Below are 57,127 nucleotides of genomic sequence, written 5' to 3'. Positions count from 1 at the left end.
AATCACACTAGCAATGATGATCAGACCTCCTAGAAATTCTTTAGCCAGTGGAATTTCCTGGTAAAACACAAAGCCAAACACTACTGCAAAACATGATTCCAGCATCAGAATATTGCTGGCCAAAACTGCCTCAACTCTTTGAAAACCATAGTTGGTCAAAAAGACATTGGCAATATTAAAAATTCCAGCTCCAATTACCATCAGCACTAGACTCATATTCCAATTAGCTACTGGCAAGCCATCACCTTTGACTAGAGAAACCAAAAACACGATCACAAAAGCCACCAGAAAATTTATGACCGTCAGCTCATAGTTGTTTAAAGTATCCGATTGCCATTTTCTAGCAATATAGCTCAATGAGAAAAAGATTATAGAAATTAGCGTCAAAACTTCACCTCTACCCCAACTCAATAAATTACTAAAATCCTGTACCGAAATCAAAACCACTCCAGCAAAAGCCAGCAAAACCAGTACAAATTTTTTGATACTTAATTTTTCTTTCAGCAAAATAAAGCCAAAAACTGCCGTGGTTGGTAACGAGCCAATAAAAGAAACGTTGCTGTATTTGGTGATAATAATTGCTTGGGTGTAGAGAATGATCCCAAACAAAGCATAAGAAATAGCCCGCAAAAAAATAAGTGCCCAATCCTTTTTACTAAGTAACCTAAATTTTGCCAGCTGAATATGTTTGCCAAAAACCAAAATTCCAATCACAAAGGCAGCCAACATCCGCAAATACACCTGCTGAAAAAGTAGAAAACCAGTTGCTAAATAGCGGGCAAACAGCCCCATGGAAGCAAATACGATTGCTAAAACGATAAGTGCCAAAATTCCTCGCTCTTTATCAGTTTTTTGAGAAAGCATAGATATTTCACTATTATAGCTTGATTTTTAGATTTCATCTTTGGAAGTAGTTTGAGTTCCTAAAATTTCTTCTTCGATCTGAGATTTGTAAGCTTTAACAAAAAGATCTGCTACTTCCTTTGGCCAAACTTCTCTCATTCTCTTTCTACCAATTTTTATTAATTCTTTGTTATCACACTTCACTCCCGCCTCTATAAGTCTTTGAGCAAGAGACATTTTATCAGCCGCTTCTAAAACTGAAAGATCACCTCTTTCTTCTCTCATATATAAATTATGTAGCAGTTTTAATTCCTAAACTTTTACTTTTAGGAATGTTAGAAAAACAAGCCATCACATCAAAATCCGGACTGCTCAGTCGCAGCATTTCAAAACTGTTTCTTTTAACTAATTCAAAACCAGATATATGTTTATATCGTTTCTTAAACTCTGAGTAATTAGTATTAAAATCAGCATCACCTCGTTCTGGTCTGTTTGGATCAGGTTTGCGAATTTTTATCAGTCTTAAAAAACCTGCAACAGTAGAAATCGGCTTTTGTAGTAAATAGGTATAGCCGGTAGGAGTAGTTTCCACAATTTTACCTAATAATTTTATTTCCTGCGTATAGTTTTGATATTCCTCATCTGTTTGGCAAAAGATACAAGCAAATTCTATTGGGGCCGAACTTACACTAGTAAAATGATTTTTAAGCTCGTTGCTATGCTGAACAATATAGGTAATAGTCTGAATAAGATTGGTCATGCAAAAATTATGTTTAGTATACTAAGAAAATTTAAAATTGAGAATAATCCCTTACTACTTAGGATTTAACACAGAAGAGAAAGATTAGCTACAAATCAAGGCTTCATTTAGCTCATTGGTTTTTCCAGCCACAACCAAAGGTAAACTAAAAGCCCGCAAAGCTTCCCGAATCGACAAAACACCTTGAGCCGAATCTTTGCGACCAGTAAAAGGTAGGTTATCCGGACCTCTTTGGCACTGAGAATTAATATTGATTCTGGAAACTTGATGAGACAAAGTGTCGATCATTTTATTCACCGTTTCTTTATTTTGAGTAAAAATACTGGCCTGCTGGCCATAGTGCGAATGGGTCACGAAATTGATCACCTCGCTCAAATCATCATAAATCATGACTGGAATTACCGGCCCAAATTGTTCTTCGTGGGCAATCCGGGCCTCAATCGGCACTGGAAACAAAACTGCCGGAAAATAATAGGTACCGCCTTTGACCCCATAATTTTGATTAACAACTCGGGCCCCTTTAGCAACTGCATCATTCACTAGTTCTTGCAAATATTCAACCCGGCTCATTTCTGGTAAAGGTGTCAATTTGACACCATCTTCTTGTGGAGCTCCTAATTTAAGTTGATCAACTTTATGAGCCAAAAGCTGCACAAATTCATCGGCTTTGGATCGGGGTACAAAAATATTTTTCAGAGCCGTGCAGCGCTGGCCATTGAAAGACAAAGCACCACCCAAACATTCATTGCTGGCTACTTCTAAATCCGCGTCTTCCATAATGATAGCCGGATTTTTAGCCTCCAAACCTAAAATAGCATGTAGGCGATGAGGAAACGGATGTTGGTTACGGATAGCATCGGCCACTTTGGCTGAGCCAATAAAAGCCATCACATCAACCTTACCAGATTGCATAATGGGAGTAATCACTTTTTGACCTTCACCAAAAACCGTATTGACTACTCCAGCCGGAAAAGCCTCAGCAAAAGCTTCCAAAATTGGAGCATGTAAAAGCACTCCAATTCGAGGCGGTTTGAAAATCACAACATTACCAGTCAGCAAAGCCGGAATAATAATCGTCAGAGTTTCGTTGAGAGGATAATTGTATGGCCCCATACACAAAGCAATACCCCTGGGCGCTGACATGATTTTGGCAGTGATACCTCCTTTTTTGGAAGGCTGACTCAGTTTTTGCATTTTGGAGCGATAAAAGTCTACTGTCGCTTCGATATATTCAACTGTCCGGTCAAATTCACTGTAGGCATCAGTTTTGGTTTTACCAATTTCAGCCATCAAAATATGAGCCACTTCATCCCGCTTTCCCTTCATCAGCTGAACAAAATGAGAAACTTTTTCACACCGCTTGAGCGGATGCATTGTAGGCCACTGACCCAAACCTAAATCATACGCTTTGAGCGAACTATCTAAAACGCTTAAGGCGGCCTCTTCATCGAGCAAAGGATATTTACCTATGACCTGAGCTTCGGTATCGGGAGTAGGTGTGATATAGCTGACAACTTCTTGGAACTCACCGGTCCATTCACTAAGCATTCCGTCAATTAAATAAGTATTGAGATTGATATACACACAGCTCCTTTTAATCTGTAACAAAATTATTATGAACTAAATAAAATAGCTCTTCAATCATTGCATTTTTACAAATAAATAATGCTAATTTGCTACAATGAAGCCATGAATGATTTTAAGCAGTTTAAAAAAGTTGCCCTAGACGCAGTTGCTAAAGCCGAAACTATCATTTTAAAATATTTTCAAAATTTGCCTCATATCGAAACGAAAATTGACAATACTCCCGTAACTCAAGCTGATCAAGAAGCTGAAGCAGTCATTATAGACACAATCAAAAAGGCCTTTCCTTCTCATGGTTTTATGGGCGAAGAATTTGGCAGTGATAATGAGAAGGCTGAGTTTACTTGGATCATTGATCCCATAGATGGCACTAAAAACTTTATTCATGGTTTAGAGTTTTTTGGCACGATTTTGGGTTTAAAATATCAAAACAAAATTGTAATGGGCATTTCCAATATGCCGGTGGCAGGCGAACTTTTATATGCTTCTAAAACTGAACCAACTACCTTAAATGGCAAACGGGCTTATGTCTCCAAAATACCCGATCTCGAAAGTGCTTTTGTAAATTTTAATCCCAGTAAATTTGACAATCCCAAAATGGTCAATATTGCCAAAGCCATAAGTGCCAGAAGTCTTAATATGAGAGGTTTTGGTGATGTGTATGGGTATCACCTGGTTGCTACTGGCAGAAGCGATGTCTTTTTTGAGATTGGTCCTAAAGCTTGGGATGTTTCTGCTTTTCAAATCATCATTCCTCAAGCCGGCGGTAAGTATTCGGATTTTGAAGGTAATACGTTGGGTTTAGGTGGAACGTCTTTAGCTACCAATGGCTTGTTGCATGAGGAGATGCTGAGGATTATCAAAACATCATAGTTACCAAACTAACTAAAAAATTGTAAATTAATGCTTTTTTCTTGCGATAAATGAAAGGTAGTCACACTGCCAAATTACTTTTTTGCCATCTTTTAGATACTCCTCTCGATATGGATTTTTGCTTAATGTAAAGATTTCCCAATCACTAAACACCTGCATAAGCCTGTCTTCGAATTCCTCATAACTTATATCTATTTCAGCATCAGGATCAATTTGTTGTTTACTCTTTATATCAAACATTTGAGGATTAGTAATTTCATGGATATAAATAATACCGTTGTTTTTTGTGCCCTTGATCATATTATCTATCACTTGAAACATTATTTCTTTACTTCTAGTGTGTGTTAAAACACTATGGGCAATAATATAATCATAGAAATTAATTTGTATCTTATAATTCTCTACCGGAGAAATAAAACCATTTAATTTATCTGCAACACCATAATCTTTAGCATACTTATTAAGTTTATTGATGGCAATTTCTAAATAGTCAACGCAATAAATATTGCTACTTTTATTTTTTAATAACCTTGCCAGAGGAATCGCATTTCTTCCAACACCTGAGCCTAAATCTAATATATTGATGCTTTTTCGTTTGTTGAAATATTTTTTATAAATATCAATGATTTCATTATTTGGTTTCTCTAGCCATGAAGCACCTTTTTGAAAAAGAGTGTGTTTTACATAAAGATCGTTGTGATAATCTTGTGTTGCTTTTCGCGCCTTGTTGACCATATGGAATTACTACTTACCAGGGCAGGTTGTAAACCTGCTCTGAACAGTTCGCTCTATATAATTTGAGATTGATAACAAAAGATTGTTTTGACTATAAATATATCAATTTACTTTATTAATTGCTTTTCCTTTTGCACAAGCAATGAGTGTTTTGTCCAAATTTTTATATCTTCTGCAAAAGCTTCTTTAGTAAACCAAGCTATAGGAGGAGTAATCCAAATATTACCTTCATAATTTTGAACTGTTTCTTTTTCTGATTCTAAAGCAATTCCAGCCAGTCTACCTTTGTGAACTAATTGGATAGCATATTGTAAATCAAAAATATCATCGCCAGTAATACTTACAATAAAGGAATCTTTTTTCATTTGATTAAGTTTGCTTTTATCAAGCAAGCCTTTTGTCTCTTTATTCCTTGCCAAAGCTGGAAAAATATAATCAGCCTTTCTAAGCACTTCATTAAGGCTATGATATTTAAAACGACTATCACGGGCTTCTCTAGACCAATAAATAACTTTCATGCCCATTTGTTGGCCAAGCTCAGCTATGCGAGCACCGATCGAACCAAGACCAATAACACCCATTATTTTCCCTTTAATTTCCCAACCCTGATGTTTGCTATAGTCTATTTTCCAATTATTTTTTAAAACTAATGGAAGTTTTTTAGAAACATTAAACATCAACGAAATTGCATACTCAGCTACAGATTCTGTTGAGTATTTAGGCACATTAGTAAGAACAATTCCTGCTTTTTTCATAGCCCTACCATCCACCCAATCAAAACCAGTAGTAGGAACACAAACAGCCTTTAGATTGGGAATTTTTTCCCAAACTTCTTGGGGAAATTTCCAATCTAATTGTTCTGGTCCTAAAGCAATTACTTTTTCTTCTTGGTCGTTAAAATAGGAAGATTTAAAATCTGGTTTTTCTACAACAAAAATTACCTTCGCCGTATTTTTCATAGCCTCTATTTGTTGGGGTAAAAATCCAGATTTGGAGCTTATAATAATAATTCTCATAGTACCTCCATTATAGGTTATAATTTAAAAATGGAATTTTCAATAAAATTCTATCAAAAAGGAAAGCAGATAGCGAGAGGTTATGAATATTCTTTTATTATAGGAATAAGAATAGTTGATTTTAAGTGAGTCGAACAGCTGCGGGACTTGGGTTCGAACCAAGATTACATGATTCAGAGTCATGTGGCCTACCATTAGCCGATCCCGCAATATTTTTTAGTCAGGTATTATTTCGTTACTCCAAAAAGGCTTTTTAAATGGCCATTGCTTTAGAAATTCTTGAATAGTTTTATAAAGTATTTCATACAACCCTTGGTCATAAGCTTCCTGTGTGACCCAAAAACTTACATCAACATCATAACTTTCATCAACCTTTTTTCTATAACCAGCTGGATAAAAATAAAAACACCCTAAACATTCTGTATTTTGAGGGTTAAATACAGTAAAGACAAAAGACGACTTGTGTTCAAATTCTCTTTGATGCCAACCCAAATCTATTAGATCATCTTCTATCGTTAGGTCTTTGCTTGGCCAAGAACCCCCTCTTGTTTTTTTAATAATATCTATACTCGACATGATAGTCATGTAGTCTAGATAGACATCTTTTGTAGTTAATTTGCGAATTAAAAAATATTTTGTTTTTAATTCTTCTGGAACAATAAAAGAGCTAGGAATATTAATATTCATATGTAACTATTTCAAGGTATTGTAACAGAGAAGAACTTAATTATAAATGTTGAGGCACTAATTTATTTTTTCCAACAAAAAATATTTCAATCTATTTTTCAAATCAGTCTTTAGAAAAATCTATTCCTGTAATTACAGTAAATAAGTAGACTAAAGGACTCCCAACTATCATTTTGGCAATCCAAGGATTGATAAGAAGTAAATTGTTAATTCTATTTTGATAAATAATCAGCAATAAAATAGTGAAGATAAAAAGAAACAAGCTTATTAAGTTTAAGAGGCGTTGATTTTTTATATATAACTTTGGTATCAAAAAGATTGCCATCAGGAAAATTAAACCAGAACCTGTAATTAGCTTATCTGGCAAATAGTCTGTTATGCTAGTTTCAAACCCTAATAAAATAAGTAGGTAAGCTAAAAATAGAGGAGTGATTAAAAAAATACCAGTTTCTGAAAATTGGGGATTTTTATTTGCTTTTTTTGTATGTTTTCTGTATTGCCTACCCAGTAAATAAATAACTAAGCTTAGTATGAGGTAAATAAATTTCCCAGATGATAATAAATAAAAACAAAAATACAAACTACCTGCAAATAAATAAAAATCAAAAGGGGTATTGATTTGGAAAGTATATTTATTTTTCACACTATGATGAATTTTTGATTTTAGGTAAATTTATTTTAACAAAGAAGACTCTAATTATAAACGCTGAAGCACCGATTCAATCCGCTGCAAAACCAAGTCTTTTCCTAATACTTCAATAGACTCAAAAAGAGGCGGGGTAACTGGAAAAGCAGTAGTTGCTACCCGAATAGTCATGAAATAATCTCGGCCTCCCCAATCTTTATACTTACCTTTCAAGTTTCGAATTACTTTTTCGATCTCACCTGTCTCCCATGTATCTAAGTTTTCTAAAACAGTTTTTAAATCGGTTAGTAGTTGCTTAATTTCTTCTGGTGATTTTCCAGTCAGAGACTGGTCATTCTTGGATTGATTGCTCTGTTTTTTGACAAGTTCTACATCTATCTCCTGCTCAGGTAGTAAAAATTTCAACAGTTCATTTATGTCAGATAAAACTTCTAGACGTTCTTTGATAAGTGGAATAGTTTTTTTAAGTATTTCATCGCTAATTGGTAATGTTAAATACTGCTTTAATTTATTAAAGAGCTCATCTTCAGATATCACTTCCCGAATGTATTTACCATTCATCCACCGCAGTTTAACTTCGTCAAAAATTGGTCCGGCTGGTGAAAAATCTTTGAGGTCAAAAAGCTTGATAAATTCTTCTTTGCTAAAAATATCTTTTTCTTCGGGATGTGACCAACCCATGAGACTCAGATAATTGATCAAAGCTTCAGGTAAAAACCCTTGCTCTTTATACCAAAGAATATTGGTATGACCTTTACGTTTGGACAGTTTGCTTTTATCTGGATTGCGCAAGGTTGGCGTGTGGAAAAAAACTGGTTTTTCCCAGCCAAAGAAATCGTAGATCAAAATATGTTTAGGACTGCTGGGCAGCCACTCTTCACCCCGCACTACATGGGTAATTCCCATCAGGTGATCATCAACCATTGAAGCTAAATGATAGGTAGCAAAGCCATCAGATTTTAGTAAAACCTGATCATCCACATCATTGCTATGAAATGTTATTTCACCACGAATCAGATCTTGCACTTTGATAGTTTGATTGTCTGGAACTTTGAGACGGATGACGTATTTTTCGCCTGCTTGGATTCTTTGCTGTACTTCTTCTGGGCTTAAATTACGGCAATGTCTGTCATACATAGGCACTTTGCCAACTTTTTGCATTTCCGTTCTGACTTGATTTAAGCGCTCTGGAGTACAAAAACAGTAGTAGGCATGACCTTTAGCTACCAGCTCTTGGGCATGTTTTTTGTAAATATCTAAACGCTGCGATTGCCGATAAGGGCCAACATCACCAGGCTTACGAGGGCTTTCATCTTCTGTAAGTCCTGCCCAATCCAAACCTTCATAAATTTTTTCTTCAGCATCTGCAACAAACCTGGTTCTGTCAGTATCCTCAATCCTAATTAAAAATTTACCATCATGTTTTTTGGCAAAAGCATAATCTAGCCATGCTTGATAGAGAGAACCCACATGGGGATAGCCGGTTGGTGATGGCGCTACACGAGTTCGAACCATAATTTCCTTGTGTCATCTTGAGGGCAACGCCCGAAAGATCTTTTTTAAATCATTAGATTCTTCGCTTTGCTCAGAATGACACAGTCTGCACTTTAACCATTCTTATAGTTAGTGTCATCCTGGTCCCATCTTAGCAAGAGAAGGATCTTTAATCTAGTTTATTAAATAAATCTTCAAATTTCGGATTTGTTTTTTGAATCAAAGTATCTTTAAAATTTCTCGTTTTGCCTTTTAAATATCTTTCTCTTTGTATTGCTATTGTAATATCATTAAACGTTTCAAAATAGACTAATTTATGTAGTTTATATTTTTTGAAAATCCTTCTACTAAATCATTTTTATGTTCATATATTCTTCTTTTAAGATTATCTGTGACACCTATATATAAAGTCGTATTGGTATAATTGGTTAAAATATAAACAAAATATTCTTTTGTTAACATAGCAAAGATTCTTCGCTTCACTCAGAATGACACATTTCAAATTCTATCTATACTCTATGGTGTCATCCTGAGAGCAAAGCTCAAAGGATCTTTTTGCAACTTTAAGATGTTTCGCTTTGCTCAACATGACACAATCAAAGATATTAAGAGTAACTACACTTCACCCTCAAAAGAAATATCAAGTGGTTTTAAACCATGCTTTTCATAAAATTTTCTAGCTCTCTCGTTTTGGACATACACATTAACTCGCCAAAGTTCAATCCCTTTTTCTTTGCACCAATTCTTGAAATCTGCAATCAGTTGGGATCCAACACCTTGTGATCGGTATTTACTAGTTACACCCATATCATAAATTTCCGCAATTGGTCTGGTTTTATAATCACATTTATAATCAAGTGACATATCTTCAGCTACTAAATAACCCACTGGAATACTATCAAGTTCGGCAATAAAACAACAAAATTCTTGGTTACTAACAATATCTTTGTAGTATTTTTCACCTATTTTGCTATAAGCATAATTTGTTTTTAGATGGGGATCGTACTGGGCATTATCCTTCATCACCTCATCATTAAGTTTTTGGATGACCTGCCAATCAGAAGGTTTGGCAAAACGAATATGTACATTCATTTTTAACAAAAAAACAATTTATAAAGTTTTTTCCAACTCTTCGAAAAGTCTCTTTTGTTCGCGGCTAAGTCTTTCGGGGACTTTGACAACAAGCCGAATATATTCATCTCCCCGACCACCACCACGAAGCCTGGGCACACCTTTGCCCCGCAATCGAACCATAGTACTTGGTTGAGTTCCAGGTCTGATTTTAATAACTAAATCACCGTCAACCGTAGGAATAGTGGTTTTCCCACCCAATGTAGCTTGAGTAAAAAGAATTTCGTGGTCTACAAAAATATCATAACCTTCCCGCTTAAACGTCTCATGAGATTGAACATCAATGGTGACATCAAAATCATTAAAGCGAATTCGGGTGCCATCATCCACTCCAGCCGGAATTTTGATCACATGCTCTTTACCTTGATGTACCAATTTGCGCTCAGTGCCTTTCATAGCTTCCATAAAACTAATCTTAAGGCTGTAGCGAGGTTTGGCTTGGGCACGGCGAAAACCGCCACCAAAAAACTGCTCAAAAATTTCAAAGGGATCGGAAAAGCCACCAAAGTCAAAGTTGCCATCACCAGCATTGGAAGAATAGGTGTAAGAAAATGGTCCGGATTGATACGTCCTTCCACCTTGAAAGCCACCAAAACCAGACGAGGGATCAAAAGCCGCATGACCAAACTGGTCGTACTGCTTGCGCTTTTGCTCATTGGAAATTACTTCGTAAGCTTCATTTATTTCTTTAAATTTTTCCGCTGCATCTGCTTCTTTATTGCGATCCGGATGGTACTCCAGAGCCAGCTTACGATAAGCCTTTTTGATCTCATCTGCTGAGGCTGTTTTGGATACACCTAGTACTTCGTAAAAATCTCGTTTTGTGGTCATAAGTTAGATATTTCTTATATTAGTTAAATCAAAAAAATAAAAAGTTTCTTTGGAAGTTTTAGCATTTATTGCCTCTATTGCTCCAATTTTTCTAAAAAAATTCTCTGAATTAATATTTGTTTTTCTAACTACAGCAATTGGTAAATCATTTAATGCAATTTTATCTAATAATTTTTTTATCAACTGTTTACCAATTCCTCTGTTACGATAATCTGGGTGGACTACTAAAGAACCACACTGCCAAATATTTCTAAATAAAATTTTATCACTCATTTTCTTATAGAATTTCACAAAACCAATTACTCTTTCTTTATCGATTGCAATTATCGCATTCTTATTTTGAATAATTTTTTTTATTTTATCTAAAGAAAAAATAAAAATATGGCCTTCTTCATTTTTAAGTAATTGATGTATTTGCTCAAAATGAATTTGTTTGTCAGTATAATCCAAATACTTTATTATCATGAACCTGTAGGGGCGGGCTTTCAGCCCGCCCCATACTAAATACTCAATACTTGATACTAAATACTAACTCTACTCATTTACCACTTCGCCCTCTTCTACGTCCCCATCAGCCTTGGTTTTGCCTTGATCCTGATCTTTAGCTTTGCCATTACCCTCAGTTTTTTCTTCGCCTTCAGGAGTTGCTTCTCCGGTTTGACCACCTGCAGCTTGTTGCTGCTCATACATAGCAGCTCCAACTTTTTGCAAAGCTTCAGAAAGGACTTTGGATTTAGCTTCCACATCTTCTTTGTTGAAGTCATCTTTTTCAATAGCTTTTTTCAGATCTTCGACAGCTTCTTCCACAGCCTTTTTATCCTCAGCTTTGGCTTTATCACCGGCATCTTTAAGCGTCTTTTCAGCTGTAAAGACGAGGTTGTCAGCTTGGTTGCGGACTTCAATCCGTTCTTTCTTAAGTTTATCTTCCTCAGCATGAGATTCAGCTTCTTTACGCATCTTCTCCACTTCTTCATCAGAAAGCTCGGTCGAGCCTTTGATCGTAATTTTTTGCTCTTTGTTGGTAGCTTTATCCTTAGCGGTCACATTTAAAATCCCATTAGCATCCAGCTCAAAGGTGACCTCGATTTGAGGGACACCACGGGGAGCTGCCGGAATACCATCCAGTACAAATCTACCGAGAGATTTATTGTCAGCTGCCATAGGTCGCTCACCCTGGAGCACATGAATCTCAACTTGGGTTTGACTGTCAGCGGCCGTTGAGTAGACTTGAGATTTTGAGTTTGGCACCGTAGTGTTGCGCTCAATCATTGGCGTCATCACTCCACCCAAAGTTTCAATGCCCAGAGTTAATGGGGTCACATCTAGGAGCAAAACGTCTTTGACATCGCCCATCAAAACTCCAGCTTGGATAGCCGCACCTACGGCCACAACTTCATCAGGATTGACTGATTTATTGGGCTCTTTGCCAAAGAAATCTTTAACCGCTTCCTGAACTTTGGGCATTCGGGTCTGACCACCAACTAAGATAACTTCGTTAATATCTTTGGTTTCTAATTTGGCATCTTTCAAAGCCTTTTTACATGGCTCGATAGTTGCTTGAATAAGATCATCAACTAGCTGTTCTAGTTTAGCTCGGGTCAACTTCATAGTCAGATGCAGCGGTTGACCGTCTTTACTTTGAGTAATAAAGGGTTGGTTAATCTCAGTTTCAGCTGAAGATGACAGCTCTTTTTTAGCTTTTTCTGCGGCATCTTTAATCCGCTGCAGAGCTTGTTTGTCAGCTGACAAATCAATACCATTTTCTTTCTTAAACTCAGTCACTACCCATTCGATAATTTTCTGGTCAAAATCATCCCCACCCAAGTGAGTATCACCATTGGTAGATTTGACTTCATAGACGTTGTCACCTAGTTCCAGAATAGAAATATCAAAGGTCCCACCACCGAGATCATAAACTGCGATTTTTTCTGATTTGTTTTTCTCGCTACCATAAGCCAGCGCAGCTGCGGTTGGTTCATTGATAATCCGTTCAACTTTTAGACCAGCAATTTCACCGGCTTGTTTAGTGGCTTGTCGCTGACTGTCATTAAAATAAGCCGGGACAGTAATGACGGCTTTGTCCACACTTTCGCCAAGGTAGGCTTCAGCATCAGCTTTAATTTTAGCTAAAATTTTGGCCGAAATTTCTTGAGGAGTATAACTTTTACCAGCTACCTCAACAGCGGCTGAACCGTTTTTACCTTCAACAATTTTGTAAGGCACCATTTTTTTGGTTTTTTCAACTTCGCTATCTGAAATTTTGCGACCCATTAAGCGTTTAACACTATAAATAGTATTTTCCGGGTTTAATACCATTTGGCGTTTAGCCACTTCTCCCACCAGATTTTTATCTGGTTCAACGATAGAAGGAATAGTATTATTCCCTTCAGCTGAAGGAATAACTTTGGCTTTGCCACCTTCCATAATAGCCACACAGGAGTTGGTGGTTCCCAGATCTATACCGATAATTTTTGAATTGTCTGCCATAAGGCCTCCTTTATAAAATAATTAAATTGTTATTAATGTTTTTTTAAAATTAAATTTGGTAAAAATTACTTTTTAGCAATTCCTACTACTACTTTAGCTGGCCGCAACACTTTGCCATGAAGTACATAACCTTTACTAGAAATGCTCATCACTTGGTTAGTTGGGCCATCTGTTTGTTCCACACATTCCATACATTGCGGATCAAATTCCTGATCTTGAGCCTGAATTTCTTCTACACCAACTTCAGCCAACATAGTTTTTAAATTACTGCGAACCATATCTAGTCCTGGATCTTTGATAAAATTGGCTGCTCTATCCAAATCGTCTGCTATTGGCAAAATCCGCAGCAGCAAATCGGTGTTGGCAAATTTGATCCAATCTTGTTTTTCTTTTTCTAAACGTTTTTCCAGATTTTGATAATCTGCCAAACAGCGCAACAACTTTTGCTTCATTGCTTCCAAATCCTGTTCTAATTGAGCGATTTTGATTTGGTCCGGATTTTGTGCAGTTTTATCTTTTTTTGCCATATAAAATTACCAATCTTTTGTCACTTCACTGATTAAGCGGCCAAAGTAACGCATCATCGGAATAATGTATGCATAGTTAAGCCGTGACGGACCGATAATTCCTAAAGTGCCCTGTCCATATGAGCCCATTGGAAATTTAGTGTAAACGATGCCGCAAGGTTGCATGTATTCAATTTCAAAATCATCACCCAGTAAAATATGGATTGGATCCTCGCCTCGGGATTTTTCAAAAATGACTTGTAATTGTTCGCCATTATCCAAAATTGATAAAACAGTTTTGGTGACATCAATATCAAAAAATTCCGGAATGTCTAAAATATTGGCATAACCAGCATGAAAAACATCACCGTGGTCAGTAGTGGCAATGGCAATGGCATTGGTCTTTTGCGAAAGAATATGGACAGCTTCCCGCAATAATCGACCAGCTTCATTACGATAATCCCAGATTTTTGATTTGACCTCTACTTCTTCAGACACTGATAAATCTTTTTCATTCATCAGTTGTTGGATATAAAACTTAAGTGCTATTGGCGTTGGCACCCGACCGGAAGAAGTGTGTGGTTGATCCAAAAAGCCTTGCTGGGTCAAGATAACCATCTCATTGCGGATGGTGGCTGGAGAAACTCCCAAATTAAATTTTTTATCCAAAGTCTCGGAACCAACTGCTTCACCAGTATCGATATGCTCCTCGATAACTAGTTTCAAAATTTGAATTTGTCGATCAGTCAAACTAGGAATTTCCATAATTGTAGTTAAGTGTTAGGGCAAAACAACACTTAACACTCCGTAGATAGCTTTGCTATTTAGCAGAAGATTATCACGACTGCTAATTGATGTCAAGAGGAATTGAAAGTAATTTTCAAATTATCAATTTCCAAGATTTGTGTTTTATTTTTTATAAATCGCTTTTTTAAAAAATACTCAAGAAATTGTTTTTCGAATTCTTTAAAAATGTCATCGCAATGTTTGACGTCTTTCTGAGAAGACAAGTTCGATGACATAAAATGAGAAAAATAGTTTTCCTGAATATTTTTTAAACTAAGCGAGAGCTTTCTTTTGCCTATTTCTTTGGCGGCACAAAGAAATAGGCCACTTTGGACGAGCAAAGTAAAAACGTGATTACTCTTTACAAGTCGAAGAAGTAGATTTAAATCTTGAAGAAGAAATAAAATCAATCCCGTTTCACCACCGCCATAAACACTTCTTGAGGTAAATTAACTTTTCCAAATCGTTTCATTCGTTTTTTACCTTTTTTCTGTTTTTCCAAAAGTTTCATGCGCCTAGTTACGTCGCCACCATAAAGCTTGGCTGTGACGTCTTTACGAAAAGCTTTAACCGTTTCTCGGGCAATGACGGTCCCACCAATAGCCGCCTGAATCGCAATTTCAAACATTTGCCTAGGGATAGCTTTTTTCAGTTTCTTAACTACGAGTTGGCCAATTCGCTGAGCTTGATCCTTAACCACAATTTGAGAAAGTGCTTCAACTCTTTCAAAATGAATTAAAATATCAAGCCGAATTGCACTAACTTCCCGTCGTCCAATTAGCTCATAATCCAAGCTGGCATAACCAGACGAAACAGATTTTAATCGGTCAAAAAAATCAGTAATTAGCTCAGCCATAGGTAGTTCATACTGGAGCTGGACTCCGTCTGATAAATAGCTTAAATTTTTATACACCCCTCTGCGCTCGTCAAAAAGCTCCATAATCGAACCCAAATACTGCTTTGGAGTAAAGACTGAAACTGTCAACCACGGTTCAAAAATCTTATCAACCTGATCTGGTAAATCCTGAGCCGATTGGATTTCATAGCGTTGTCCATGTAGCTCATATTCATAAACTACATTGGGAACAGTGGCAATTAAATCAAGATCAAATTCCCGTTCTAGGCGTTCTTGCACAATTTCGGCATGCAAAAGACCGGCAAAACCAACTCGGAAACCTTTCCCTAAACTCCCTGAAAAATCAGGTGTATAAACAAAAGAAGCATCATTAAGATGGAGCTTTTCCAAGCCTTCGGCCAAGTCATTAAAGGCGTCATTATCTGTAGGATACAATCCTAAAAAGACCATTGGTTTTGGTTCTTTATATCCTGGCAAAGCTTGAGTACTACCATTAAAAGCAGCAGTAATCGTATCGCCAACTTTAACTTCACTTAAGCTTTTAAGGCCAGTACAAATATAGCCAACTTCCCCAGCTACTAGTTGCTTTTGTGGCATGGATTTTGGCTGATAAAAACCCAGTTCAGTAGCCCCAAATTGACGATCTTGGGCCATTAATTTTAATTTTTCATTGGTTTTGATCGTGCCACTAAAAACCCGCACATCAGCAATTACTCCCTGATGCTGATCAAAGCGGGAATCAAATACCAAAGTTTTGGTAGCAGCTTCAGAATTACCAATCGGAGAAGGAATTTTAGCAATAATAGTTTGCAAGAGTTGTTCGACACCTAAACCGCTTTTAGCTGAAATTTGTAACACTTCATCTGGATCAAAGCCAAAAGCTTCAGCCAAATCCAGAGAAACCTCTTCTACTCGAGCACCTGGCAAATCAATTTTGTTCAACACTGGGATAATCGTCAGATTTTGGGCTTTAGCTTGACGGTAAACAGTTAAAGTCTGTGCTTGAATTCCGGCCACGCTATCAACTAGTAAAATAGCTCCTTCACAAGCAGCTAGGGCTCGGGAAACTTCGTAGGAAAAATCGACGTGCCCTGGCGTATCAATCAAATTGAGAATGTAATTTTTACCATCGTATGGATAGTTCATTCGCACCGGAGCCAGCTTGATAGTAATGCCCCGCTCACGAGAAATCGGGTTACTATCTAAAAATTGTTCCTGCATCTCCCGGTCAGAAACGGTTTTAGTGACCTCCAACAGCCGATCAGCCAAGGTGGATTTACCATGGTCAATATGGGCAATAATCGAAAAATTACGAATCAAGTCTTGGTTCATAGCTTGATATTATATACAATTTACTCTTGAAGTGGAGCAGATTGGGAGATAGCTGAAGGCTCGGCTAAAACTTCCTCACTTTCATCAAAGACTTTGCGCCACGCTCCAAATTTTTCAAAAATCTTCAAAAACTGATCCAGCTCTTTAATTTGTAAAATTTTAGAAAAAACAAGATAGACGATAAATCCACACGCCCCAGCTACTACAGTCAAAACCAATAAATTGATAGTTCTAGTCGTATCCAAAATAAAGCGGTCTAGTAATCGCATCGGTAACCATAAAGATACACCAGTTAAAACCGTAGCAATGAGCATTTTAAAGATGGGCAAACCCCATTCGCTTATAGGTAAATAGTGTATTTTTTTATTTAAAAAGCTAAATAATAAAATGGCTTGAAAAATCCCTGCAAGAGTAAATGACAAAGCCAAACCAATAACTCCAAATTTTAAAGAGTTAACAAAATAAAAGCTCAAAACTACATTAGTTAAAACTGAAACCATGCCAATGAACAAAGGCGTTTTGGTGTCTTGCAACGCATAAAATGATCTGACTAAAAGTTGGATCACTGCTTGGGCCGCAACAGATAAGGCTAAAATAGCCACCGCTTGGCTGGTTAAAAGCGTAGCTTCCCAGGGAAAAGTTTTGGCTCCAACTACAATTCTGACCAAAGGTACCCGTAAAACCAGTAACAATGCGCTAGAGGGTAAGGTCAAATACAAAATTTGTTTAAACGAAGATAAAAACAAGTTTTTAAATTGCATAAGATTAGATTCATCATCGGTTTCTTTAGAAAGCATGGGGAAAGCCGCTTGGCCAATAGTTAAACCAAACAAACCTATTGGTAGCGCATAAATTGATTGGGCAAAATTAAAAATACTAATAGAACCAGCCACCATTGCCGAACCTAAAAAAACGGCTAATACAGCTTCGATTTGGCTTACTGCTAAAGCTAAAGTCCGAGGAATCATCAATTTGCCAATTTTTCTTACACCCTTAAGATTAAGTCCTAGCCTTGGCTTATAGGCAAAACCAATTTTTTTAACCAATGGCAGCTGTACTAACAAATGTAATAAAGCTCCGACAACTACTCCAATAGCCGGACCATAAATCCCAAATTGTGGAGCCAGTAAGACAATGCCACTAATAATGCCTAAGTTATATAAGATTGGTGCTATTGCCGGCAATAAAAACCTTTGATGTGATTGTAAAATTCCTGTAAAAAAATTTGAGACTAAAAAAAACAATTGCGCTAACAACATCACCCTAGTTAGTTTGGTCATGACAAGCAAACTTTCAGATGGAAAATTGGGAGCAATCAAACTACTTAAAGGGTAAGCAAAGATAAAAATAACAATTGATAAAAGACTAAAGCCAATAATAGCCAAAGTAATCACTCCATAAGAAATCTGCCAGGCTTCATCTTCATTTTTTTTTAAGTAAGAGCTATAAACCGGAATAAAAGCTGAAGATAGCGCTCCCAGTACAATCAACTGAAAAATCATGTCAGGCAAGGTAAAAGCTGCATAGTACGCATCCAGTTGCCATTCCTGTCCTCCAAAAAAAGTTCCGGCCAATAAGCGGTTTCGCACCAACCCTAAAACTCGGGAAATCATCACAGCCATCATTAAAATAAAGGCTGCTGATAAAATCGAGTTTTGTTTTGAAGAAAAAAATCGACCACCAGTTTTAAATAGTTTTCCAACCATGAAGATATGATAACAGCTGCTCTCTTGTAATCAAAGATACAAAATGGTAAAATCCGACAGTAATTTTGAATAGAATAATCAATTCTTTCAATTGTGAAATTGAAAATTGAAATATAACGTATGCCAATCATCAAATCAGCTAAAAAAGCTCTTCGTCAAAGTAAACGTCGCGCTAGTTTTAATAAGCCGGTTAAAAGCAAAGCTAAAACTATGCTTAAAAAGGCTTATCAAACTCCTACCAAGGAAAATTTAAGTGAAGCTTTTTCATCTCTAGATAAAGCTATCAAACGGAAACTGTTTCATAAAAATAAAGTAGCCAGACTTAAAAGCCAATTAGCTAAACTTAATCAGGCTACCACTCCTAAAAACAGCGACAAAAAAACTGCTAAAAAAGCTTAATTTTAGTTTTTAAACAATTTTCCCTTCTTTACACTTGAGTGTGTACTTGCCTATAATGGAAGTAGGTTTGTCTGCTGGGCAAATTTGGTGTTTTTATCTCGGCTATAGCCAAATTCCTTTAGACAAATAATTGCTAATTGTAAACCTGTCCACAATGGCTAAAAAACAGTCTTCTATTGCTATCAATTTGCTTTCCAGTAAATCCTTTGAAGCAAGTCCTGTAGGTCAAACTTTTAATTGGGCTCTGCGTATTGGTAAGCTGATTTTATTTGGAACTTTTCTCATTATTATCATCGCACTTTTGGTTCGTTTTAGTCTTGATCGCAAAGTAGATCAATTAGCTGAAAATATTGAAAGTAACACAGATATTATTCAGCAGCTCGGTGATACTGAAATCAAAATCAGAAAATTACAAAACCGCCTTGATAACATTGACACTTTAACAAAAGATGATCAGTCACTGTCTGAAGCTATTAATCTACTTGAACATAATTTGCCAAAAACAGCCGTCTTAGAAACTATTACTTTAAATCAGCAACAGTTATCTTTTGAAGGAACAGTGCCAAATGAAACTGTTTTTTCAAATATGTTGGCATCATTACAAATTCAGCCTCAGTTTTCTGAAATAGTTATTGATGAATTAAGTTCAGGAGGATTGTCTGATCCAGAAATCAGTTTTTCTATAAAATTATCTTGTGATTTAGCTAAAACCGAGTTATGAAAACACTTGATCTTGATCAGTTCGGTAATTACAACAAAACGTACGAGAAGTATCGCAATAACCCTTTTGCCCAAGCTTCTCTGGATTTTGTTTTATCAGTAATCCTGGTGATTGCTTTATTTCTTTTCGCAGTCAAACCTACCATTATTACTATTTCCCAACTTCAAGACAAAATAGAAGAATTTGATACGTTAAATAAATCATTAGTGACCAAAATTAACACTATTCAAAGCCTAAACGCTAGTTATGAAACTATGTCTCAGACAATCTCTTTGGCAGATCAAGCTTTACCGGATGATCATAATTTTTTACTCTTTGAACAACAGCTTCGCTATTTTATCCAAAGGAATGATTTACTCGTTTCCTCGCTTTCTTTTTCAGAATTTCCCTTATTTGATCAAACTGAAATAGATGAAGACCCATCTAAAACAGAGAGTAAAAAACAACAGCTACCAAACGGGGTGAAGGCTATTTCGATCAACCTCAATGCTCAGGGCTCTTATGAGGGTATTAAAAAATTTATCAATGATTTGGAGCAGCATATTCGTATTGCTCATATAGATACTGCAGTTTTACAAACAGGTAAACAGTCATCTCAACTGAGCTTAAATCTAAGATGTACTGTTTATTTTGGTAACAAACTGGAAGAATAAATGTATGGCAAATAAACGTCAAGGCATTAACCACTGGTTTATTATTACTTTTTTACTTTTAATCACTAGTTTGCTCTGGTTTTTTATTGATATGAGTAAAAGTAAAAATGTCAATTTTGCAACCACAACTGCTAAAGCAGCAGCTAAACCTATCAAAAATTTATTTAACCAACAGGCTATTGATCTTGTTCAAGGTAGGTTTGTAGTACCTAGAATCGATCTAGCAAAAATCGAACCTTATACTAGCATTAGCATCAGCAAATCTGCTAGTATTAATACAGCTAATAATCGAGTCTCTCTACCTGCCCAGGTACAAGAGCTAATAGCTAGTGGTTCCGGAGAATTAGAATAAACATATTAAACTGCTCTATGAATACAAAGCAATTATTTACTTATCTTGGAGTTACTGTTGTTTTGATTGCTTTACTCTTTGGTGGCTATTTTGTTTATCAAAAAGGCCTTCTGACATTTCAGAAAGATCCAACTATTACCCCTAAAAAAGTCAAAATTACCAATGTTTCTCATGACCGCTTTACCGTCTCATGGCTGACCGATGCTGCTACTAAAGGATCAATTGCCTATGGCAGCAAAGGCAAACTTGACCAAGTACAACTTGATGATAATGATCAGCTAACAGGCCAAGCTCAGGATTATAAAGTTCATCACGCTACAATTACCGGTTTGCAACCTGCCACTACGTATAATTTTGAGATTAAATCAGGAGAAAAACTAATCTCTTTTAATGATAATGGTGAAGCATATTCTGTAAAAACCGCTCCCACCCTAGGTTCACAACCTCCAACTGATTTGATCAACGGAACAGTTAGTTTAGAAAGTGGTGCTCCTGCCAGTGGTTCTATTGTGTATGTTACTATTCCAGGCGTAACTCCTCTTTCAACTCAAGTTAAAAAGGATGGTAGTTGGCTCATTAGTCTTGCAAATGCTCGCACCACTAAACTCACAGAGTATGCTCAATATGACCCGGAAACAACAATTATTGATATTATGGTTCAAGGTGACGGTAAAACTAGTAATGTAACTACCAATACTGCCAATGATTCTCCTGTACCAGCTATAACTCTTGGTCAAACCTATGACTTTACAGCTTTAGCTCAAGCAGAACCTGAGCCAATGCCTTCAACTATTGATGAAGAAGTTCAGGATTTTCCAACTGATGAAATTCTTGCAACAGATGAAGAAACTACAGAACCAGAAGCTTTACCAATAGAGCCAGATGAAGAAGCTACTGATAGCGGAGAAATGCCAGAAACCTATGCCCAAGAATTAGAACAAAATCCACTTGAAAGTATTCCTGTAAGCATTACTAATCCAGCTGATGACGGCGAAGAACTAAACACAACTCAACCTGATTTTTTTGGAGAAGGCCCTGCTAATAAAGTTTTAACAATTCAAATTGATAGTGGTACCACAACTGCTACTGCAGTAGTAGATAGCGAAGGAACCTGGAGCTATAGTCCAAACTCCAATCTAGCTGAGGGATCTCATACACTTACCATTGATTATACTGATAGTAATGGTGACAATCAGACATTAAACCGCAGCTTTGTTATCGCTACTGCTGGAGTAGGTGGCGATGATTTACCAGCCTTTGAAGCTACCCCTTCAGCTACTTCAGTTACTCGCAGTAGCATGCCCTCTACTGAAAGTGGAACTCCCACTTCTGGTTTTTCACTACCAACCTATGGGATTTTGTTGCTTGGTTTTGTTTTACTTACCACCGGATTCTATGCTAAGGTTATAAACAAGGCTTAATTTTATGGATTTTGATAATCATACATCAACTTCTAAACCTCACTTAGTTAAAACACCCAATTTCAATAAACCTCATAAGCATAGTAATCCAGTTCATATAGATACTATTGATAACACAGTTAAACCTACTTCCATGGAGGAAAAAGTAAATCCGGAAAAAATAGACATAGATGAAGCACTTATTCAACCAACTTCTTTAGCAACAGAACAAAACACAATAAGCAGCACTCTTCCTCCAACTCCTTTAGAAAATACTATTGATGAAAATAAAGCAGATTCTAAGTCTGAACCTCCTGAAAAAAAGAAACTGGAACAACCAAAACAGGAACCTGAAAACTCAACAAAGCCTAAACATTCGGTTTTGAAAACTGTATTTTTAATTGTACCAATTCTACTTTTTACAGGCTTGATTGTAACTGCTGGTTTAATGTTGGTTTATTTAAAAACAAATCAGCAAGACATCGTTTCCGACACTCAAACTCCCAGTAGTACTGTTAGCCAACAAGCTACTACCCCAGAAGTCTTTCAACTTGAAGGTGAAGATGAAAGCACACCTAGTGCTAATGTGTGCGAGATTAATTTTAGTGTTGGCCAAAATTCATGTTATTCTGGTAATTGTTCGACTGATGCGGACTGTACTAGTGGACTAATTTGTAAAGATGTAACTTACAACAATATTGTCCAAAAAATGTGTGTTAATGCTAGTTGTCCCTTACAAACTGATTGTAGTTGCCCAACTTGTTATCAAGAGTGTAATAATAAGGATGAATGTCCTGATAGTTTATCTTGTCAAAGTGTTGATGGGGTTATGAGATGTATTAATTCATCATGTCCAACTAGTGAAAGCTGTAGCTGTCCAGGATGTTATGAAGAATGTGATTCAAGTGAAGATTGCCCAGATAGTTTGACATGTAAAAGCATCAATGGGGTTAATCGATGTGTCAATAATGACTGCCCTCTGCAAACTGATTGTAGCTGTCCTGACTGTTGGGGTGAGTGTAATAACGATGATGAATGCAGTGGCAGTATGACTTGCGAAGAAATCAATGGTACCAAACGTTGCGTCAATCCATCATGTAACGAAGAGTCTGACTGTACTTGCTCTACTCCAACTCCTACAGCTACTCCAACAGATACACCTCAACCTCCTAAAGCCCCTGAGCTTCCCAAAGCTGGAGGTTTACCACCCACTTTCCTATTTACACTTGGTGGGGTGGTCTTGGTAGCAATCGGACTTCTCCTCTAAACTCTAATTAACACAAACTTTTCTGTAGACTATAATTCTATATATGAACTGGATCTTGGCAGGTTTTATTATGCTCATATCTTCTGTTGCTTTATATCTTCTGGTGCGCAAAAGTCAACAACTGAAAACTGAAACAGTTTTTAATAATTTTGCTATGTTTGCTATCCCAACTTTCATTTTTCTAGTGATGAATGTATTTCAATCCAATTCGTTATTTATTCCTTGGCATTGGATCGGTGTTTTTGCATTAGCTGGTTTTTTTCTAAGTTACTTAGGAAATGTGTTTTCATTAAATAGTATTCGTTTGGCTCCAAATCCTGGCTATAGCTTAATTCTGTCCAAAAGTTACGTCATTTTTACCACCTTGACTGCAGTTTTAATTTTCGATTCAGCTTTGTCAGCTAAAGAAATAATGGCGATTTTACTCATTATTATTTTTAGTGCCGTGATTATGGTTGATAAAAATAAACAAAAAGAAGTCAGAGCTTCAAAAACTTGGGTTCTATATGCTTTCGGTGCTTTTTTTGCTTGGGGTGGCTTAGCTTTAGCTTCAAAATATTTTATTGGACAGGGAATAGAAATATTAGTTTTTCTTTTTTATATTTTTCTATTTGTCTCGTTATTTACTATCATAGAAATGAAAATAAGAAAAAAACAATTTTTGTATAACAGCTCCCAACTGAAAATATTGATCTTAATTGGGGTTAGCGCTATGTTGTTTAATTTATTTATGCAAATAGGGTATAAATTTGCACCCAACCCTGGATACATTAATGCTATGAATGCAGCTTCAATTTCTCTGGTAACGTTATGTGCTGCCTATTTTTACAAAGACGATTTAAATCGCAAAAAATTGACTGGAGTGATTGGTGTTACTATTGGCTTACTACTTTTACTACTTTAAGTTATGTTTCGTTTACGTAAATTTTTTAACAAGAACTACTATACTTTACTTTTACTGGTAATCTTGCTTTTTGCCGTAATTACTAAATCCTGGCAACTGTATTATCCAAATGAGTACGTTTTTGATGAAGTGTATGCCGGCTTTACCGCCGAACAGTATGCAGCTGGAAATAATAAAGCTTGGGTTTGGGATTATCCAGCACCAGAAGGTTTTGCTTACAACTGGGACCACCCTCCCCTAGGCCGAATTATTGTGTCTTTACCAATTAGACTTTTAGGTCAAAGTTCTTTTTCCCGAAGATTAGCACCTATGATAGCTGGCGTACTTCTTAGTTTTGTTGTTTTTAAATTGAGCGAGTTGCTTTTTCCTAAAAATAAATTTATTCCCTTAGTAGCGGCTTTTTTAGTAGCTTGCGATGGTTTGGTTCTAACCCTATCCCGCATTGCCCTCGTTGATTCATTGTTAACACTTTTTATTACTACCAGTATTTATTTTTTGCTTAAAAAAAAGTTTTTTGTTTCAGCGCTCTTTTGGGGAGCCGCTTCAGCCTGTAAATGGACTGGGGTATTTGTATTAGCATATGTCTTTGTTTTTTTTATATTACACACTAAGTGGTCTCGTGATCCAAAGGCAATACTTATAAATATTCTAAAACTTTACAAACACATGATTTTATATATTGCAGCTGGTTTTGTAGTTTATGCGTTTAGTTTTAGTTTTGTGTTTTGGCACTATGGTTTTGACAAAATTATTGAACTGCATCAGCAAATGTATTGGTATCATTCTCATTTGGTTGCTACTCACCCTTCACAGTCGCCAGCTATTTCCTGGCCATTGGATCTTAAACCGGTTTGGTTTTGGGTAAATTATCAGCAAGATACAATTGCTAATATTTATGCCTTTGGACATCCTTTGATTTTCTGGTGTGGTTTTGTAGCTGTCTTTTTTACTTTCTTTTTAGCCATAATTACTAGGCACAAAAATTTATGGTTTTTGCTTCTAGCATATCCTACGGCTTGGCTACAATGGATTGATTCACCCCGAATTATGTTTTTGTATCATTACTTACCAGCCGTACCCATTATGTGCATTATCTTGGCTTTTACCCTGTGGTTTATTTGGTATCATAATGCTGTCCTCAAGGCGTTTGTTTATTTTTTCTTGATTTCAGTTTTTATAACTTTTTGGTATTTCTATCCTTTTTGGACTGGGATTCCTTTATCAAAACCAAATGTCGAACAGCATCGCTGGCTAACTACATGGCGTTGAAAAAATCATTTCCTCACCAATCATATATAGATTTTAAATTTGATTTTAAAAAAAATCGCTGGCTGCTGATTCTATTAGCAACTTGGGGAGTCTTTTTTCTTACCTTTTGGCCCAAGATGCTTTACGTTGATAGCGATGGTAATTTAACCACCGGTTGGTGGATTGTTTGGGCTGATTGGGCTATGCATATTAGCCAGGTTATGAATCTGTATTCCAGACCATTGGGAGCAGTTCTTGCTAATAATCCTTTGTTTTATGGCCAAAAATTAGCTTATCCTCTTTTTACCAATCTCCTTTCTGCTAATCTTTTAAAGGTTGGTTTTACCCTACCTCAAGCTATGGTCTTACCATCCATAGCTTTTTCTTTCTCACTTTTACTAGGTTTATATACCTTAGGTAAAATGCTTGTTAAACATGAAGCTCAAATTTTTTTAGCAATTTGTGTGTTTTTCACTGGCGGAAGTTTAGGGTTTATAGAATTTTTAAAAGACCCTAGTTTGTCGGAAAATATCCGCTACGCCAACACGCATATTCCTGATTTAGGGTATTGGATGTATAACGTGTTTTTAGGTTTTTTAATTCCACAGCGAGCCATGTTAGCTGGCATGGGTTTGGGCATTTGGGTTTTCTGTTTTGTTATCTGGCTGTATCTTAAAGATTTTAAAGTCAAAAACCTGACTCTTTTCTTGGCCGGTTTAGTCACTGGACTACTCACCTATGTTCATGTTCATACAGTTATTGTTCTTTTCTTTCTATGTTTTTGGCTACTATTGATGTCTTATCGGTATTGGTATAAGTGGTTACTTTTTGGCGCAGGAGCATTTCTAACTGCTTTACCATTTTTTCTTTGGGGGTTTGATCGTGACTTGGGCACTTTTATGAGATTGCAACTGGGTTGGCTAGCTCATAATAATGGGACTTTGTGGGCTTGGTTTTTGTTTTGGTTTAAAAATTGGGGAGTTTTTTTACCAGTGGTTGCCATTGGTTTTTGGCAAATTTGGAAAAAAACTAAGCTAAGAAACATTTACCTGGCTTTTTTACTGATTTTTGGATTGGCTAATATCTGGCTATTTCAGCCTTATGATTGGGATAATGCCAAACTATTTATTTGGGTGTATCTTTTTTGGTGTTTTTTAGCAGTCCAAGCGCTATCTTTTGTCTGGCAGAAAAAAATAGCAGGCAAATTACTTGCAACTATATTATGTATCTTTTTAATTTTAGCTGGTACTCTTGATCTATTTAGACTACTTCAATTTAATGAACAACCGATGTTGACTTCTCATGAAATCGATTTAGCGCAAATGCTTCGACGTAAATCTAGCCATAATGATATTATCTTAAACAGTGATTGGCATTTACAGTGGGCTTCGGTTTTAACTGGTCGACAAATTATGATGGGTTATCGGGGTTGGCTTTGGTCTTGGGGGATTGATTATAATTCAAGACTAGAAGAGGTTAGGAAAATATATCAAGGTGAACCTCAGGCCTTAGATTTGATTAAAAAATACAGTATTGATTGGATCATTTTAGATAGCAGTAGTCGGGGTATGTTTGAAAATAACGAGCAATTTTTGGATGAACATTTTATTATCGATTATGAAGAACCAGGCTTAAAAATTTATAAAGTTAAATAATCGTTATTCCTGCGTAGACAGGAATTGTTTTTCTTTTATGAATCCTAATGACATCGAAATCGAAATTAAACTGCCTCTCAAAAACCCTGAAGAAGTAATTGCTTTTTTACAAAAAAAAGCCAAACTGCTAGCTAAAAATACTCATCAAAAAGACATTTATTACACACCTAAGCATCGGGATTTTCTGGCTACTAAATATCCCTACGAATGGTTGCGTTTACGCCATAGCTCAAAAGGTAATTGTATTACTTACAAACACTACTATCCAGAAAATACTAAAGTCACCGACTATTGTGATGAGTTTGAAAGTAGCCTTGACAATATTAGCGTTTTAGAAAAAATTTTGACAAGCTTAGATTTTAAAACATTAGCCGTAGTTGATAAGAATCGGAGTACTTGGGATTACAAACAAGTTGAAGTTGCTATCGATGAGGTTAAAGATTTAGGTAGTTTTATTGAGCTGGAAGCTAAAAGACAATTTCCTACCCCTCAAGCAGCCAAAGAGTATTTATATGAAATTTTGGAAGAACTACATGCTCAAGTTGGCAAAGAGGAGTTGCGTGGCTATCCATATTTGTTACTAGCAAAGAAAGGTTATCAATTTGGAGAGTAAATATTTATGGAAGAAGGATTGTTAATACAAGATTGTAATATTTCCGCTAAGATTGATTCACCAATAGAAATTAATGAAAAACCTCCACATCTATTAGATTTTCTTGGTTTGTTAAGTGAACTAATTGGACAGCTTTACAGAACTTTATACTTATATAAAAAAAATGGTGAACCTTCTCTACAAGAAGTTGAAAAAGCATCAAACGCTTGCATAGAAATAGTAGAATTAAATAGAGGTTTATTTGAAAGGCATAGAAAGGAAATGGAAAGAATAACGGATGAAAATATTCGATTTATTGCAAAATTTAATAATCAAGAGTATGAAAATACGAGAAAGCAAGTAATCATAGATCGAGAAAATCTCGAAGCACAACTGGAAGAATTAGAAATTCAATTTATTCCCAGGTTCTACTGGTTATTTTAGTATATGAAAAAAGTCATCATCGCCTCTCAAAATCCAATTAAAATAGAAGCCACTAAACTTGGTTTTGAAAAAATGTTTCCTCAAGAAATATACAACTATAAAGGTATCAAAGTTGATTCCGGAGTTGGTAAACAACCCATGACTGACCTTGAAACATTTCAGGGTGCTTCTAATCGAGCTAAAGCTGCTCAAGTCCAAAAACCTCAGGCTGATTACTGGATTGGCATTGAAGGAGGTATTGAAGTAGTAGATGGTAAAATGAGAACCTTCGCCTGGGTCGTAATTACGAGTAAAAGTAATCTTGGTCAGGCCAAAACCGGCACTTTTTATCTGCCACCAAAAATAACTGAACTTATTAAAGAAGGTAAAGAGTTGGGTGAAGCTGATGATATTGTTTTTGGTCGGACCAATAGCAAATATAAAAACGGAGCTGTCGGATTACTAACTCACAATTTAATCAATCGAAGTAGCTATTACAGTGAAGCGATAATTTTAGCTTTAATCCCGTTTAAAAATCCTGAGCTTTACGAACAATTTAAATAATCATATACTCATTTTATGAGATCAAAGGACGTTGAACCTCTATCAACAGATATACATCAACAATTTTTAGCATTAATTCTTGAAAAAACTGGTTGTTCTACAGCAAAAGAACTAATCCAAAAAGATTCCGCTGGACCTTATCACGGTATGGGCGTTAATCTAAGGACAGATCGAGCATGTAAACCAAAAGTAAGAGAGGCAATTGATACTGGATATGGTGTAGTAGAAATGCCAGGATAAACTTATTTCATCTTCTGCCGTAAATAAGCCTGAAACTCATCCCACGTTCCGGCACTGGGCTCCAACACCCACTGATCATATTTTTCAACAGGAGGATTAACTAAAAAACCTGGGTTATCGTCATCGCCAGTATCTAGTGTGATTGTGGTAATTTCTTTACCAGATCGCCAAAAATTATAACCAAAACCAGCCAGACCAGCATAAATTTTTTCAGAAATATCTTTATTAAACGTAATATATTGTGAAGCCAGCTTTTTAAGTTCCAGTAATTTGCTGGGATTAAGATAGACTTGTGAAGAACTGAGTTTTTCTTTGATAGCTTTTAAGACTTTTTGTTGTCTAGCTGATCTGGCAAAATCAGTGCCTTCATCCCCTTCGGCATGCCGGGAGCGGGAAAATTTAAGCGCTGTTTGCCCATCCATATGTTGCAAACCTTTTTCAAAGTGTAAAACTTCATAACGGCATCTAAACTCCGGATCACCATTACACTCATCATCTTCTTTGCCAGGGATAGGGTAAAATTCATCAGTAAAACTCTGGTCAACGGTTACATCTACTCCGCCCAGCAAATCAATCAGTTTGACAAAACCGTCAAAATCAACCATAGCTACATAGTGAATTGGTTGACCAACAATTTCATAGACGGCATCTTCAACCAAAGGAAAACCACCGCCTTTTTCCTTTTGTTCACCATAATAGTAGGCTGTATTAATTTTGGCTGCTAAAGAGGTGATCCAAATATCGCGGGGAATCGAGAGCATCAGTACTTCGTTATTAACTAAATCCAGTGACAAAAAAATAATAGTGTCTGTCAAATCAGCCGCTTCATGGCTAGCATTACCTTTGCCCAGAATTAAAATATTGGTATGATTTTGATATGAGGGCAATGTGTATAGCGGATCAGTAAAAAAAGTCGTGACTACTTTCGGACCATATAGAATTTTTTGCAACAAGCTTGAAACTGGTTTACTAAATAGGCTAATTAAAACTGTCAGTACCGCCAAAAACGATAAGATAATTACTACCCTAGTAAACCAAATATGCCGTAATAGCCAACGTTTGATCCGTTGCCAAAAGAGTGTATTGCTATAGTCTGTTGGGTTCATGGTGCGTTATAATAAAAATACTTAACCTTGTCATTTCGATCCGACAGCTGGTAGATCAAGGTAACATCAATAAATCCATTTTATCATTATGTTAGTTCGAGAAGTACGACCAGAAGAAAAAGATAGCTATAACCAGGCGGTGGCCCATCCGCTTCAGTCTTGGGAATGGGGCGAGTTTCGTGCCAAAACTGGTATTGATGTAGTTCGTCTTGGTGAATTTAATGGCAGCAAAATTGTCAATGGTTTTACTATCACCTTTCATCCTGTACCTAAATTTCCTTTTACTATTGGTTATTTGCCAAAATCAGTTTTACCTAGTGAAGAAGTTCTGGCTGCTTTGAAAGATCTGGGCAAAGCTAAAAATGCAATCTTTATTAAACTTGAACCCAATGTATATCAAATAGCTGAAACTGATAATAAGGAAAAGTTGGCTGAAGCCAAAACATATCTTAAAGAGCATAGCTGTGTCTTTGGTAAGCCGATGTTTACTAAATACAGTTTCATGGCTAATCTTAGGCTTTCAGAGCAAGAACTTCTGGCAAATATGAAGCAAAAAACCCGCTACAATGTGGGACTGGCTCAACGCAAAGGGGTGGAAATTAGCGAAGATAATAGTGAATCGGCATTTGAAGATTATCTCAAATTAACTTTTGAGGAAACCACCAAACGGCAACGCTTTTATGCTCACAACGAAAAGTATCACCGCCAAATGTGGTCAGTCTTAAAACCAGCTGGGATTGCTCACCTTCTTAAAGCAACTCACCAAGGCAATACTTTAGTTACTTGGATTTTATTTACCTTTAATCAAATTTTGTATTATCCATATGGCGCTTCTAGCTCTGCTGACCGCGAAGTGATGGCTAGCAATCTAATGATGTGGGAAGCTATACGCTATGGTAAGCAAGCTGGCTGCCAGATTTTTGACATGTGGGGTAGCCTTGGTCCTGACCCTGATCCAAAAGATCCCTGGATGGGTTTTCATAAATTCAAGCAAGGCTATGGCCCAACTTTGATGGAATTTATGGGCACATTTGATTATGTGATTGATCAGCCTAAATACCAGGTTTATCAAATAGCTGATAAAGCCCGTTGGAAATTGCTTAAGTTAAAAGCCGCCCTCCCATTGTAAATGTTTTCAAATACTAATCTTATTGATGTCCGTCAAACATCGCAGTTCAACCAATTTATGCAAACCCTTGGCTGGCAACAAGGTGTTTTAAGACAAGATAAAGACACAGTTTTTTATTCTTACCGCACTATTCCCTTAACTCCTTTTGGTTTGGTTAAAATTTTGCGCGCTAAAAAATCACTCGACCCCAAAATGGTTAAGCAAATCAAAAGAAAACATAGAGTTGTAATTTTTAAGCAAGAACCTTTTATTATTGCTAAACAAAAAAAAGATCAGATTTATTTTACTAAAGATAAAAATAATTCTTGGCCAGTTTTACCTACTAAAACCCTATGGCTTGACGTAACTAAATCTGAAAACTATTTATTGGCAAACTTAAAAGCTAAAACCCGTTATAACTTACGCAAGGCTCAACAAAAATTAGTAGTTTCAATTATTTCTGGAGATAAAACAAGCAAAGAACAATTGCAAAATTTCTATCAACTGTGGTCAAAAAATAAACCGCACAACTGGCTGTTTAAACCTAAATTTTCAGAGCTAGAAAACTTAGTCAGATCTTTTGGAGGGAAATGTTTTTTTGTCTTTATTTCTCAAAAGTGTCATTCTGAGCGTAGCGAAGAATCTATTACTAATAACCTGTTGGCCACTTGTCTTATCCTAACTACTCCTAATATGGCTTTCTATTGGCACAACGCTTCAACTCTAAAAAGCCATCAACTTTTTGCTCCAACTTTATGTATTTGGCAAGCAATTTTGGAAAGCAAAAAACGCAAGATGAAAATCTTTGACTTTGAAGGTTTATGGGATGAGCGCTTTCCCAAACTCAATTCTGGTTGGAAGGGATTTACCAAGTTTAAGCTTGGTTTCAGCGCTAGTTGACACCATATCAATAATCCTGAGATCATAAACTATATGCAAAATTCTCAACAACCCACCCCAATTAATAATCCTGCAACTCCTCAGGAAGAATTCCAACCCAAACCAAAAAACAGCAAATTACTATATGTAGCGCTTGGATTAGTGGCTATTTGCTTTATTGGTCTAGCTGGATTTCTAGCTGGTCAATACTTAACTAAGAAACAAATTGCTAATCAACCACCTGTAGCAAGCCAAAATCCTACCCCAACCCCCACTCCTCAAGCTCAAGTTGATGAAACTGCTGATTGGGAAACATATACGAGCGAAGGGTATGGCTTTGAGTTTAAATATCCAAAATTAGCAAGTTTAAAAGAAACAAATTATACAGGGTATTTAGCTTCAACAACAATTTTTTTAGACAATATTACTCCTTATGCAACAATTGATATTTCTGTACAAGCATCTTGGGATGGTACAGGAGAGGCAAAAACAGCGGAAAGAAATATCGTTATTGATGGTCTGCCTGCTTATAAAAAGTCATATCCCGGAGGACAAAACCCTCCAGGAGAACTAGTTTATTTTGAAAAAGATGGCAATGTTTTTAGAATCTTTTTGTCATGGGATGGGGAAACGCAAGAATTGAAAAATGTTTTTGATCAAATCCTTTCCACATTTAAGTTTTTAGATGAAGGTGATCAATCTTTAGATCTTGATAGTTATCGAGAATTATTAGGCAATGATTTTTATCTGGTTAAGCAAAACTATCGTGAAGAGGCTTTATTTGTCCATGATGACAACAAACTTTTAGGGCCAGTATTTTTAGAAGGTGAGTTGTGGACTATAAAAGATGAAGATATAATAGGTAATTCTTATGACTACTATATCAGCTTAGTAAAAAAGTTTATAAATGCGGATTGGGAAAAAAGATTTAAAAAGGGTGAGAATGAAATTGAAGCAATGATGGCAAGTGGACCTATGGGTAGTATTGATGGAGTAATCACTTTTAATAATAATCAGATAAAAGTCGTTACTATCTCTCAGTATGAAAAACCTAGTAAAGACTCTGGTTTAAAATTTTATGTTTTTGTCAGCAATAATTATTCCTTTGAAGACATACTGCAACTTGCTAAAACAAATTAACTAAACCTTCACCGCAAATGGGCAGATCTGGTTGTAAGGGCAGAAGCTACAAATAAACCCAGGTGTGGCTTCAAAATCAGCGGACTTGATTTTTTCCACCACTTGAATCAGCTCTTCTTTTATTTTTTCCAGTTGCTGGGCAGTTCTGGTAGTACTGACTTTAACTCCATCATCGATAAAATAAAGCGATAAAATTTCTGGGATTTTGCCAAAAATCTGCTGTGAGGCCATGGAGTAAACGGATAGCTGCTCATCTTTATCCACTTCTTTTTGCTCCCGGGTTTTACCGGTTTTGTAATCAATCAGTTCTAGTCCCCCATTTGGCAAATTATCTACCCGGTCAATCCGGCCAACCAACGGTGTGTGATCCAGTTGTAAGCGAAAAGAAACTTCCAACGATTGAGGCTTACCTTCAAATTGTTCCTGATAATGGTGATAATAATTGGTTAGAGCTTCTTTACCTTGTTCAAAGCGTTTTTGCCGGTGAGCTTCAGATTCATAGCCCAAGGTTTGAAACTCTTTTTCGTAAATATGAAGAAGGGTAGTTAAATCCGGCTTTTGGTCTTTGATTTCAAAACGGTGAAATTTTTGTAAAGTATTGTGAATCGTACTGCCAAAGGTAATGTTGTGAGTCGGTCGGGTTGGCACCTGCAGGACGTACTGGTATTTATAGCGTAAGGGACAAGTTTGGTATGTATCAATTTGCGAATAAGACAAAGTATTGAGTTGCAATTTACCGTCTAAAACTTTGCGAGGCTGCGGTGCTGAAACACCTTGCATTTGAGTCAGCCATGATAGCTGACCACTTTTAGGTTGCCAACTTTGCATATCAACGCCCAGTTCAGATAAAAACCCTGAAGCTTTTTTAGCCCTGGCTCCACCGTAATCTTTCCCATAGACTGCAAACAGGTAATCCCGAGCTCTAGTAACTGCCACATAAAATAAGCGCCGTTCCTCCTGTAAATGAGCATCGCCTTTGGGCAATTTTTGCTTAATAAAATCATCCGGAATTTCGAGGCCGTCACTGCGGTTCCGAGATGGAAAGCGGTCTGAGACCATATTGACTAAAAACACAATCGGCCACTCCAAACCTTTGGCCGCATGGATAGTGAGTAGCGAAACCGTATCAATATCTTCAATTTGGGCCTGAGCTGGATTTTCTCCAGCCTCTTGGAGAAGATCAAAATACTCAACTACATCAGCTAAACTAGCTTTAGGAAAATCATTATCAAAGACTTTAAGTTTATTAAAAAAGAGATTGATATTTTTGAGTTTTAGTTGATTTTCAATGCTGTCTTCTTTCAAATACTGATTCAAGTAAGCACTGGCATGAATAAAATCATGCAGAATTTCAGTGATCGGCTTTTTAGTGTCTTGCTCTTGGGCCTTGGCAATATAGCCAACAATCTTTTTGTAATCACTTAGGCTGCTAGCTTTTTCAGAGAGCAGCTGCCAAAGCGGCATGCTATTTTGTTTAGCTTGGGTTAGTAAATTTAGTAGCTCTTCGGGCTTTATTTCAAAAACTTGATTGTGTAGCAAATAAAAAAGTGAAGTTTGATCGCATGGATCAGCTGCCACTTTTAAGAAAAAAAGTAAATCTCGAACTTCATCCTGATCAAACAACCCCCGATTGCCAACTAGCTGATATGGGATACCAGCTCGGCGAAACGCCGCCACAAATTGGTCTAAATGGTTGTTGGCCCTAGCTAAAATAGCCACATCTTTATACGTGTAATCCTGACCGACTAATTCTAAAATTTTCTCAACTACAAAATCAGATTCTTGTTCCTGAGTTTCTACTTCAAAAACAGCTGGTACAGGCAGTTTTCGACCCCGAGCTGCAATCAGTTTTTTATCAATTTGCAAAATTTGTTCTAGTCGGTCTGGGTTATTCTTGATAATTGAACTGTAAGCGGTGTTTAAAATTGGTTGACCACTACGATAGTTGGTGGTTAAAACTACTTCGCAAGCTCCTGGGTAATGTTTTTTAAAATCTAAAATGTTGTGGACTGAAGAACCGCGAAACGCATAAATAGCCTGATCATCATCTCCTACTACAGTCAAATTGGGATTTTCCTCAGGTGGAGCCAGGAGTTTTATTAATTGAAGTTGGGCAAAATTAGTATCCTGAAACTCGTCTACTAAAATATATTTAAACTGTTTTTTGTACTTTGCCAAAACCGATTTTCGCTCTCGGAAAAGTTTTAATGTCCAGGTAATTAAATCACCAAAATCCAAAACGTTTTCTTTAAGCTTCAGTTCTTGGTATTTTTTATATGCTCTAAACAACTCCTGATATTTTTCTATTTCTTCTTTAATTGCGTCATCCTGATCCTGAGCTTGTCGAAGGAGAAGAATCTTTTCATTATTTTCTAAAAATGGTTCAAGTTCCGATTCGTTTACATCTTCATCCTGCAATCTTGAAAAAAACTTGATCAAACTATGAATAAAGCGATTAGGACTACTTAAGGGAGCGTAATGTTTTAATCCTAATTCAAATACATACTTCCGCAGTAAAATCCATTCCTGAGGTGTTGTCAAAATTTTATAGTCAGGTGAGAGTCCAATTTCCAAACCTTCCAATCTTAATATCCGCTCACAAAAGCCATGAAAAGTGCAAATCCATGGTTCTTCATACCCATACGGCATAACTTGATCAAGTCGCTCAATCATTTCCCCAGCTGCTTTTTCGGTAAACGTCAGAGCCACTACATTATTAGCTTCCAGTTTTTCTTTTTTGATTAAATACTTAATCCGTTCGGTAATAACTGTAGTTTTACCCGTCCCGGCGCCGGCAATAATAAGGAGCGGACCTTTCTGGTGTTTGACAGCTTTTTGCTGGGAATCATTTAGTTGCATATTAGTAACCAACTGGCGGTTTAATATTTTTCTCAAGTTTCTTAAGTTTTAAATTCTTAAGCTGGTTATAAATTCCATTAATCTCATTAATAAGCTTTTCTTTATCTTCCTCATTGGTATTTTTTGTCAAAACATACCTAATAGTTTTATGATAATCATTTTTAAACTTAACATTTATATCTTTCCAAGCTAAATTATTAAGAAATTTATTAACGCTCTGGTCATACTCAATTTTGCCAATTTCTATCAAAAAAGCAATTGCTGGATAACCTAGATAGCCTTGCCAATATGATCCATTGTCATTCGCCAGAATTTCCTGTTTCTCTTTTTTGTAAAACACTTGGTATTTTTTATTGCCACTAGAAGACTTGACTATAGCTGATTTTTTATCTTGTGTTATTTTAATTCTCTTATCAGCAATGCAGCCTATGGCTTCATAGATTTTTATTTTTGGTGGAATTTTCCAATAATTCATTTCTAAATACTGGGATTCCGAAACAAGTTCAGAATGACATGCTATCGATATTTTTCTAAAGTCTTTTCTAAATCTTCTAGTTTAATGATTTCATCCAAGGCATAATAGCTCATTACATCAGTTTTATCAGCATTGTAATCAATTCCTATACTGGGGATTTGCCAGGCATAAGCCATTCCTACTTCAGCCGTCAGATCTTTACCATAATCTTTCAAAACCACTACAAAAATATCAGCTTGCTTGATGAGATTAACGTTAGTCTGAAACATTTGTTGATAACTAACATTTTGTGGACTATGAGTTACAGCACATAAAACTTTAAAGCCTAATTTTTCAATTCGTTTAATCAAGTCAAAATTAAGTTGACCTAATTTATGAGGCGTGCATAAAAATACTGTTTTCATAATTATTTTTCTCCACCCTCCAGTAATTCACTCTGATTGAGCTTTTGACCCAAACGCCCAAATTGTTGCGAAGTATTGACGTATTGGTTGGAAGCGTTATTTAAGTGCTTACCTAAAATCTGCAAATTATCATCAAGCTTGCCATAATCAGTTTGCAAAGTTTTAAGCAGGCTCATAATTTGCTTAGCCCTGGCTTCAATTTTCTGGCCCTCAAATGACAGTAAAATAGTTTGTAAATGCAAATATAGGGTATTGGGCGAAACCGGATAAACCCGGTTTCTTTTGGCAAAGTCTAAAATTTCCGGTGTATTAGCAATTTCGTAAAAAATAGTTTCTGAGGGCACATACATAAAAGCAAAATCTACTGTCCCTTCATCTGCCAAAATATATTTACTGGCAATATCTTTGACATGTTTTTTGACATCGGCTGTAAATAATTTACCAAATTGCTCCCGCTCTTTAGCAGTATCAGCTTTGACCTTTTTTTGGAAATTTTCCATGGGAAATTTGGCATCAATGCATAAGAGACCGGCCGTAGTTTTGATAGCTGCATCCACTTTGGCTCCAGATTTAAAGCCGTGCTGGAGAAAAAAACTGCCTTTGGGGAAAATTTGAGCCAGCATATCAGCCAGCACTTCCTCACCAATACCACCTCGCAATTTAGGTGATTGGAGTAATAGTTGTAAATCTTTAATTGATTGGCCTAGCTCATTCATTCGCGCTACTTCTCTAGACGCTTCGGTCATGACACCAATCGTATTATCTAAACGCCGATTAATGGTAGCTGTAGTTTGGGCCAAAGTGTCGTTAATATTTTTATTATTTTGATTAAGAGACTGTTGCATGGATTGCAACCATTGAATGAGCGTTTGATCAGATGAAGTACTTTTTTGCAGCTTTTTTATTTGAGACAAAATAATAAATAAAAAGGCTACTAGTAAAAGAATAATTAGAGCAGCAAAAATGATAAATTCAGTACTCACCATAGCCTAACCATTCTACCACCAAATTACTAATTCTTGTGTACAATAGACGTAATGCCTCGAAAAAAAACTAAGTACCGCACCAGCTCGAAGAAATCCCTCATTACTAAATTAATTTTAGCTATTGCTGCTTGGTTGATTTTTGGTTACGTAGTCCTTTTTGTGGAGCCAAAAACCTGGGTTGATTATTACTATGCTCCTTTTTTTATATTACTGGTTGCTTCTCTGAGTTTAACTATTAATATTTTTATATCTAAAATGGTTTTTTTACTATTACCTTCTTTGGGGCTAGTTGCTATTTTAGTTCTTCGCTTGTTTGGTTTTCGAGATTGGATAAACCCCCTATTTATCGTCGGACTAGTAATTGCTTTGATTTATTTCTTTACAGCTTCAGAAACTAATGTTAAGCTACAAAGCAAGAATTTAAATAATCAAAGTCCTCCTGTTCCGGACCCAGAACATGCAAATAAGCAAACGTCAGCTTGATCCAAAATTTGAAAGTCAACTCAAAGAAATTTTCGCTCAACTCATTGCTGATATTACTAAAAAAGATAAGGCTCAAACTTTTTTAAATGATTTCTTAACCGAAACCGAGCATATTGCTTTAGCAAAACGCTTGGCTATTATCATTTATCTTAATAAAGGTAAATCTTACGAAGACATCAAAAAAGAAGTTAAAGTTTCTTCAGCCACTATTGCTAGTGTTCAAAAAGCTATTGAAGAAAAACGGCCTGGTTTTACCCTAGCTCTCACCTACATTAAAGCTGAAGAATGGGCCAGTAAGTGGGCTGATAAAATCACTGGCTGGTTTGGTAAGTAAGTTAGACTTATTGCAAAATAAAAAATGTTAGCAAAACGTAGGATTTTTGGCCAATTTTCAAGGAACTCAATACTGATGGTACTAACCGTACCTGAGGTGTTGAGTGACGACGAAAATTGACAAAAAGACAAGTTTGGGTATATTTGCTCATTTTGTAATAAGTCTAATAAACAGCAATGGTATACAATGAAAGTATGGTTTTGTTACAATCAATAACTTTTGCCGGAATAATAGGCTTTTTAACTTTAATAATTGGAATTCTCGTTAAAATCATTGGTCTCCCAGACCAAATCAGAAAAAACTACCATCGCAAATCCACCAAAGGTTTATCTAGTACCTTCATGATTCTTTCTTTTGTTGCCTATTGTTTGTGGACTATTCACGGCATTTTACAAAAAGATGTAGTTCTTGTTCTTGGACAGGGTTTAGGAATTATTACCACTGCCATTATTATTGGCCAAATTTTTATCTATCGTAATAAAGGAAAGGATAAATAATATGATCTTAAAATCTATCAATCCTCATGATCAATCAGTTGTTGGCAGTTTGCCTTTTTCATCACAAATAGAAATTAACAAAACCATTAAAAAAGCTAAAGCGGCTTTTCAAACTTGGCAACAAGTTCCTTTAGAAAAACGAATTAGTTATATCAAAAAATACCGAAAAATTTTAGAAAAAAACGTAGAAAAAATTGCCAAGCTGACAACTCTGGAAATGGGTAAACCCATACAACAATCACGTGATGATGTTACTTGGGAACTAGAATTCCTTGACTACTATACTACAACTGCTCCTAAAGCTCTGGCTGACGAGACTGTTTATAAAAAAGGTCCGGATCATTTCAGAATGGTTTTTGAACCGTATGGAGTTTGTGCTTGCATCGCTCCCTGGAATTTTCCTATTTCCATGGTTAACTCGGGTTTAATTCCGGCTCTGCTTGCTGGCAATACTACTATCATTAAGCCTTCTGAATATACGAGCCTAACTCAAAAATTAAATGTTGATTTACTCAATCAAAGTGGTTTACCTGAAGGAGTAGCTAATCTTTTAATTGGTGATGGTACAGTTGGTCAAGCTTTAGTTGATGCTGATATTGATCTGGTTTGGTTTACGGGTAGTACAAAAGTAGGCCGGCAAATTTATGAAAAAGCTGGTAAAAAATTTATCAAAGCTTTACTGGAACTGGGCGGTAGTAGTCCGGCTATTATTTTTGCTGATGCCGATTTAGATCACGCTATGGATAATTTATATTGGGCTCGCTATTTAAATTGTGGTCAAGTATGCACTGCCATCAAACGTCTTTTCGTTGAAAAATCAATTTATCCTCAAGTGGTAAATTTATTTGTCAAAAAATTACAGACTGTTCAGATTGGCAATCCTCTAGATAAAAAAACTGATATTGGCCCGCTTGTTTCTATCAAACAACTGCAACTTTTAAAAGATCAATTGGCCGACGCCAATAAAAAAGGCGCCAAAATTGTAACCGGGGGAAAGCAGCCAAAAGATCAAAAAATTGCCAAAGGTAATTATTTTGAGCCAACTATTGTAAGTAAGATTAAACCTACTATGAGATTGATGACCGAGGAGGTTTTTGGACCAGTTTTGCCCATCATTCCTTTTTCAACCGAAGAAGAAGTAATTAAATTGGCTAATCAAACTGAATATGGCCTAAGCGCTGAGGTTTATACTAAAGATTTGCTTAAAGCTGAGCGAGTGGCTGCTCAGCTTGAAGCCGGTACAGTGGCCATTAATACTGATGATTTTTTCAAACCAGAGTGTCCTTTTGGTGGTTTTAAACAAAGTGGTATGGGTAAAGAGTATGGCAAAATTGGGATGCAAGAATTTTGCAAAATAAAAGTTATTGCTGTTCACCAATAGTTTATTGAATTTCCCGCAATTCAATTTCAGCGTGTACACTGGGTTTATTGAAATGGCGGTAGGTATTGCCACCTCGCAGGAAAATCTCCATAAAAGGATCGTCGTGACCAGAACTGCCTTGAGAAAAAGCCAGTTCTCCCTCAGCTACTGAGAAAATACCCCCAGTTACCAAAGCTGTCCGAACTACGCCATCGACAATAATCTGGACTTTAGCCCCTTCTTTAAAAGTAACCTGAGATTTACGGATAGTTGTTTTGATGTTGCCATAGCCATCCACCCAAGCAATCCGGTTTTTAGGTTCGTTCGGAATGTTTGCAATATCCATTTTGTGACCAATCAGTTTGGTATCGCCTTTAGCAATTGCCGCTACAGCTTCTGGGTAAAAATCCCGAGACCGAAACTGTGAACCATGATTGGCTACATTAAGTGCATGTAAACTTTTAATATGGGGTTTAATAAAGGAAAAACAGTAGCCAGCATTGACCGCACATATTTCCATACCATTCTTAAGCTGAGCATAAATAAAATGTTCCCCAGCATTTTCTTTACGTTTTTTAGTATCATCTTTCCTTGGAGCCGTATTGGAATAGATCATCATATTTTGTGGATGATCACCTAAAGCAAATTGATTGATCCAAAAACCAGTAGCAATGGTGTTAAAAGATGGTACCGAGGTTTTAATAAGATAAAAATCAGGATTAAGACTAAGTAAACGTTGCTCAACTTCGGCAAAGGCTGGATCACCAGTACCATAATCAGTAATCAAGTGAAGAAAAGTAGCCATTAGTAGTTGTCATCTTAAACAAAAGTTGAAAGATCTTTTTGTAAGATTTTTCTGCTCCAATTGAAATGACACAGGTAGTTTTTTATAACAACAAAGAACGATTATAACTTGCCTACATATCTGTTACAATACGGTTATCGTGAAAAAACCATTTTATCTTACTACTACGCTCCCTTACGTTAACGCTGACCCACACATTGGCTTTGCTTTGGAAATTGTCCAGGCTGATACTATTGCCCGCTACCAACGACTTTTAGGTAATGAAGTTTTTTTCAATACTGGCACTGATGAACATGGTCAAAAAATCTATCAAAAAAGCTTAGAGCAAGATAAAGACCCTCAAGCTTACTGTGATGAATACGCTCAAAAGTTTGATAACCTAAAAAAGGCCTTGAACCTAAGCTACGATGCTTTTATAAGAACTACTAATCCCCATCATATTAAAGCCGCTCAAGAGTTTTGGTTAAAATGTCAAGAAAATGGTGATATTTATAAAGCTAAGTACAAAATCAAATATTGTGTCGGTTGCGAGCTGGAAAAACAAGATAGCGAGCTGGAAAACGGTAAGTGCCCTTTACATCCAACTTTAGAGCTGGAAACTAGAGAAGAAGAAAATTACTTTTTTCGCTTTTCTAAATATCAGCAATCACTACTGAAACTGTATCAGGATAACCCACATTTTATTCTTCCTTCCTGGCGTCAAAAAGAGATAGTTAAATTTGTCGAAGCTGGCTTGCAGGATTTTAGTATTTCCCGGCTTAAAACTAAAATGCCTTGGGGTATTGCGGTACCAAATGATCCCAATCATGTCATGTACGTTTGGTTTGATGCTTTGATCAATTACATTTCCACTCTAGGCTGGCCTCAAGACCAGGAAACATTTGAAAAGTTTTGGCCTGGAATGCAACTGGCTGGTAAAGATAACTTGCGTCAGCAAAGTGCCATGTGGCAAGCTATGCTTTTATCGGCTGGTTTACCAAATTCCACTCAAATCTTGATTCATGGTTTTATTACCTCTGGCGGACAAAAAATGAGCAAAAGCTTAGGTAATGTCATTGACCCATATGAAGTAGTTGCCAAGTATGGTGCTGATGCTACCCGTTACTATTTACTTAAAGAAATTCACCCCTTTAAAGACGGCGACTTTTCCTATGAGCGTTTTGAGGAAATTTATAATGCAGATTTGGCTAATGGTCTAGGCAATCTGGTCCAGCGGGTAGCTACCATGGCTGCTAAAAATAACCTATTTGTTTCTGAGGAAAAAGAAGCTGGTTTTGATAAAACTATGGCTAAGCATCTAGATAAGTTTGAATTTCACCTAAGTATTGAGGCTGTCTGGAAAAAAATTCAGGAAACTGACCAGGCAATCAATAAAACCCAACCATGGAGCTTATCTGGTAACAAAGCACAAGAAGTTTTGACTCATTTATCTCAAGAGGTCAAAGCTATTGCTTATAATTTACAACCCTTTTTACCTCAGACTTCAGAAACAATCCTAGAAGTTTTTAGTAATAAGGTAACACCACCAACCAAGCCACTTTTTCCTAGAATATAATTTTTACTTTTTAGTTCTAAGTTTTTAGTTATGTTAATCGATTCCCATTGTCATCTTGAATATTTAGATAATCCTGATGAAGCCATAGCCCAAGCTAAGACTTCAGGAATAGAGATAATCGTTAATCCGACCGTTAATGCCGAGTCAGCTGAAAAAGTCTTAAATCTGGCTAAAAAACATGTCGGTATTTACGTAGCTTTAGGGATATATCCGGAAGAAGCAGCTAGAGACTGGCCTTCACAGGCTAAAGCAATAGAAAAATTGTTAGCAGAGAAAGGGAAACAAGTGGTAGCAATCGGTGAAACTGGCCTAGATTTTGCCGATGCTCAAGCGAAAAACCAACAGGAAGCTCAACTTCAATTATTTAAACAGCATTTAGAATGGGCCAAACAATACCAGCTACCTTTAGTAATTCATAACCGTAAAGCCAGTAATGAAATTTTAGATCTTGTTGAAGCTGCCAACTTACAAATAGCACCTGGAGTTTTACATTGCTTTACAGGTAGTAAAAAATTTGCTAAAAGAGCTTTAGAAATGGGTTTTTATTTAGGAATTGGTGGTTTACTAACCTATGAAACAGGGCTACAGGAAGTGGTAAAAACTATTCCTCTAGACCGCATTGTCTTAGAAACTGACAGCCCGTACCTAGTACCAGAACCTGTTAGGCAAGAAAAACGCTATCCTAATGAGCCCGCTAACCTAATTTATACAGCCCAAAAACTGGCCGAATTAAAACAGCTTAGCTTGGAAGAAGTAGCTGCTCAAACAACCCAAAATGTAAACCTGCTCTTTTCTCTGGAGGGCAAATACTAGATACTAATACTAAACCCGTATATGGATATTCAGACTAAAAAAGATCAACGCTTGCTTCGCTTTTTAGAAATCGTCCCTGGTTTTGTTTCTTGGTCGCTGATTTTATTTCCAATATGGGGATCGTTGTTAATACCGGTAGCAGTAGCTTATTACATTTTAGCTTTTGACGTATACTGGCTATACCGCTCACTAAGTTTAGGTATTTTAGCCACCTTATCTTATTTTAAAATTAAAGCTTTTCAAAAATACGATTGGATGCGGGATGTTAAAGATTTTGGTGATTGGCAAAAAGTTCAGCACATTGTCATTATCCCTAACTACTGTGAACCACAATATATTTTAGAAAGAACTTTAGATGCCTTGGTCGCACAGACCTTTCCGACTAAAAATATCCATATCGTCCTAGGATTTGAAGAGCGGGAAGGACCTGAAGCCCAAAAAAAATACAAAACGCTTAAACAAAAATACGGTAAAAAGTTTGCTAATTTTATCGGTACTTTTCATCCAGTTTTAGAGGGAGAAGTGGTAGGTAAATCTTCCAATATGGCTTGGGCTTCTAAAGTTGCCAAGAAAGAAATTATTGATAAACAGGGTTTTGATATTGACTATTGCACCATCAGCAGCGAGGATGTTGACGCTCGTTTTAATGAGCAGTATTTTGCTACGTTAACATATAAATTTCTCGATGATCCTAAGCGTTATGAACGCTTTTGGCAACCAGCTATTTTGTACTACAACAATATCTGGGATATTCCAGCTCCGATCCGGGTTTTTGCCACCAATGCCAGCATTGTCCAAATTGGCATGCTAAACCGCAAAGATAGGTTAATTAACTTTTCAACTTATTCTACTTCTTTAAAGTTAATTGACCGAATTGGTTACTGGGATACAGATGTAATTCCAGAAGATTACCGACTCTTTTTCAAAGCCTATTTCAAAACAGATGGTAAAGTCTCGGTTGAACCTATTTTCTTACCAGTCCATGCCGATGCTGCTAACTCTAGAAACTTTAAAAAAACTATGGTCAACCAGTATGAGCAAGTTAAGCGCTGGGCCTGGGGCACCTCAGATGATCCGTATATTATTATGCAGTGGCTTAAGGCTAAACAAATTCCTTTTTGGGATAAAACCATTAGGGTGCTAAAAGTGGTTGAAGATCATTTTTTATGGCCAGTCAACTGGTTTGCTATCACTATTGGAGCTACATTGCCACCCCTTTTAAATCCAGATTTTGCCAGAACCGTGATAGGTAAAAGCCTACCTCAAACTTCATCAGCAATTTTAACAGTTTCTCTGCTTTCAATGCTTTTAATTATTGTGGTTGATTTTACCCAACGTCCTGGTAAAAAAGAAGTTAAGCTCTGGAAAAAACTACTCACTCCATTTGAATATATTCTTTTGCCAGTAGTGGGCTTTTTCTTCTCAGCTCTACCTGGTCTTGATGCCCATACTAGACTTATGTTGGGCCGCTACATTGAGTATCGTGTTACTGAGAAAGTCTAACTTTTGCTACAATAAATTAGCCATGAAACCACTTACTCTTAGATCAAATAATGCTTCAATCAAAACTGCTCAAGCAGAATTTGATAGTCTACTGAAACATCCTCAATCTTTAGCTTTCATTCGTTTAATTATTTTGTTACTTGGTATTTCCTGGCTAGTTTTTGGCTTAAGTCTGCAATATCTTCCTCCTCAGATCCCGTTACTTTTTAGTAAACCTTGGGGAGAAGAACAGTTAATTCCTAAACTTTGGCTGGCTCTGTCTCCTGGCTTAGCCACTCTGTTTTTTATTATTAATAGCCGGTTAGCCAGCATGTTTATTCGCAAAGACCCATTATTACCACAGATTTTGCTCTGGGCCCAACTGATTATTACTTTATTTTCAACCATTAGTGTTATTAGAATCGTTCTGATTCTTGCCTAAACTATGTTATCTTTTTGGCCTTTTATCGTTAGTTTAATCTTAGGTCTTGGTTTAACTCCTTTGGTAATTTGGTTTTATCACCGTCAAAACTGGCTTGATAATCCAGCTGGAAAAACCCATCCTAAACATATCCATACTAAACCTTTGCCTCGAGGAGGAGGCTTAGCTATCTTTGGAGCTATTTTACTAGCTACCTTATTATTTTTGCCTTTAGATAAACATGTTATAGGCATTTTACTGGGAGGCTTAATACTGACTATTACTGGTATTCTGGATGATATTTTTGACTTAAATCCTACATTACGAATTGGCATAGGGTTTTTAGCAGCTGCCTGTGTAGTGGCCGCCGGCATTGGCATTCCTTTTCTGACTAATCCTTTTGGAGCATCTCTGATCTATTTGAACCAACCTCAAATCCCTTTATATCTATTTGGTAAGTTACGAACTATTTGGGTCTTAGCTGATCTATTTGCTCTGTTTTGGATTGTGGGATTGATGAATTTTGTCAACTGGTCAAAGGGTTTAGATGGGCAACTACCTGGCACCGTAGCCATTGCTGCTATTACTATTGCACTTTTATCGCAGACATTTTCAGCTGATATTACTCAATGGACAACTGGCATTTTAGCTCTTGTTGTAGCGGGAGCTTATTTGGGGTTTTTGCCTTGGAATTTTTTTCCCCAAAAAATTCTACCGGGCTATGGAGCTGGTTCACTAGCAGGCTATTTCCTGGCCACTCTAGCCATATTATCAACTACTAAAGTTGGTACTTTACTGGTAGTTTTAGGTATTCCGATTATTGATGCGGTGTTTGTCATTATCAGACGAATAGCTGCTGGCAAATCACCTATCTGGGGTGATACCAGACACCTTCATCATACTTTGTTAAAATTAGGCTGGAGCAAGCAACGAGTGGCAGTTTTTTACTGGGTAATTACGGCTATCCTAGGGTTTATCGCCCTTAGATTGAATAGCCAGCAAAAATTCTATACAATCATGATACTGATTATTGGTTTTGGAATTTTTCTTCTATGGATCAAGCAGTTTTTGGCATCATCAAATCGGCCCGCCCCAGACAATGGCTCAAAAATGTAAGCCTATTTACTGGCTTGGTATTTACGGGCTGGTTGTTTATTCCTGATAAATTTTTGACAGTCCTGCAGGCTACAGCTGTTTTTTGCCTGATTACTTCTTCAGTTTACATTTTCAATGATATTATTGATGCTCCCTCTGATAGGCTTCATCCTCTGAAAAAAAATCGACCTATTGCCTCTGGAAAAGTTCCAATTCCCACTGCTTTATTTATTGCTATTTTGCTTTTCACTATCAGTATGTGGCTAGCTTTACAAATTTCTTTTTTCTTTTTCTTTTTAAGCTTTTTGTATGTCTTGCTGCACTTTGCTTATACCCTCTGGCTTAAACACATCCCGATCTTAGATGTCATGGCTATTGCTAGCGGCTTCATCTTAAGAGTATATGCTGGTGCTGTTGCCATAGATGCCCATATCAATGTCTGGTTACTGCTCTGCGTGGTCTCCTTTTCCCTATTTTTAGCTATAGGCAAAAGACGGTCTGAAAAAACCTTACTTCGCTCAAAATCACTTAAAGCTCAGCGTCAGGTTTTATCTCATTACCCAGAGAATTTACTTGGTATTTATACTTCTATGTTTGCCAATACTACGTGGTTAACCTATGCCTTATTTACGTTTCAGCAGCAGGTATTTATTACTCAAGGCAATGTCCTGACGCTTATGGCTGATCTACCTCGAGCCTTTGTCAACCAAAAATTGCTCATGCTCACCATTCCTCTAGTAATTTATGGGGTTATGCGTTATTTACAACTGATTTATGATCAAGATAAAGGGGAATCACCTGAGGAGGTACTACTTAACGATTGGCCACTAATTTTAACTGTAGGAATCTGGGTAATTTTACTGATAATTATTATCTACGGAATAGCCTAAAACTTACTCGTATAAAGTCACGTATTTAGAGGAAAGCCAGGCTTCTTGACCATCTTCCAGCTCAATTTTATACCAACCTGTATCATTAGCTTCTAGATATTTGTATGAATCGCCAGGATTAACTTTAGTAATAAGTTCATCAGAGGTACTAGGGCCTTTACGAACATTAAGCCAGCCCGTAGGAGTTTCATTGATAGTCACATAAGGTCGTTTTAAATTAGCTCCAACTTTTTCTGTTTCCTCTGTTTCTTCATCTAAATTAGCATCTAATGCTTTATCTTCTTCCTGTTTAGTCTCTTCGTCAGCAGTACCTGTTGTTTTGTCTGAATTTGTATCTTCCTGAGCTACTGGTTCATCAGATTTAGCCAGTTGGACACTGGCAATTAGTTTATATCCTTCAATAAGCTGAGCTTTGAAGCTTTTCTCAACATATCCGGGCGAGGAAATTAGGATAGTGTGATCACCAGCAGATAAATCTTCTACAGTCTGAGGAGCAAAACCAATTGGCTCTCCATCAATAGCTATAATTGCTCCCTCTGGCGTAGTTACTACCGACATGGTTGTTTTGTCTTTTTGATCTGCTTCCAGTGAAAGATCATAACCACTGGAAAGTTCTTGGGTTTCTCCCATTTCTCGAGACACCACAGTCAAAATGCCTTTAGCTAAGGTAATTCGTTTTTCCCAGGCTGTTCCAACTCCATCCTCTGGTACAAGTTTAATGGTGTATTCTCCAGGCTTTAGATTTTCCTCATAAAATGGGGTTGAACCAATATGATTGCCGTCAAGAAAAATGCTGGCTTTTGGGGTAGTATTAACTGATAAAGCCGCTTTTTTACCATCACCAATAAAAGGAATAGAGCAGGAAGATAAGAGAAAAGCAGTCAAAACAATAAGTAATCCTTTGGGCCAAAGTTTCATATTTTAATCATACCACAACTGACATAAATTACGTCTAAAAAAACAGTCTGTCATGATAAAATAAAGAAGTTTCAAAAAAGGCCTGGTGACGGAGTGGTTACGTAGCGGTCTGCAAAACCGCGTACAGGGGTTCGATTCCCCTCCAGGCCTCCATATTTTTAGCCTTAAAACTTCCCAGAATATCCCTATAACTACTTGACTTTGCATATTAAATATGCTAAAATTCTGCAATTCTTTCCACACTTGGAAAGATTTTGTTTTTTACTAAGTCAAGTCGGATAAAAACGACAAGGGAAGTTGTCAAATTTAAATCTAAATTTGCTTAGCTTCTCCTCACCACAAAGGTGATAGCTTAGTAAAAACTCTACTTTGGCAGCTTAAAAGCTGCATCATGAAACGATCTGTTAAACAGTCTTTTTCTGAAACAGTCTTTAATGTCCTTTTTTTCATAGTCAATCAAATCATAGCTTTATTACTAGCTATGCCGTATTTACTGTGGAGGACAATCTTTCCTTTAGATAGCCGTCTTGGCCATCCTATTTCAAAGTTTTTTAGAAAACTATTTGAAGCTAAGAGAGCCAAGCAGATTATTGGTATTAATCTGGCAATTTTTATTGTCCTGGCTTCAATTTTACAAGGCTCAATTTTTGCTCAAGAATCAGATAGCGGAAAACCAGAGCTTACTAAAATTACGATACAGGAAGAGCCAGTAAAAACCGAAACAGTATTTCGCCAACCTGTTGCCGGCTATATTTCTCAAAGTTTTACCTGGTATCACCCTGGTATTGATATTGCCGGAAATAATAACTACCTAGTTCACCCAATTGCTTCAGGCAAGATAGTTTCAATTGAAAATACTGCTTTTGGCTATGGCTTGAGTGTTTTAGTCAAGCACGAGAATGGCATTGAATCTCGATATGCTCATTTGCAAAATATTGATATTGCTATTGGACAAGAAGTAGATAAAGATACAGTCTTAGGTCACGTTGGTTCTACTGGTTGGAGTACTGGACCTCATCTTCACTTTGAGGTATACCAAAATGGAGTAGTTATTGATCCACTGACTGTTTTACCTGACGGGTTTGAAACCAGCTATATTTCTTTATCAACTCCTACTGATGATGCTGTTTTGATTGCTACTGATAATTCTATTGATCAGGAATTGGTTGAAAAAATGGCTACGTTTTCTGCTGAGATTAAGTCGGTGGAGCTGGAAAATTAAAGATATCATTAATTATTGAAAACTTTTTAATTGGTCAATAATTCTCTGCATTTGTTCACAATAGTTTCTTGTTGTTTCCAAGGAATTTTGAGATCTTGACTCTAGCATCAAAAAGTAAAGTGTAGCTGCTGAAGTCACTGAAGCTGCGCTAGATAGTTCTAAAGGAAAATTCGTAATTCTACAAGCATTCGTAATAACCATAGAAGCAACCAAAATATTTAAAGTGCCCAATAAAGCTCTAACTTTATTACGCTTCTCTATCTGTCCAAGATCATCATTAATCCTAGAGGTCAGATTTTCAATCCAGTTTTGAACTTTTTTTTGAGGTAATCTATATCCACATCTGAAATGAGGAATTATTGCTTCAGGCGGAAGAATACTCAATAGCTCAAATATGGGTTTATTGGCAAGTGCCTCTCCTTGTATATTATTTTGTTGTAAATAACTAACAATTCTACCAACTAAAAACTGTATTAATAAAGGATGTGATTCATTGAGTTCTCTTAAGGCTTCACTTCTTCTTACGAAACCATCAACCTCTAAAAGGTTGTGGTCAACTATAGGTTCTAATTCTTTAACTTGAGTATTCGGACAAACTAAACCATCACTAAGATCAATAAATTGTAAAATTTTTTCTCGAGTATAAGTATTACCAGCTAGTTCAAGTGTTTGCCCAACTACCTTATTGTGTTGACCGGCAAAGACCGCCGTATAGCTATCTGGCTTACGTGTTTCAGGATTTAAAACTGTTACTTGCCCATTATTTATTCCAATTGCAATCGTAACAGGTTTGCCTCTTTCAGCAATTTCTAGCCGCGCTTTTATAGTTGAGGACTCGATAGAATCATCATTTTGTCTAAAAGGAATAATATATCCTTGTTCATTCGTAGCACAAAGAGATACTGTATACTCTGTTCTATCTAACCCCAAAGCATACATATTTTCTAATGACTCTCCACTTCGATATAATCCAGTTACCCATTCTAGTATCCCCTGATCTAATTTTGCTCTTTCGATCATTTCTTCTTCTGCAATAGTCCTGTCTCCAACTTGAATAGGTGGAGATAATCTCTCAGCTATAGACATTTTTATAAAATCTTATAATAATATATTATTTTAAAATAACATACTATCTTTCCTAATGTAAATCACAAAAAGCCCCGATTGCTCGGGGCTTTTTCTTTTATTGCTTCTAAAGCTTTACATTCCCATCCCTGGCATACCACCACCCATGCCGGCTGCAGCAGCCATATCATCTTTCTTTTCCTCTGGTTCATCAGTAATCAGAACCTCGGTAGTCAGGACAATACCAGCTACTGAAGCAGCGTTTTGTAGAGCCGTTCGAACCACTTTAGCAGGGTCCAAAACTCCCATTTTAACCAAATCGCCAAATTCCATAGTTTTAACGTTGAAACCATAGCTTGAGCTATTATTCTTTTCAATCTCACCTACTACCCATTCAGCATTGGCTTTAGCATTGGCTACTAGTTTCATGACTGGTTTGGATAGGGCGTTGTAAACCACTCCAGCTCCAGCTGATTCAAAATCGCGCCAGGTGACTGATTCCTGAGCTTTACTGGTCTTACCAGCATCTTTACTCACCAAAACACTGCGAGATCTGAGTAAGGTCACTCCTCCTCCAGGCACAATACCTTCTTCAACTGCAGCTTTAGTAGCCTCAACAGCATCTTTAACCCGCTCTTTAAGCTCATTCAGCTCGATTTCGGTAGCAGCCCCAACATTAATAACAGCTACGCCGCCAGCCAATTTAGCTAATCGTTCTTGCAGCTTTTCTTTGTCAAAATCAGAGTCAGAAGCTGCAATTTCTTTCTTAATACTGGCAACCCGAGCACTAATGGCTTTTTTGTCACCTTTACCACCGATAATACGGCAGTTTTCCTTGTCTGCCCAAATTTTGTCAGCTTGACCACAGTCTTCAATCATAACTGAATCTAGTTTGCGGCCAGTATCTTCAGAGATAACCGTACCACCAGTTAAGATCGCAATATCCTCCAGCATGGCTTTGCGACGATCACCAAAACCTGGAGCTTTGACTGCCAAAACGTTGATAGCTCCTTTAAGCCGATTGACAACTAGAGTAGCTAAAGCTTCGCCTTCAATTTCATCAGCAATAATGACAATGTTTTTGGTAACTTTAACCACATTTTCTAAAAATGGTAAAAAGTCGCTGACTGAAGCAATCTTTTGATCAGTGATTAAAATGTAAGGATTTTCAATCTCAGCTTCCATGCTATCTGGATTAGTCACAAAGTAAGGGGAAGCATACCCTTTATCAAATTCCATACCTTCAGTGTAGGACAATTCCATTTCCAAACCTTTACCTTCTTCAACGGTAATGACTCCGTCAGTCCCAACTTTATCCATAGCTTCAGAAATCAGTGCACCAATCTTTTCATCTCCAGCCGAGATGGTAGCAACTTGCTTAATCTCTTCTGAAGTTTTGATGGGTTTAGCCATGGATTTAACCTGCTTTACCACTTTTTCGACAGCTTCATTGATCTCTTTTTGCATAGCCATGGGATCAACACCAGCAGCTACAGCCTTCATGCCTTCAGAAATCATTTCTGAAGAAAGTAAGGTAGCAGAAGTGGTCCCGTCACCGGAAGTATCATTGGTCTTAGAAGCTGCTTCTTTGACCATTTGAGCACCCATATTTTCGTACGGATCCTTAAGCTCAATTTCTTTAGCCACCGAAACTCCATCATGAATGACATTGGGAGCACCCCATTTTTTATCCAAAGCTACATTTCGGCCTTTGGGACCAAGAGTAGTTGTAACTGCATTGGAAAGTTTCTGAATACCGGTTAGGAGCTTTTGGCGGGCATCTGCTCCGTAGAGAATTTGTTTTGCCATATAGTTTTACTAAATTCTACATACCTTAGAATTTAGATCTCAAATTTTATAATTTATTTAACAATTGCTAAAACGTCTTCAAATTTGACAAAAACTAACTCTTTGTCAGTCAAACTAAGCTTGATTTCATCTCCGCCCCATTTTTTGTAAATTACCATATCACCAACTTTAACAGGAGCTTTAGCTTTTTTGGTCTCAGGACCAACTGCTAAAACTTTAGCCTGCTGAGGTTTTTCGTCGTGAGAATCTGGTAAATAAATACCGGAAGCGGTTTTTTTAGTAGCTTCCTGAGGTTCGAGTAGGATATACCCGGCTGTAGGTTGCAATTTTGGCGTTGCCATAGTGCGACCTCCTTTCAAATAAATTTGTTAATAAAACTAACAAATGAAAACTATCAGTCTTTACTTCCGAGTGCTATTTTACTAATCTCTTCACCCTTGTCAAGTAGCGGTATTCGCTGCTTACTGCTAATTTGAGCAGTGGTTGAGAAACCAGGAATTTGCTTTGCAACTATTTGCATTGTACCACCATATTTTTTCAGTATTACCTGTTTTTGTTTTTGAAATGGAGTGTGGTCTGAAACAGCTAAAAAATTGGGCTTGATTGTTGTAATCAATGCTTCCCGAACTCTGGGTTTGTCAAAAGTAGTTGGTAACGAAAACACATAATCGGCTACTGTATGTTTGGTAACTTTTTGTAGCCGAGTCTGCAAATCCTCTACTGGCCGGCCTGGTCCCTTAAGCTGTTTAACCCGTGCATCACTTTCCAAACCAACAAACAGGATGTCTCCTAAACGTTTAGCTTTTTGCAAAAATAGTTGATGACCAGGATGGAGTAAATCATACACTCCGGTAGCTAAAACAATCCGTTTTTTATTTTTATGTAAGGTGCTGGACAGTAAATTTAGTTGAGAAAAGTCAATAATTTGGCCCATGACAGCACTCTAGCTAAAAAGTGCATACCTGTCAAATTAAGCTACTAAGGCTTTAGCTAAGGCTTCACCAAATGCAATTGCTGCTTCCGGACCATTGGCAGTAATAATGTTGTCGTCAACTACAACTGCTTGATTTTGGTATTTTGCTCCCTTGGCTTGCAAGTTCTCTTTTTGACTTTCAGAGGCAGTAACTTTTTTACCTTTTAAAATATCGGCATTGGCCAAAATAGAAGGTGCAATACAAATAGCACCTAAAATTTTATTAGCTTGAGCAAAGGCTTGGATTTGTTTGTGAACTGTTTTGTAGTTGAAATAGGTACTGGCACCAGCACCGCCTACAAAAATTAGACCATCAACTGTTTCAGGATTGATATCGGCAAATTTAGCATCGGTTCGAGCTTTACCACCTTGAGTACCAGTCATTTCCTCAGGATCACCTTTAGCCACAGTTAGCACTTCTGCTCCTTGAGATTGAAGCACTACTTTAGGTTGGAAATATTCTTCATCACGAAAATTAGCAGGAGCTAAAATGAAAATCACCTTTTTCCCAGATAAACTTCCCATAGATTTTGCTTGATGGGCACGCTTGTGTAGATCAAGGAGGGTTACAGGTTTATAGTTTCCTTATTATATCAAGCCAAACTGTTTTTTTCCAGTCTGAAATCGTTTTAAGATTTCCAGAGCTTTATCTTGGGGATGGAAAAAGGCAAAGTGATAGCTAATCAATTCCCGAGTTTGTTTTGACCGCATATACCACATCTGAAACTGATAACTAATTTTATTAATTAAAGTCCAGATATTTGATGAATAAGTTTTACCTGTTTCAGGCTTTTTTTGACATATATAAAAAGCATTGGCTAAATACTGCTTGATCCAAGGATTACTGCAAATAATTTTTTGATAAAAAAACTCTGGCCCGGCTAGAACCTGTAATTGAACTAACTCGTGAGCTGTAAATAGATTTTGGATTTTTTGAGGAATCAGTAAATAACCCTCTTCTAGAAAAATATTAAGGCATAATTTGTCAGTAACCGTATGGTCATGTGGTTTTCGCCGCACTCCTAGAAGTTGAGCCATTCCAAGCACTAGAAAACGAGCTAGCCACAGCTGGTTAGGTTTGGTGATAATCAAAAAATCAAGGTCGTCATCTTTTTTTACATTACCAACTGCCATCGAGCCAGTCAGGCAAATCGCCAAAACTCCTGGACAAAATTGTAACAAGTGACTCAACTTTTGAGCCTTCTCAAGTTTTTGGGCATATATTGGTTTAGCAGTTAATCGTTTGGAAACTAACTTGTTTTTTTTAGGTAAAAAATAAAAGCCTTTGCTAAAGTTAATGTATTTGTTTTTAAGAGCCGTTTGGAGTTTTTTTGCAAAAGCAGGTTTATTGATTATTTTTTTTGATTGCAACTTGGTATACAGCTCTGATTCTGTTAGTGGCCATGCAAACAAATCAGCATATATAAGAGTTTTGATAATGGCCTGGGTAATAGTATCCATTAGGCAATATTAGACATCATCTTGAGGAAAAACACAATCAAACTTATTGGGAAGCAGAAGTAGTAACGTTGTATTGTTGTAAAACCTGAGCTACTCCCTGCCCAAGAGTAGGTAAGACTTTTGCGGGTTGCTGACCATCATTAACCGCATTAACAGCATCTTCATAATATTTGATAATCCGATCATTAATACCATTATCAAATGTCCGGGAGGATAAATACCAGCTTCTAGCATTAGTACCTTGATCAACAAACGCCTTAGCTACTGACCCAGTCATAATAGTTTCAGCTAGACTTGGTTTTGGATATGGTTCGCCAAACATCCGTACGTTTGATTGGGCAGTATAGAGCTTAGTTAAAACTTCATCACTTGAAAGATAAGCTAGAAATTTCCAAGCTTCGGTAGGATTTTTACTTTTTCGAGAAACTCCTTCTACCCAATATGTTGCCCAGGTAGTTTTTCCGCCAGGCAATTGTGGAACTGGAGCAGTTTTAAATTCTAAGCTTGGATTGATATCTTGAATCTCAAAAGCTCGCCAACTTGGCGCAAAAATCATAGCCACTTTTTCCATAGCAAAAGCATAGGTAGAGGCTGGCATAGTTTCATCCCAAACTCGAGAATTAGTAGAGTCTTTAGCAAACATCGTGTAAAACGTTAATGTATCCTCAGTAAACCGATCAGTTGGTGCTCCTGGGTTAGCTCCATTTTGCAGGAGCATCAAGCCTAAGATATCTGAAAAATTGTCTACATTATTAGTTGTGCCTAAAGCCACCCCTCCAACTTGAATTTTGCCACTAGCAGGAACTCTGACAGCTTGAGCTACGCTGCGCAATTCGTCCCAAGTTTCAGGAACTTCTTGATTAGCTCGTTCCAGCATAGCTGGATTGTAATAAAGTGCTAGGGTATCAAAGTCCAAAGGTACTCCAAATGTCTCACCACCAAGCACTACATTGGTACTAACAATTGGGTAAAACTGGCTTAAATTAATCACTTTATTGCTATCTGGTTGTAAATCGGTCTTAAGCATAGGAAGCCAAGTGTTATGAAAACGGAAAATATCTGGGCCTTCACCACTAGCAATAGCAGCTTGAACTCGTTCCCGATAATCCTGAATAGATTGCTGTCTATAGACTATTTGAATATCCGGGTTACTTTGCTCATAGCTATTAAATACTTCATCCAAAACTTCACTTGGTTCCCATAATCCCCAGTATGTTAGCGTAATTTTGGGAGTATTAGTATTGGCATTAGTATTTGTATTAGCCGTAGTACTACTTGAATTAGATGATGATTCTGAAGAAGAGTTTCCTCCCTGTAACATAGGTAGAACTATTTTCAAAGCAATAATAGCCAAACCACTAACCAGAGCCAAAGCAATCAGTACAAACATAATCATTTTCTTTAAACCTCCTTTGGGACGAAGATCACCAGCCATAGCTGCATTTGGAGGCGGAGTACCAATAGTATCCCCACCTGTAGCAGATCCTTCAAAACTTGGAGGGATTGGTGGCATGTTTTCACTTGGTGGGGGTGGGGCAAAACTAGGAGGAGGTACTACTCCTTCAGTATTATTGATCTGATCAGCTTCAGTAGTTAAAGTTTGTTGGTTTTGATTTGCTTCGCTAGCAAAAGGCGGAGGAGGTACTTCAGAAAAATTACCTAGCTCATTTTGAGAACTTGTATTTTGGCTTAAATCTGGAGTTGTTGGAGGTTCAATATTTGATTGAACTGGATTTAAATCTTGAGGTTCTTGAGTAGCTATTTGACTAGTAGCATCAAGTGATGATAGGGCTTCACCGAAATCACTATTTGCCTCGGTCATTGATTGAGAGTCTATTCCTGAATCTATAGCAGAATCTGTTTGTAAAGATGTTTGACTGGTTTCTGTTTCTTCTTGATTTAAAGAAGGGCTTGGGATATCTTGAGAAAAATCTATTGGACCACTTTCACTTTGAGAAAATTCTGGTTCACTGATTGTGTCAGCCTCTTCTGGTAAAGACGGTTCTTCGGTTTGAGAAGGAATGGTTTCTGGTTCATTTGATTGGTCTTCCATTGCCCAAGCTGGAGGCGGAGGGGCACTTAAATCAGAAGAGGAGGTTACTGCAACCAAATCGTTTGATGAGGCAGATAAACTGGTATCAATATCTCCAGATGAACTTAAGTCTAAACTAGAATTTTGCTTTGTATCAGCCATAGAAATAAGACTTTTGACCACTACCATACCATGGTACTATGATAGCTAGATTCCGTCTAGATTTATCGTAACATATTTAGCCATTATGAAACAGCTAGCATT

General features: G+C 36.9%; 59 protein-coding genes, 2 tRNA genes and 1 pseudogene (1 of these 62 cut by a window edge). 29 read left to right on the top strand and 33 right to left on the bottom strand.

What is annotated here, in order from left to right; genetic code table 11:
• The 4 genes from GYA49_00805 to GYA49_00790 form a co-directional block, all read right to left on the bottom strand.
• Positions 1–864, bottom strand: partial view of a DMT family transporter gene (locus GYA49_00805; GenBank protein ID NMC35562.1) — the 5' portion only. Its footprint begins 36 nt before the window's first position; 864 of the gene's 900 nt are visible here — the first part of the coding sequence; it begins with the start codon at positions 862–864; its stop codon lies beyond the left edge, outside the window.
• A gap of 27 nt (positions 865–891) precedes the next feature.
• The gene (locus GYA49_00800; protein ID NMC35561.1) at positions 892–1,128 is read right to left on the bottom strand and encodes a hypothetical protein; all 237 of its coding nucleotides are present in this window, start codon (positions 1,126–1,128) and stop codon (positions 892–894) included.
• 7 nt (positions 1,129–1,135) lie between these two features.
• Positions 1,136–1,603: a hypothetical protein gene (locus GYA49_00795; protein NMC35560.1), complete on the bottom strand. Its 468-nt coding sequence runs from the start codon at positions 1,601–1,603 to the stop codon at positions 1,136–1,138.
• 84 nt (positions 1,604–1,687) lie between these two features.
• Complete coding sequence (locus tag GYA49_00790; GenBank protein NMC35559.1) at positions 1,688–3,151, bottom strand: aldehyde dehydrogenase family protein; 1,464 nt, start codon at positions 3,149–3,151, stop codon at positions 1,688–1,690.
• Positions 3,152–3,292: 141 nt separating this feature from the next.
• Between GYA49_00790 and GYA49_00785 the strand changes: the two genes are divergently transcribed.
• Complete coding sequence (locus tag GYA49_00785) at positions 3,293–4,060, top strand: inositol-phosphate phosphatase (protein ID NMC35558.1); 768 nt, start codon at positions 3,293–3,295, stop codon at positions 4,058–4,060.
• 27 nt (positions 4,061–4,087) lie between these two features.
• Here the strand turns inward: GYA49_00785 and GYA49_00780 are convergent, their stop codons facing one another.
• From GYA49_00780 to murJ, 15 genes and pseudogenes are all read right to left on the bottom strand, one after another.
• Positions 4,088–4,795, bottom strand: coding sequence for a class I SAM-dependent methyltransferase (locus GYA49_00780; protein ID NMC35557.1), 708 nt, complete (start codon positions 4,793–4,795; stop codon positions 4,088–4,090).
• Between the two features lie 107 nt (positions 4,796–4,902).
• Positions 4,903–5,811 carry a hypothetical protein gene (locus tag GYA49_00775; GenBank protein ID NMC35556.1) on the bottom strand — a complete coding sequence of 303 codons (909 nt, stop codon included), beginning with the start codon at positions 5,809–5,811 and terminating at the stop codon, positions 4,903–4,905.
• 138 nt (positions 5,812–5,949) lie between these two features.
• Positions 5,950–6,020, bottom strand: a tRNA-Gln gene (locus GYA49_00770).
• A 7-nt stretch (positions 6,021–6,027) separates the two neighbouring features.
• Complete coding sequence (locus GYA49_00765) at positions 6,028–6,498, bottom strand: GNAT family N-acetyltransferase (GenBank protein ID NMC35555.1); 471 nt, start codon at positions 6,496–6,498, stop codon at positions 6,028–6,030.
• Between the two features lie 103 nt (positions 6,499–6,601).
• Positions 6,602–7,141, bottom strand: coding sequence for a hypothetical protein (locus tag GYA49_00760; GenBank protein ID NMC35554.1), 540 nt, complete (start codon positions 7,139–7,141; stop codon positions 6,602–6,604).
• A gap of 54 nt (positions 7,142–7,195) precedes the next feature.
• Positions 7,196–8,659 (bottom strand): glutamate--tRNA ligase, encoded by a 1,464-nt coding sequence (locus GYA49_00755; protein NMC35553.1) that lies wholly within the window; start codon positions 8,657–8,659, stop codon positions 7,196–7,198.
• 148 nt (positions 8,660–8,807) lie between these two features.
• Positions 8,808–9,100 (bottom strand): annotated as a pseudogene (locus GYA49_00750) (GIY-YIG nuclease family protein).
• A 153-nt stretch (positions 9,101–9,253) separates the two neighbouring features.
• Positions 9,254–9,730, bottom strand: coding sequence for a GNAT family N-acetyltransferase (locus tag GYA49_00745; protein ID NMC35552.1), 477 nt, complete (start codon positions 9,728–9,730; stop codon positions 9,254–9,256).
• Between the two features lie 18 nt (positions 9,731–9,748).
• The gene (locus GYA49_00740; protein NMC35551.1) at positions 9,749–10,600 is read right to left on the bottom strand and encodes a DnaJ domain-containing protein; all 852 of its coding nucleotides are present in this window, start codon (positions 10,598–10,600) and stop codon (positions 9,749–9,751) included.
• Between the two features lie 3 nt (positions 10,601–10,603).
• The gene (locus tag GYA49_00735) at positions 10,604–11,050 is read right to left on the bottom strand and encodes a GNAT family N-acetyltransferase (GenBank protein ID NMC35550.1); all 447 of its coding nucleotides are present in this window, start codon (positions 11,048–11,050) and stop codon (positions 10,604–10,606) included.
• Between the two features lie 84 nt (positions 11,051–11,134).
• Entirely contained in the window at positions 11,135–13,087 is a 1,953-nt protein-coding gene (gene dnaK, locus GYA49_00730; protein ID NMC35549.1) for a molecular chaperone DnaK, read from the bottom strand.
• A 65-nt stretch (positions 13,088–13,152) separates the two neighbouring features.
• On the bottom strand, positions 13,153–13,614 hold the full coding sequence (locus tag GYA49_00725; protein NMC35548.1) for a nucleotide exchange factor GrpE: 462 nt from the start codon (positions 13,612–13,614) through the stop codon (positions 13,153–13,155).
• A 6-nt stretch (positions 13,615–13,620) separates the two neighbouring features.
• The gene (locus GYA49_00720; protein ID NMC35547.1) at positions 13,621–14,358 is read right to left on the bottom strand and encodes a hypothetical protein; all 738 of its coding nucleotides are present in this window, start codon (positions 14,356–14,358) and stop codon (positions 13,621–13,623) included.
• 427 nt (positions 14,359–14,785) lie between these two features.
• The gene (gene lepA / locus GYA49_00715; protein NMC35546.1) at positions 14,786–16,567 is read right to left on the bottom strand and encodes an elongation factor 4; all 1,782 of its coding nucleotides are present in this window, start codon (positions 16,565–16,567) and stop codon (positions 14,786–14,788) included.
• Between the two features lie 20 nt (positions 16,568–16,587).
• The gene (murJ, locus tag GYA49_00710) at positions 16,588–18,273 is read right to left on the bottom strand and encodes a murein biosynthesis integral membrane protein MurJ (protein NMC35545.1); all 1,686 of its coding nucleotides are present in this window, start codon (positions 18,271–18,273) and stop codon (positions 16,588–16,590) included.
• Between the two features lie 120 nt (positions 18,274–18,393).
• Between murJ and GYA49_00705 the strand changes: the two genes are divergently transcribed.
• From GYA49_00705 to GYA49_00645, 13 genes are all read left to right on the top strand, one after another.
• The gene (locus tag GYA49_00705) at positions 18,394–18,672 is read left to right on the top strand and encodes a 30S ribosomal protein S20 (GenBank protein ID NMC35544.1); all 279 of its coding nucleotides are present in this window, start codon (positions 18,394–18,396) and stop codon (positions 18,670–18,672) included.
• A gap of 154 nt (positions 18,673–18,826) precedes the next feature.
• Complete coding sequence (locus tag GYA49_00700) at positions 18,827–19,393, top strand: hypothetical protein (GenBank protein ID NMC35543.1); 567 nt, start codon at positions 18,827–18,829, stop codon at positions 19,391–19,393.
• Positions 19,390–20,046, top strand: a complete 657-nt coding sequence (locus tag GYA49_00695; protein ID NMC35542.1) for a hypothetical protein — start codon at positions 19,390–19,392, stop codon at positions 20,044–20,046. Before GYA49_00700 ends, GYA49_00695 begins: the two co-directional genes overlap by 4 nt.
• A gap of 4 nt (positions 20,047–20,050) precedes the next feature.
• Complete coding sequence (locus GYA49_00690) at positions 20,051–20,398, top strand: hypothetical protein (protein NMC35541.1); 348 nt, start codon at positions 20,051–20,053, stop codon at positions 20,396–20,398.
• A 17-nt stretch (positions 20,399–20,415) separates the two neighbouring features.
• Positions 20,416–21,819 carry a hypothetical protein gene (locus GYA49_00685; protein ID NMC35540.1) on the top strand — a complete coding sequence of 468 codons (1,404 nt, stop codon included), beginning with the start codon at positions 20,416–20,418 and terminating at the stop codon, positions 21,817–21,819.
• 4 nt (positions 21,820–21,823) lie between these two features.
• Complete coding sequence (locus GYA49_00680) at positions 21,824–23,065, top strand: hypothetical protein (GenBank protein ID NMC35539.1); 1,242 nt, start codon at positions 21,824–21,826, stop codon at positions 23,063–23,065.
• Between the two features lie 70 nt (positions 23,066–23,135).
• Positions 23,136–23,969: an EamA family transporter gene (locus GYA49_00675; GenBank protein NMC35538.1), complete on the top strand. Its 834-nt coding sequence runs from the start codon at positions 23,136–23,138 to the stop codon at positions 23,967–23,969.
• A gap of 3 nt (positions 23,970–23,972) precedes the next feature.
• Positions 23,973–25,238 (top strand): phospholipid carrier-dependent glycosyltransferase, encoded by a 1,266-nt coding sequence (locus tag GYA49_00670; GenBank protein NMC35537.1) that lies wholly within the window; start codon positions 23,973–23,975, stop codon positions 25,236–25,238.
• Entirely contained in the window at positions 25,229–26,872 is a 1,644-nt protein-coding gene (locus GYA49_00665; protein NMC35536.1) for a hypothetical protein, read from the top strand. The genes GYA49_00670 and GYA49_00665 overlap by 10 nt, the downstream gene beginning before the upstream one ends.
• 37 nt (positions 26,873–26,909) lie before the next feature.
• A complete protein-coding gene (cyaB, locus tag GYA49_00660) occupies positions 26,910–27,485 on the top strand; it encodes a class IV adenylate cyclase (GenBank protein NMC35535.1) in 576 nt (191 codons plus the stop codon).
• A 6-nt stretch (positions 27,486–27,491) separates the two neighbouring features.
• Positions 27,492–27,908 (top strand): hypothetical protein, encoded by a 417-nt coding sequence (locus GYA49_00655; GenBank protein NMC35534.1) that lies wholly within the window; start codon positions 27,492–27,494, stop codon positions 27,906–27,908.
• Between the two features lie 3 nt (positions 27,909–27,911).
• Complete coding sequence (yjjX, locus tag GYA49_00650) at positions 27,912–28,451, top strand: inosine/xanthosine triphosphatase (protein ID NMC35533.1); 540 nt, start codon at positions 27,912–27,914, stop codon at positions 28,449–28,451.
• 15 nt (positions 28,452–28,466) lie between these two features.
• On the top strand, positions 28,467–28,691 hold the full coding sequence (locus GYA49_00645) for a hypothetical protein (GenBank protein ID NMC35532.1): 225 nt from the start codon (positions 28,467–28,469) through the stop codon (positions 28,689–28,691).
• Between the two features lie 2 nt (positions 28,692–28,693).
• On the opposite strand, the gene GYA49_00640 is transcribed toward GYA49_00645, so the two are convergent.
• Positions 28,694–29,797 carry an LCP family protein gene (locus tag GYA49_00640; GenBank protein ID NMC35531.1) on the bottom strand — a complete coding sequence of 368 codons (1,104 nt, stop codon included), beginning with the start codon at positions 29,795–29,797 and terminating at the stop codon, positions 28,694–28,696.
• 88 nt (positions 29,798–29,885) lie between these two features.
• On the opposite strand from GYA49_00640, the gene GYA49_00635 reads away from it, so the two are divergent.
• From GYA49_00635 to GYA49_00625, 3 genes are read left to right on the top strand one after another with little or no spacing between them, the layout of a single operon-like run.
• Positions 29,886–30,926, top strand: a complete 1,041-nt coding sequence (locus tag GYA49_00635; GenBank protein NMC35530.1) for a peptidoglycan bridge formation glycyltransferase FemA/FemB family protein — start codon at positions 29,886–29,888, stop codon at positions 30,924–30,926.
• Entirely contained in the window at positions 30,927–31,805 is an 879-nt protein-coding gene (locus GYA49_00630; GenBank protein NMC35529.1) for a peptidoglycan bridge formation glycyltransferase FemA/FemB family protein, read from the top strand.
• Between the two features lie 33 nt (positions 31,806–31,838).
• On the top strand, positions 31,839–32,924 hold the full coding sequence (locus tag GYA49_00625) for a hypothetical protein (GenBank protein NMC35528.1): 1,086 nt from the start codon (positions 31,839–31,841) through the stop codon (positions 32,922–32,924).
• On the opposite strand, the gene GYA49_00620 is transcribed toward GYA49_00625, so the two are convergent.
• Genes GYA49_00620 through GYA49_00605 form a run of 4 tightly spaced genes read right to left on the bottom strand, consistent with a single transcriptional unit; the run spans position 32,925 to position 37,648 of the window.
• Positions 32,925–35,783: an ATP-dependent helicase gene (locus GYA49_00620; GenBank protein ID NMC35527.1), complete on the bottom strand. Its 2,859-nt coding sequence runs from the start codon at positions 35,781–35,783 to the stop codon at positions 32,925–32,927.
• Between the two features lies 1 nt (position 35,784).
• The gene (locus GYA49_00615; protein ID NMC35526.1) at positions 35,785–36,258 is read right to left on the bottom strand and encodes a hypothetical protein; all 474 of its coding nucleotides are present in this window, start codon (positions 36,256–36,258) and stop codon (positions 35,785–35,787) included.
• Between the two features lie 41 nt (positions 36,259–36,299).
• Positions 36,300–36,662: a hypothetical protein gene (locus GYA49_00610; GenBank protein ID NMC35525.1), complete on the bottom strand. Its 363-nt coding sequence runs from the start codon at positions 36,660–36,662 to the stop codon at positions 36,300–36,302.
• Between the two features lie 2 nt (positions 36,663–36,664).
• Complete coding sequence (locus GYA49_00605) at positions 36,665–37,648, bottom strand: DNA recombination protein RmuC (protein ID NMC35524.1); 984 nt, start codon at positions 37,646–37,648, stop codon at positions 36,665–36,667.
• A 51-nt stretch (positions 37,649–37,699) separates the two neighbouring features.
• On the opposite strand from GYA49_00605, the gene GYA49_00600 reads away from it, so the two are divergent.
• The 4 genes from GYA49_00600 (at position 37,700) to GYA49_00585 (ending at position 40,343) form a co-directional block, all read left to right on the top strand.
• Complete coding sequence (locus GYA49_00600) at positions 37,700–38,131, top strand: hypothetical protein (protein NMC35523.1); 432 nt, start codon at positions 37,700–37,702, stop codon at positions 38,129–38,131.
• Positions 38,106–38,465 (top strand): hypothetical protein, encoded by a 360-nt coding sequence (locus tag GYA49_00595; protein ID NMC35522.1) that lies wholly within the window; start codon positions 38,106–38,108, stop codon positions 38,463–38,465. The genes GYA49_00600 and GYA49_00595 overlap by 26 nt, the downstream gene beginning before the upstream one ends.
• 194 nt (positions 38,466–38,659) lie before the next feature.
• Positions 38,660–38,962, top strand: coding sequence for a PQ-loop repeat-containing protein (locus GYA49_00590; protein ID NMC35521.1), 303 nt, complete (start codon positions 38,660–38,662; stop codon positions 38,960–38,962).
• A gap of 1 nt (position 38,963) precedes the next feature.
• Positions 38,964–40,343: an aldehyde dehydrogenase gene (locus GYA49_00585; protein NMC35520.1), complete on the top strand. Its 1,380-nt coding sequence runs from the start codon at positions 38,964–38,966 to the stop codon at positions 40,341–40,343.
• 1 nt (position 40,344) lies between these two features.
• Here GYA49_00585 and GYA49_00580 read toward each other — a convergent pair whose 3' ends face one another.
• The gene (locus GYA49_00580) at positions 40,345–41,127 is read right to left on the bottom strand and encodes an SAM-dependent chlorinase/fluorinase (GenBank protein NMC35519.1); all 783 of its coding nucleotides are present in this window, start codon (positions 41,125–41,127) and stop codon (positions 40,345–40,347) included.
• Between the two features lie 136 nt (positions 41,128–41,263).
• Between GYA49_00580 and GYA49_00575 the strand changes: the two genes are divergently transcribed.
• The 6 genes from GYA49_00575 to GYA49_00550 are packed head-to-tail and all read left to right on the top strand — an operon-like array spanning position 41,264 to position 47,383.
• Positions 41,264–42,682 (top strand): methionine--tRNA ligase, encoded by a 1,419-nt coding sequence (locus tag GYA49_00575; GenBank protein ID NMC35518.1) that lies wholly within the window; start codon positions 41,264–41,266, stop codon positions 42,680–42,682.
• A 30-nt stretch (positions 42,683–42,712) separates the two neighbouring features.
• On the top strand, positions 42,713–43,495 hold the full coding sequence (locus tag GYA49_00570) for a TatD family hydrolase (protein NMC35517.1): 783 nt from the start codon (positions 42,713–42,715) through the stop codon (positions 43,493–43,495).
• 21 nt (positions 43,496–43,516) lie between these two features.
• Complete coding sequence (locus GYA49_00565) at positions 43,517–44,998, top strand: glycosyltransferase family 2 protein (protein NMC35516.1); 1,482 nt, start codon at positions 43,517–43,519, stop codon at positions 44,996–44,998.
• 22 nt (positions 44,999–45,020) lie between these two features.
• Positions 45,021–45,419 carry a hypothetical protein gene (locus tag GYA49_00560; protein ID NMC35515.1) on the top strand — a complete coding sequence of 133 codons (399 nt, stop codon included), beginning with the start codon at positions 45,021–45,023 and terminating at the stop codon, positions 45,417–45,419.
• A gap of 3 nt (positions 45,420–45,422) precedes the next feature.
• Positions 45,423–46,514: an undecaprenyl/decaprenyl-phosphate alpha-N-acetylglucosaminyl 1-phosphate transferase gene (locus GYA49_00555; GenBank protein NMC35514.1), complete on the top strand. Its 1,092-nt coding sequence runs from the start codon at positions 45,423–45,425 to the stop codon at positions 46,512–46,514.
• Entirely contained in the window at positions 46,451–47,383 is a 933-nt protein-coding gene (locus GYA49_00550) for a UbiA prenyltransferase family protein (GenBank protein NMC35513.1), read from the top strand. Before GYA49_00555 ends, GYA49_00550 begins: the two co-directional genes overlap by 64 nt.
• Before the next feature lie 3 nt (positions 47,384–47,386).
• Here the strand turns inward: GYA49_00550 and GYA49_00545 are convergent, their stop codons facing one another.
• Entirely contained in the window at positions 47,387–48,301 is a 915-nt protein-coding gene (locus GYA49_00545; GenBank protein ID NMC35512.1) for a PEGA domain-containing protein, read from the bottom strand.
• Between the two features lie 79 nt (positions 48,302–48,380).
• Here GYA49_00545 and GYA49_00540 point away from each other — a divergent pair.
• Together GYA49_00540 and GYA49_00535 are read left to right on the top strand one after the other, a co-directional pair.
• Positions 48,381–48,454 (top strand) — tRNA-Cys (locus tag GYA49_00540).
• Positions 48,455–48,692: 238 nt separating this feature from the next.
• Positions 48,693–49,523, top strand: a complete 831-nt coding sequence (locus tag GYA49_00535) for a M23 family metallopeptidase (GenBank protein NMC35511.1) — start codon at positions 48,693–48,695, stop codon at positions 49,521–49,523.
• Positions 49,524–49,535: 12 nt separating this feature from the next.
• Here the strand turns inward: GYA49_00535 and GYA49_00530 are convergent, their stop codons facing one another.
• The 7 genes from GYA49_00530 to GYA49_00500 all read right to left on the bottom strand — a co-directional run bounded on the left by GYA49_00530 (position 49,536) and on the right by GYA49_00500 (position 57,052).
• Positions 49,536–50,609, bottom strand: a complete 1,074-nt coding sequence (locus GYA49_00530) for a hypothetical protein (protein ID NMC35510.1) — start codon at positions 50,607–50,609, stop codon at positions 49,536–49,538.
• Between the two features lie 114 nt (positions 50,610–50,723).
• A complete protein-coding gene (gene groL, locus GYA49_00525) occupies positions 50,724–52,397 on the bottom strand; it encodes a chaperonin GroEL (protein ID NMC35509.1) in 1,674 nt (557 codons plus the stop codon).
• Between the two features lie 53 nt (positions 52,398–52,450).
• Entirely contained in the window at positions 52,451–52,738 is a 288-nt protein-coding gene (locus GYA49_00520) for a co-chaperone GroES (GenBank protein ID NMC35508.1), read from the bottom strand.
• Between the two features lie 53 nt (positions 52,739–52,791).
• Positions 52,792–53,331: an adenylyltransferase/cytidyltransferase family protein gene (locus GYA49_00515; GenBank protein NMC35507.1), complete on the bottom strand. Its 540-nt coding sequence runs from the start codon at positions 53,329–53,331 to the stop codon at positions 52,792–52,794.
• 36 nt (positions 53,332–53,367) lie between these two features.
• Positions 53,368–53,895: a hypothetical protein gene (locus GYA49_00510; GenBank protein NMC35506.1), complete on the bottom strand. Its 528-nt coding sequence runs from the start codon at positions 53,893–53,895 to the stop codon at positions 53,368–53,370.
• A gap of 63 nt (positions 53,896–53,958) precedes the next feature.
• On the bottom strand, positions 53,959–54,831 hold the full coding sequence (locus tag GYA49_00505; GenBank protein ID NMC35505.1) for a hypothetical protein: 873 nt from the start codon (positions 54,829–54,831) through the stop codon (positions 53,959–53,961).
• Between the two features lie 43 nt (positions 54,832–54,874).
• The gene (locus GYA49_00500) at positions 54,875–57,052 is read right to left on the bottom strand and encodes an extracellular solute-binding protein (protein ID NMC35504.1); all 2,178 of its coding nucleotides are present in this window, start codon (positions 57,050–57,052) and stop codon (positions 54,875–54,877) included.
• Between the last annotated feature and the right edge of the window lie 75 nt (positions 57,053–57,127).

It is taken from the genome of Candidatus Beckwithbacteria bacterium (genome assembly GCA_012797845.1).
Classification (GTDB): Bacteria; Patescibacteriota; Microgenomatia; order UBA1400; family UBA1449; genus JAAZOH01.
The sequence above is the reverse complement of the archived record's forward strand: the minus strand, read 5'-3'. Positions and strand labels throughout refer to the sequence as shown.

What these genes read in the sequence shown, in the direction of transcription:
- GYA49_00605 (NMC35524.1), bottom strand. Translation starts at nt 37,648, where the DNA reads ATGGTGAGTACTGAATTTATCATTTTTGCTGCTCTAATTATTCTTTTA.
- GYA49_00745 (NMC35552.1), bottom strand. Translation starts at nt 9,730, where the DNA reads ATGAATGTACATATTCGTTTTGCCAAACCTTCTGATTGGCAGGTCATC.
- GYA49_00720 (NMC35547.1), bottom strand. Translation starts at nt 14,358, where the DNA reads ATGGAAATTCCTAGTTTGACTGATCGACAAATTCAAATTTTGAAACTA.
- GYA49_00585 (NMC35520.1), top strand. Translation starts at nt 38,964, where the DNA reads ATGATCTTAAAATCTATCAATCCTCATGATCAATCAGTTGTTGGCAGT.
- GYA49_00685 (NMC35540.1), top strand. Translation starts at nt 20,416, where the DNA reads ATGAATACAAAGCAATTATTTACTTATCTTGGAGTTACTGTTGTTTTG.
- GYA49_00515 (NMC35507.1), bottom strand. Translation starts at nt 53,331, where the DNA reads ATGGGCCAAATTATTGACTTTTCTCAACTAAATTTACTGTCCAGCACC.
- GYA49_00590 (NMC35521.1), top strand. Translation starts at nt 38,660, where the DNA reads ATGGTTTTGTTACAATCAATAACTTTTGCCGGAATAATAGGCTTTTTA.
- GYA49_00790 (NMC35559.1), bottom strand. Translation starts at nt 3,151, where the DNA reads ATGCTTAGTGAATGGACCGGTGAGTTCCAAGAAGTTGTCAGCTATATC.
- GYA49_00775 (NMC35556.1), bottom strand. Translation starts at nt 5,811, where the DNA reads ATGAGAATTATTATTATAAGCTCCAAATCTGGATTTTTACCCCAACAA.
- GYA49_00780 (NMC35557.1), bottom strand. Translation starts at nt 4,795, where the DNA reads ATGGTCAACAAGGCGCGAAAAGCAACACAAGATTATCACAACGATCTT.
- GYA49_00645 (NMC35532.1), top strand. Translation starts at nt 28,467, where the DNA reads ATGAGATCAAAGGACGTTGAACCTCTATCAACAGATATACATCAACAA.
- yjjX (NMC35533.1), top strand. Translation starts at nt 27,912, where the DNA reads ATGAAAAAAGTCATCATCGCCTCTCAAAATCCAATTAAAATAGAAGCC.
- GYA49_00765 (NMC35555.1), bottom strand. Translation starts at nt 6,498, where the DNA reads ATGAATATTAATATTCCTAGCTCTTTTATTGTTCCAGAAGAATTAAAA.
- GYA49_00535 (NMC35511.1), top strand. Translation starts at nt 48,693, where the DNA reads ATGAAACGATCTGTTAAACAGTCTTTTTCTGAAACAGTCTTTAATGTC.
- GYA49_00680 (NMC35539.1), top strand. Translation starts at nt 21,824, where the DNA reads ATGGATTTTGATAATCATACATCAACTTCTAAACCTCACTTAGTTAAA.
- GYA49_00670 (NMC35537.1), top strand. Translation starts at nt 23,973, where the DNA reads ATGTTTCGTTTACGTAAATTTTTTAACAAGAACTACTATACTTTACTT.
- GYA49_00690 (NMC35541.1), top strand. Translation starts at nt 20,051, where the DNA reads ATGGCAAATAAACGTCAAGGCATTAACCACTGGTTTATTATTACTTTT.
- GYA49_00655 (NMC35534.1), top strand. Translation starts at nt 27,492, where the DNA reads ATGGAAGAAGGATTGTTAATACAAGATTGTAATATTTCCGCTAAGATT.
- GYA49_00580 (NMC35519.1), bottom strand. Translation starts at nt 41,127, where the DNA reads ATGGCTACTTTTCTTCACTTGATTACTGATTATGGTACTGGTGATCCA.
- GYA49_00600 (NMC35523.1), top strand. Translation starts at nt 37,700, where the DNA reads ATGCCTCGAAAAAAAACTAAGTACCGCACCAGCTCGAAGAAATCCCTC.
- GYA49_00560 (NMC35515.1), top strand. Translation starts at nt 45,021, where the DNA reads ATGAAACCACTTACTCTTAGATCAAATAATGCTTCAATCAAAACTGCT.
- murJ (NMC35545.1), bottom strand. Translation starts at nt 18,273, where the DNA reads ATGGTTGGAAAACTATTTAAAACTGGTGGTCGATTTTTTTCTTCAAAA.
- lepA (NMC35546.1), bottom strand. Translation starts at nt 16,567, where the DNA reads ATGAACCAAGACTTGATTCGTAATTTTTCGATTATTGCCCATATTGAC.
- GYA49_00795 (NMC35560.1), bottom strand. Translation starts at nt 1,603, where the DNA reads ATGACCAATCTTATTCAGACTATTACCTATATTGTTCAGCATAGCAAC.
- GYA49_00550 (NMC35513.1), top strand. Translation starts at nt 46,451, where the DNA reads ATGGATCAAGCAGTTTTTGGCATCATCAAATCGGCCCGCCCCAGACAA.
- GYA49_00785 (NMC35558.1), top strand. Translation starts at nt 3,293, where the DNA reads ATGAATGATTTTAAGCAGTTTAAAAAAGTTGCCCTAGACGCAGTTGCT.
- GYA49_00530 (NMC35510.1), bottom strand. Translation starts at nt 50,609, where the DNA reads ATGTCTATAGCTGAGAGATTATCTCCACCTATTCAAGTTGGAGACAGG.
- GYA49_00620 (NMC35527.1), bottom strand. Translation starts at nt 35,783, where the DNA reads ATGCAACTAAATGATTCCCAGCAAAAAGCTGTCAAACACCAGAAAGGT.
- GYA49_00755 (NMC35553.1), bottom strand. Translation starts at nt 8,659, where the DNA reads ATGGTTCGAACTCGTGTAGCGCCATCACCAACCGGCTATCCCCATGTG.
- GYA49_00510 (NMC35506.1), bottom strand. Translation starts at nt 53,895, where the DNA reads ATGGGAAGTTTATCTGGGAAAAAGGTGATTTTCATTTTAGCTCCTGCT.
- GYA49_00700 (NMC35543.1), top strand. Translation starts at nt 18,827, where the DNA reads ATGGCTAAAAAACAGTCTTCTATTGCTATCAATTTGCTTTCCAGTAAA.
- groL (NMC35509.1), bottom strand. Translation starts at nt 52,397, where the DNA reads ATGGCAAAACAAATTCTCTACGGAGCAGATGCCCGCCAAAAGCTCCTA.
- GYA49_00640 (NMC35531.1), bottom strand. Translation starts at nt 29,797, where the DNA reads ATGAACCCAACAGACTATAGCAATACACTCTTTTGGCAACGGATCAAA.
- GYA49_00625 (NMC35528.1), top strand. Translation starts at nt 31,839, where the DNA reads ATGCAAAATTCTCAACAACCCACCCCAATTAATAATCCTGCAACTCCT.
- GYA49_00725 (NMC35548.1), bottom strand. Translation starts at nt 13,614, where the DNA reads ATGGCAAAAAAAGATAAAACTGCACAAAATCCGGACCAAATCAAAATC.
- GYA49_00695 (NMC35542.1), top strand. Translation starts at nt 19,390, where the DNA reads ATGAAAACACTTGATCTTGATCAGTTCGGTAATTACAACAAAACGTAC.
- dnaK (NMC35549.1), bottom strand. Translation starts at nt 13,087, where the DNA reads ATGGCAGACAATTCAAAAATTATCGGTATAGATCTGGGAACCACCAAC.
- GYA49_00595 (NMC35522.1), top strand. Translation starts at nt 38,106, where the DNA reads ATGCAAATAAGCAAACGTCAGCTTGATCCAAAATTTGAAAGTCAACTC.
- GYA49_00505 (NMC35505.1), bottom strand. Translation starts at nt 54,831, where the DNA reads ATGGATACTATTACCCAGGCCATTATCAAAACTCTTATATATGCTGAT.
- GYA49_00630 (NMC35529.1), top strand. Translation starts at nt 30,927, where the DNA reads ATGTTTTCAAATACTAATCTTATTGATGTCCGTCAAACATCGCAGTTC.
- GYA49_00615 (NMC35526.1), bottom strand. Translation starts at nt 36,258, where the DNA reads ATGAATTATTGGAAAATTCCACCAAAAATAAAAATCTATGAAGCCATA.
- GYA49_00610 (NMC35525.1), bottom strand. Translation starts at nt 36,662, where the DNA reads ATGAAAACAGTATTTTTATGCACGCCTCATAAATTAGGTCAACTTAAT.
- GYA49_00705 (NMC35544.1), top strand. Translation starts at nt 18,394, where the DNA reads ATGCCAATCATCAAATCAGCTAAAAAAGCTCTTCGTCAAAGTAAACGT.
- GYA49_00555 (NMC35514.1), top strand. Translation starts at nt 45,423, where the DNA reads ATGTTATCTTTTTGGCCTTTTATCGTTAGTTTAATCTTAGGTCTTGGT.
- GYA49_00665 (NMC35536.1), top strand. Translation starts at nt 25,229, where the DNA reads ATGGCGTTGAAAAAATCATTTCCTCACCAATCATATATAGATTTTAAA.
- GYA49_00520 (NMC35508.1), bottom strand. Translation starts at nt 52,738, where the DNA reads ATGGCAACGCCAAAATTGCAACCTACAGCCGGGTATATCCTACTCGAA.
- GYA49_00565 (NMC35516.1), top strand. Translation starts at nt 43,517, where the DNA reads ATGGATATTCAGACTAAAAAAGATCAACGCTTGCTTCGCTTTTTAGAA.
- GYA49_00545 (NMC35512.1), bottom strand. Translation starts at nt 48,301, where the DNA reads ATGAAACTTTGGCCCAAAGGATTACTTATTGTTTTGACTGCTTTTCTC.
- cyaB (NMC35535.1), top strand. Translation starts at nt 26,910, where the DNA reads ATGAATCCTAATGACATCGAAATCGAAATTAAACTGCCTCTCAAAAAC.
- GYA49_00570 (NMC35517.1), top strand. Translation starts at nt 42,713, where the DNA reads ATGTTAATCGATTCCCATTGTCATCTTGAATATTTAGATAATCCTGAT.
- GYA49_00675 (NMC35538.1), top strand. Translation starts at nt 23,136, where the DNA reads ATGCTCATATCTTCTGTTGCTTTATATCTTCTGGTGCGCAAAAGTCAA.
- GYA49_00635 (NMC35530.1), top strand. Translation starts at nt 29,886, where the DNA reads ATGTTAGTTCGAGAAGTACGACCAGAAGAAAAAGATAGCTATAACCAG.
- GYA49_00800 (NMC35561.1), bottom strand. Translation starts at nt 1,128, where the DNA reads ATGAGAGAAGAAAGAGGTGATCTTTCAGTTTTAGAAGCGGCTGATAAA.
- GYA49_00500 (NMC35504.1), bottom strand. Translation starts at nt 57,052, where the DNA reads ATGGTAGTGGTCAAAAGTCTTATTTCTATGGCTGATACAAAGCAAAAT.
- GYA49_00740 (NMC35551.1), bottom strand. Translation starts at nt 10,600, where the DNA reads ATGACCACAAAACGAGATTTTTACGAAGTACTAGGTGTATCCAAAACA.